The 56,274-nt window shown below is 72.1% G+C and carries 54 protein-coding genes and 1 tRNA gene (1 of these 55 cut by a window edge); 46 read left to right on the top strand and 9 right to left on the bottom strand.

Annotation, left to right across the window (positions count from 1 at the left end; translation table 11 throughout):
* The first annotated feature begins 12 nt into the window (after positions 1-12).
* The 7 genes from RZ50_RS03895 to RZ50_RS03865 all read left to right on the top strand — a co-directional run bounded on the left by RZ50_RS03895 (position 13) and on the right by RZ50_RS03865 (position 6,891).
* Positions 13-1,176, top strand: coding sequence for an LLM class flavin-dependent oxidoreductase (locus RZ50_RS03895; protein ID WP_196952495.1), 1,164 nt, complete (start codon positions 13-15; stop codon positions 1,174-1,176).
* Positions 1,177-1,217: 41 nt separating this feature from the next.
* Positions 1,218-1,751: a GNAT family N-acetyltransferase gene (locus tag RZ50_RS03890; protein WP_308271335.1), complete on the top strand. Its 534-nt coding sequence runs from the start codon at positions 1,218-1,220 to the stop codon at positions 1,749-1,751.
* 10 nt (positions 1,752-1,761) lie between these two features.
* Positions 1,762-2,712, top strand: a complete 951-nt coding sequence (locus tag RZ50_RS03885) for an ABC transporter substrate-binding protein (protein WP_196952496.1) — start codon at positions 1,762-1,764, stop codon at positions 2,710-2,712.
* Between the two features lie 48 nt (positions 2,713-2,760).
* Positions 2,761-3,744, top strand: coding sequence for an amino acid ABC transporter permease (locus RZ50_RS03880; RefSeq protein WP_196952497.1), 984 nt, complete (start codon positions 2,761-2,763; stop codon positions 3,742-3,744).
* On the top strand, positions 3,741-4,526 hold the full coding sequence (locus RZ50_RS03875; protein WP_305853010.1) for an amino acid ABC transporter ATP-binding protein: 786 nt from the start codon (positions 3,741-3,743) through the stop codon (positions 4,524-4,526). Before RZ50_RS03880 ends, RZ50_RS03875 begins: the two co-directional genes overlap by 4 nt.
* 41 nt (positions 4,527-4,567) lie before the next feature.
* The gene (locus RZ50_RS03870) at positions 4,568-5,557 is read left to right on the top strand and encodes an ABC transporter substrate-binding protein (RefSeq protein WP_196952498.1); all 990 of its coding nucleotides are present in this window, start codon (positions 4,568-4,570) and stop codon (positions 5,555-5,557) included.
* Between the two features lie 122 nt (positions 5,558-5,679).
* The gene (locus RZ50_RS03865) at positions 5,680-6,891 is read left to right on the top strand and encodes a serine/threonine-protein kinase (RefSeq protein ID WP_196952499.1); all 1,212 of its coding nucleotides are present in this window, start codon (positions 5,680-5,682) and stop codon (positions 6,889-6,891) included.
* Here RZ50_RS03865 and RZ50_RS03860 read toward each other — a convergent pair.
* Complete coding sequence (locus RZ50_RS03860; RefSeq protein ID WP_196952500.1) at positions 6,847-7,545, bottom strand: MBL fold metallo-hydrolase; 699 nt, start codon at positions 7,543-7,545, stop codon at positions 6,847-6,849. The two genes, RZ50_RS03865 and RZ50_RS03860, sit on opposite strands and share 45 nt — an antisense overlap.
* Positions 7,546-7,811: 266 nt before the next feature.
* Here RZ50_RS03860 and RZ50_RS03855 point away from each other — a divergent pair, with 266 nt between their 5' ends.
* Positions 7,812-8,663, top strand: coding sequence for a fumarylacetoacetate hydrolase family protein (locus RZ50_RS03855; RefSeq protein WP_196952501.1), 852 nt, complete (start codon positions 7,812-7,814; stop codon positions 8,661-8,663).
* Positions 8,664-8,707: 44 nt separating this feature from the next.
* On the opposite strand, the gene RZ50_RS03850 is transcribed toward RZ50_RS03855, so the two are convergent.
* Positions 8,708-9,463 (bottom strand): TetR/AcrR family transcriptional regulator, encoded by a 756-nt coding sequence (locus tag RZ50_RS03850; protein ID WP_196952502.1) that lies wholly within the window; start codon positions 9,461-9,463, stop codon positions 8,708-8,710.
* Positions 9,464-9,636: 173 nt separating this feature from the next.
* Here RZ50_RS03850 and RZ50_RS03845 point away from each other — a divergent pair, with 173 nt between their 5' ends.
* From RZ50_RS03845 to RZ50_RS03835, 3 genes are all read left to right on the top strand, one after another.
* Positions 9,637-11,343, top strand: coding sequence for a DUF885 domain-containing protein (locus RZ50_RS03845; protein ID WP_196952503.1), 1,707 nt, complete (start codon positions 9,637-9,639; stop codon positions 11,341-11,343).
* 225 nt (positions 11,344-11,568) lie between these two features.
* Positions 11,569-12,471 (top strand): carbohydrate kinase family protein, encoded by a 903-nt coding sequence (locus RZ50_RS03840; protein ID WP_196952504.1) that lies wholly within the window; start codon positions 11,569-11,571, stop codon positions 12,469-12,471.
* Positions 12,472-12,575: 104 nt separating this feature from the next.
* Positions 12,576-13,577, top strand: coding sequence for a serine protease (locus RZ50_RS03835; RefSeq protein WP_196952505.1), 1,002 nt, complete (start codon positions 12,576-12,578; stop codon positions 13,575-13,577).
* A 122-nt stretch (positions 13,578-13,699) separates the two neighbouring features.
* Here the strand turns inward: RZ50_RS03835 and RZ50_RS03830 are convergent.
* A tRNA-Arg gene (locus RZ50_RS03830) sits at positions 13,700-13,771 on the bottom strand.
* A 179-nt stretch (positions 13,772-13,950) separates the two neighbouring features.
* Here RZ50_RS03830 and RZ50_RS03825 point away from each other — a divergent pair.
* From RZ50_RS03825 to RZ50_RS03700, 26 genes are all read left to right on the top strand, one after another.
* The gene (locus tag RZ50_RS03825) at positions 13,951-14,382 is read left to right on the top strand and encodes a PleD family two-component system response regulator (protein ID WP_196952514.1); all 432 of its coding nucleotides are present in this window, start codon (positions 13,951-13,953) and stop codon (positions 14,380-14,382) included.
* 94 nt (positions 14,383-14,476) lie between these two features.
* Positions 14,477-16,138 (top strand): arginine--tRNA ligase, encoded by a 1,662-nt coding sequence (gene argS, locus RZ50_RS03820; RefSeq protein WP_196952506.1) that lies wholly within the window; start codon positions 14,477-14,479, stop codon positions 16,136-16,138.
* A gap of 92 nt (positions 16,139-16,230) precedes the next feature.
* Entirely contained in the window at positions 16,231-17,622 is a 1,392-nt protein-coding gene (gene lysA / locus RZ50_RS03815) for a diaminopimelate decarboxylase (protein WP_196952507.1), read from the top strand.
* A gap of 139 nt (positions 17,623-17,761) precedes the next feature.
* Complete coding sequence (locus RZ50_RS03810) at positions 17,762-19,054, top strand: homoserine dehydrogenase (RefSeq protein ID WP_196952508.1); 1,293 nt, start codon at positions 17,762-17,764, stop codon at positions 19,052-19,054.
* Positions 19,055-19,064: 10 nt separating this feature from the next.
* Positions 19,065-20,162, top strand: a complete 1,098-nt coding sequence (gene thrC, locus RZ50_RS03805) for a threonine synthase (RefSeq protein WP_196952509.1) — start codon at positions 19,065-19,067, stop codon at positions 20,160-20,162.
* Positions 20,163-20,528: 366 nt separating this feature from the next.
* On the top strand, positions 20,529-21,467 hold the full coding sequence (gene thrB / locus RZ50_RS03800) for a homoserine kinase (RefSeq protein WP_196952510.1): 939 nt from the start codon (positions 20,529-20,531) through the stop codon (positions 21,465-21,467).
* A gap of 577 nt (positions 21,468-22,044) precedes the next feature.
* Entirely contained in the window at positions 22,045-24,153 is a 2,109-nt protein-coding gene (gene rho, locus RZ50_RS03795; protein ID WP_217680219.1) for a transcription termination factor Rho, read from the top strand.
* A gap of 140 nt (positions 24,154-24,293) precedes the next feature.
* Positions 24,294-25,406 (top strand): LCP family protein, encoded by a 1,113-nt coding sequence (locus RZ50_RS03790; protein WP_196947184.1) that lies wholly within the window; start codon positions 24,294-24,296, stop codon positions 25,404-25,406.
* A 171-nt stretch (positions 25,407-25,577) separates the two neighbouring features.
* The gene (gene rpmE / locus RZ50_RS03785; RefSeq protein ID WP_030057539.1) at positions 25,578-25,799 is read left to right on the top strand and encodes a 50S ribosomal protein L31; all 222 of its coding nucleotides are present in this window, start codon (positions 25,578-25,580) and stop codon (positions 25,797-25,799) included.
* 132 nt (positions 25,800-25,931) lie between these two features.
* Complete coding sequence (gene prfA / locus RZ50_RS03780) at positions 25,932-27,008, top strand: peptide chain release factor 1 (RefSeq protein WP_196947185.1); 1,077 nt, start codon at positions 25,932-25,934, stop codon at positions 27,006-27,008.
* Positions 27,009-27,071: 63 nt separating this feature from the next.
* Positions 27,072-27,938, top strand: a complete 867-nt coding sequence (gene prmC, locus RZ50_RS03775; RefSeq protein ID WP_196947186.1) for a peptide chain release factor N(5)-glutamine methyltransferase — start codon at positions 27,072-27,074, stop codon at positions 27,936-27,938.
* A 192-nt stretch (positions 27,939-28,130) separates the two neighbouring features.
* Positions 28,131-28,778, top strand: coding sequence for an L-threonylcarbamoyladenylate synthase (locus tag RZ50_RS03770; RefSeq protein WP_196947187.1), 648 nt, complete (start codon positions 28,131-28,133; stop codon positions 28,776-28,778).
* Positions 28,775-29,452, top strand: coding sequence for a protein-tyrosine-phosphatase (locus RZ50_RS03765; RefSeq protein WP_374199865.1), 678 nt, complete (start codon positions 28,775-28,777; stop codon positions 29,450-29,452). The genes RZ50_RS03770 and RZ50_RS03765 overlap by 4 nt, the downstream gene beginning before the upstream one ends.
* 114 nt (positions 29,453-29,566) lie before the next feature.
* Complete coding sequence (glyA, locus tag RZ50_RS03760) at positions 29,567-30,847, top strand: serine hydroxymethyltransferase (protein ID WP_196947188.1); 1,281 nt, start codon at positions 29,567-29,569, stop codon at positions 30,845-30,847.
* Positions 30,848-31,020: 173 nt separating this feature from the next.
* A complete protein-coding gene (locus RZ50_RS03755) occupies positions 31,021-32,298 on the top strand; it encodes an MraY family glycosyltransferase (RefSeq protein ID WP_196947189.1) in 1,278 nt (425 codons plus the stop codon).
* 297 nt (positions 32,299-32,595) lie between these two features.
* A complete protein-coding gene (locus RZ50_RS03750) occupies positions 32,596-33,039 on the top strand; it encodes a hypothetical protein (protein WP_196947190.1) in 444 nt (147 codons plus the stop codon).
* Positions 33,040-33,324: 285 nt separating this feature from the next.
* Positions 33,325-34,137 (top strand): F0F1 ATP synthase subunit A, encoded by an 813-nt coding sequence (gene atpB, locus RZ50_RS03745; RefSeq protein ID WP_196947191.1) that lies wholly within the window; start codon positions 33,325-33,327, stop codon positions 34,135-34,137.
* Positions 34,138-34,229: 92 nt separating this feature from the next.
* Complete coding sequence (gene atpE / locus RZ50_RS03740) at positions 34,230-34,466, top strand: ATP synthase F0 subunit C (protein ID WP_097236234.1); 237 nt, start codon at positions 34,230-34,232, stop codon at positions 34,464-34,466.
* 40 nt (positions 34,467-34,506) lie between these two features.
* A complete protein-coding gene (locus tag RZ50_RS03735) occupies positions 34,507-35,064 on the top strand; it encodes a F0F1 ATP synthase subunit B (protein WP_196947192.1) in 558 nt (185 codons plus the stop codon).
* Entirely contained in the window at positions 35,061-35,873 is an 813-nt protein-coding gene (locus RZ50_RS03730; RefSeq protein ID WP_196947193.1) for a F0F1 ATP synthase subunit delta, read from the top strand. The genes RZ50_RS03735 and RZ50_RS03730 overlap by 4 nt, the downstream gene beginning before the upstream one ends.
* A 156-nt stretch (positions 35,874-36,029) precedes the next feature.
* A complete protein-coding gene (gene atpA / locus RZ50_RS03725; RefSeq protein WP_196947194.1) occupies positions 36,030-37,604 on the top strand; it encodes a F0F1 ATP synthase subunit alpha in 1,575 nt (524 codons plus the stop codon).
* A gap of 32 nt (positions 37,605-37,636) precedes the next feature.
* Positions 37,637-38,551: a F0F1 ATP synthase subunit gamma gene (locus RZ50_RS03720; RefSeq protein ID WP_196947195.1), complete on the top strand. Its 915-nt coding sequence runs from the start codon at positions 37,637-37,639 to the stop codon at positions 38,549-38,551.
* 2 nt (positions 38,552-38,553) lie between these two features.
* Positions 38,554-39,999 carry a F0F1 ATP synthase subunit beta gene (gene atpD, locus RZ50_RS03715; protein ID WP_196947196.1) on the top strand — a complete coding sequence of 482 codons (1,446 nt, stop codon included), beginning with the start codon at positions 38,554-38,556 and terminating at the stop codon, positions 39,997-39,999.
* A 188-nt stretch (positions 40,000-40,187) separates the two neighbouring features.
* Positions 40,188-40,571, top strand: a complete 384-nt coding sequence (locus RZ50_RS03710; protein WP_030057524.1) for a F0F1 ATP synthase subunit epsilon — start codon at positions 40,188-40,190, stop codon at positions 40,569-40,571.
* A 148-nt stretch (positions 40,572-40,719) separates the two neighbouring features.
* Positions 40,720-41,220 carry a DUF2550 domain-containing protein gene (locus RZ50_RS03705; protein WP_188302971.1) on the top strand — a complete coding sequence of 167 codons (501 nt, stop codon included), beginning with the start codon at positions 40,720-40,722 and terminating at the stop codon, positions 41,218-41,220.
* A gap of 118 nt (positions 41,221-41,338) precedes the next feature.
* Complete coding sequence (locus RZ50_RS03700; RefSeq protein ID WP_196947197.1) at positions 41,339-41,911, top strand: cob(I)yrinic acid a,c-diamide adenosyltransferase; 573 nt, start codon at positions 41,339-41,341, stop codon at positions 41,909-41,911.
* Here RZ50_RS03700 and RZ50_RS03695 read toward each other — a convergent pair.
* Positions 41,908-42,498 carry a hypothetical protein gene (locus RZ50_RS03695; protein WP_196947198.1) on the bottom strand — a complete coding sequence of 197 codons (591 nt, stop codon included), beginning with the start codon at positions 42,496-42,498 and terminating at the stop codon, positions 41,908-41,910. The genes RZ50_RS03700 and RZ50_RS03695 overlap by 4 nt on opposite strands.
* Positions 42,499-42,669: 171 nt before the next feature.
* Between RZ50_RS03695 and RZ50_RS03690 the strand changes: the two genes are divergently transcribed.
* From RZ50_RS03690 to RZ50_RS03670, 5 genes are all read left to right on the top strand, one after another.
* Positions 42,670-43,857: a sensor histidine kinase gene (locus tag RZ50_RS03690; protein ID WP_196947199.1), complete on the top strand. Its 1,188-nt coding sequence runs from the start codon at positions 42,670-42,672 to the stop codon at positions 43,855-43,857.
* The gene (locus RZ50_RS03685) at positions 43,854-44,504 is read left to right on the top strand and encodes a response regulator transcription factor (RefSeq protein WP_196947200.1); all 651 of its coding nucleotides are present in this window, start codon (positions 43,854-43,856) and stop codon (positions 44,502-44,504) included. Before RZ50_RS03690 ends, RZ50_RS03685 begins: the two co-directional genes overlap by 4 nt.
* 179 nt (positions 44,505-44,683) lie before the next feature.
* Complete coding sequence (locus tag RZ50_RS03680) at positions 44,684-45,553, top strand: 3-hydroxyacyl-CoA dehydrogenase family protein (protein ID WP_196947201.1); 870 nt, start codon at positions 44,684-44,686, stop codon at positions 45,551-45,553.
* Positions 45,554-45,936: 383 nt separating this feature from the next.
* Complete coding sequence (locus RZ50_RS03675; RefSeq protein ID WP_196947202.1) at positions 45,937-46,254, top strand: STAS domain-containing protein; 318 nt, start codon at positions 45,937-45,939, stop codon at positions 46,252-46,254.
* Positions 46,255-46,466: 212 nt separating this feature from the next.
* On the top strand, positions 46,467-48,812 hold the full coding sequence (locus tag RZ50_RS03670; protein WP_196947203.1) for an ATP-binding protein: 2,346 nt from the start codon (positions 46,467-46,469) through the stop codon (positions 48,810-48,812).
* A 13-nt stretch (positions 48,813-48,825) separates the two neighbouring features.
* Here the strand turns inward: RZ50_RS03670 and nucS are convergent, their stop codons facing one another.
* Complete coding sequence (gene nucS, locus RZ50_RS03665; RefSeq protein ID WP_196947204.1) at positions 48,826-49,485, bottom strand: endonuclease NucS; 660 nt, start codon at positions 49,483-49,485, stop codon at positions 48,826-48,828.
* 480 nt (positions 49,486-49,965) lie between these two features.
* Here nucS and RZ50_RS03660 point away from each other — a divergent pair, with 480 nt between their 5' ends.
* On the top strand, positions 49,966-50,358 hold the full coding sequence (locus RZ50_RS03660) for an SCO5389 family protein (RefSeq protein ID WP_189915744.1): 393 nt from the start codon (positions 49,966-49,968) through the stop codon (positions 50,356-50,358).
* Positions 50,359-50,431: 73 nt separating this feature from the next.
* Here the strand turns inward: RZ50_RS03660 and RZ50_RS03655 are convergent, their stop codons facing one another.
* A complete protein-coding gene (locus RZ50_RS03655; RefSeq protein ID WP_196947229.1) occupies positions 50,432-51,580 on the bottom strand; it encodes an LLM class flavin-dependent oxidoreductase in 1,149 nt (382 codons plus the stop codon).
* A 391-nt stretch (positions 51,581-51,971) separates the two neighbouring features.
* Between RZ50_RS03655 and RZ50_RS03650 the strand changes: the two genes are divergently transcribed.
* Positions 51,972-52,292 carry an ATP/GTP-binding protein gene (locus RZ50_RS03650; RefSeq protein WP_196947205.1) on the top strand — a complete coding sequence of 107 codons (321 nt, stop codon included), beginning with the start codon at positions 51,972-51,974 and terminating at the stop codon, positions 52,290-52,292.
* A 16-nt stretch (positions 52,293-52,308) separates the two neighbouring features.
* Here RZ50_RS03650 and RZ50_RS03645 read toward each other — a convergent pair whose 3' ends face one another.
* Positions 52,309-53,076 carry an ABC transporter permease subunit gene (locus RZ50_RS03645; RefSeq protein WP_196947206.1) on the bottom strand — a complete coding sequence of 256 codons (768 nt, stop codon included), beginning with the start codon at positions 53,074-53,076 and terminating at the stop codon, positions 52,309-52,311.
* Between the two features lies 1 nt (position 53,077).
* Positions 53,078-54,082, bottom strand: a complete 1,005-nt coding sequence (locus RZ50_RS03640) for an ABC transporter ATP-binding protein (RefSeq protein WP_196947207.1) — start codon at positions 54,080-54,082, stop codon at positions 53,078-53,080.
* Positions 54,083-54,188: 106 nt separating this feature from the next.
* Between RZ50_RS03640 and RZ50_RS03635 the strand changes: the two genes are divergently transcribed.
* Both RZ50_RS03635 and RZ50_RS03630 read left to right on the top strand, forming a co-directional pair.
* Complete coding sequence (locus tag RZ50_RS03635) at positions 54,189-54,986, top strand: alpha/beta fold hydrolase (protein ID WP_196947208.1); 798 nt, start codon at positions 54,189-54,191, stop codon at positions 54,984-54,986.
* Positions 54,983-55,294, top strand: coding sequence for a hypothetical protein (locus tag RZ50_RS03630; protein ID WP_196947209.1), 312 nt, complete (start codon positions 54,983-54,985; stop codon positions 55,292-55,294). Before RZ50_RS03635 ends, RZ50_RS03630 begins: the two co-directional genes overlap by 4 nt.
* A gap of 72 nt (positions 55,295-55,366) precedes the next feature.
* Here the strand turns inward: RZ50_RS03630 and RZ50_RS03625 are convergent, their stop codons facing one another.
* A protein-coding gene (locus tag RZ50_RS03625) for a cellulose-binding protein (RefSeq protein ID WP_196947210.1) crosses the window boundary here: on the bottom strand, positions 55,367-56,274 show its 3' portion. The gene runs 22 nt beyond the window's last position; 908 of the gene's 930 nt are visible here — the last part of the coding sequence; its start codon lies off the right edge, out of view; its stop codon occupies positions 55,367-55,369.

The following is a 56,274-nucleotide window of genomic DNA, read 5'->3' as shown; positions in this document are numbered from 1 at the left end:
AAAGGTTTCGCCATGCCCGTCGAGTTCCTCGGCATCGCCGCCACCGGCGATGGCTCGGAGACCAACCCGCGCGCCACCGCCGCCTTCGACCGCGACTACACCCTGCGGCTGGCCCGGGCGCACGAGGATCACGGCTGGGACCGGGTGCTCTTCGCGTACGGCTCCGGCGCCCCGGAGCCGGCGGCCGCGGCGGCCTTCCTCGCCTCGCACCTCGACAGGTTGCAGATCCTGCTCGCGCACCGGCCGAACGTCTCCTACCCCACCTTCGCCGCCAAGACCTTCGCGACCCTGGACCAGATCAGCCAGGGCCGGCTGGCCGTCCACTTCATCACCGGCGGCTCCGACCACGAGCAGCAGCGCGAGGGCGACTTCCTGACCAAGGACCAGCGCTACGAGCGCACCCGCGAGTACATCGGCATCGTGAAGAAGGCGTGGACCAGCCGGGAGCCCTTCGACCACGAGGGCCCGCACTACCGCTTCAACGACTTCGTCTCCGACGTCTTCCCCGTCCAGCAGCCGCGCCCGGCGGTCTCCTTCGGCGGCTCCTCGGAGGCCGCCTACGCGGCGGGCGGCGCCGAGGCGGACGTCTACTGCCTCTGGGGCGAGCCGCTGGCCCGCACCGCCGAACAGATCGAGCGGGTGGGGGAGGCGGCCCGGGCCGCCGGACGGACCGACCTGCCGCGGATCCAGGTGGCGTTCCGGCCGATCATCGCGCCGACCGAGGAACTCGCCTGGGAGAAGGCGCACCGGACGGTGGGCGCGATCAAGGCCCGCCGGGAGAGCGGGCAGCTCGCCCCCCGGCGCCGTTCGGCCGGCGCCCAGCCGGTGACACCTGAGAACACGGGTTCGCAGCGGCTGCTGGAGATCGCCGAGGCCGGCGAGCGCTACGACCGCGCGCTGTGGACCCCGACCGCCGCGGCCACCGGCGGCGCGGGCAACTCCAACGCGCTGGTCGGCACCCCGGAGACGGTCGCCCAGGCGCTGCTGGACTACTACGACCTCGGCGTGGACATCCTCTCCGCGCGCGGCTACGACCTGCTGGACGACGCGATCGACTTTGGCCGTTACGTCATCCCGATCGTCCGCGAGGAGGTCGCCAAGCGGGACGCCGCCAAGGCCGAGAAGGCGGCGCGGGCCGAGCACGACCGGCACCAGCTGATCGCGGTGCAGGCGTGAGCGGTACGGGCGTGACCGGTACGGGCGTGAGCGTCGCAGGTGTGACCGGTGCAGGCGTGAGCCGCGAGCCCCGTGCCGAGTTCCGCAAGGCCGCCCTGGACGACCCGCTGGTCGAGCCGCTGCTGCGCGAGCTCACCCACGAGTACGTCACCCGCTACGGCCCCGGCGCCCACGAGGAGATGAGCCGCTACCCGGGCGAGGCCTTCGCCGAGCCGCACGGCGTGCTGCTGCTCCTGTTGGAGGACGGCGAGCCGGTGGCCGGCGGCGCCTACATGCGGTACGACGCGGACACGGCCGAGGTGAAGCGGATGTGGACGCACTCCGCGCACCGCCGCCGCGGTCTGGCCCGCCGGGTGCTGGCGGAGCTGGAGCGGACGGCGGCCGCCGCCGGGTACCGCCGGATCTACCTCACCACCGGCCCGCGCCAGCCCGAGGCCAAGGGCCTCTACCTGGCGGCCGGCTACACCGCGCTGTTCGACGTCACCGCCGATCCCCTGACCATCGGCCCGCTCCCGTTCGAGAAGCAGCTGCCCGTCTTCGAGGGCCAGTTGACCTCCCTTGCTCCGACCTCCTGAAAGGCCCCCCGTGAGAACCACCACCGTCCGCCGCCGCCCCCTGCTCGCGGCCACCGTCCTGCTGCCGCTCCTGGCGCTGGCCGCGTGCGGCTCGGACCCGAAGATCGCGGGCGCGCCGGGGGCGAGCGGGCCCGCCGCCACCGCCGCCGAGGACGTCGTGTCCGGCCTGAGCCGGTCGGAGGCCGCCGCCGCGCTGCTGCCCGAGGAGGTGCGCAAGGCCGGGGTGGTCAAGATCGGCGCGTCCTTCACCTCGGCGCCCAGCTCCTTCTACGCCGACCAGGCGACCAAGAAGGCGGCCGGCATCGACGTCGACTTCAGCGACGCCGTGGCCAAGGTGCTCGGCCTGACCGTGCAGCGGGAGGACGCCGCCTTCGAGACCATCCTGCCCGCCCTGGACAGCGGCAAGTTCGACGTCGGCATGAGCAACTTCGGGGTCACCGCCGCGCGCCTGAAGACCGTCGACTTCGTCACCTACATCGACGACGGCCAGGGCTTCGCGGTCAAGAAGGACAACACGGCGATCCAGCCGGTCACCGACCTGGTCCAGCTCTGCGGGCTGACCATCGGCACCAGTGCGGGCAGCACCTTCGAGACCACGCTCAACAGCAAGAAGAACGTCTGCGCCGACGCCGGGAAGAAGCCGTACGAGGTCAAGGCGTTCAGCGACGCCGGCGCCCTGCTGACCGCTATCCAGCAGGGCCGGGTGGACATCGAGATGTCCACCATCAACGGCCTGCGCCACCAGGCCTCGCAGGAGTCCGCCGGGCTGCGCTTCCTCAACGAGTTCCACCGGCTGGACGTCGGCTTCGCCTTCAAGAAGGGCTCCACGCTCACCCCGGCCTTCCAGGCGGCGGTCAACCAGCTGATCAAGGACGGGACGTACGACCGGATCCTCAAGAAGTGGGGGGTCGCCGAGTCGGCGATCAAGGAGTCCCAGATCAGCCCGCCCGAGCACCCCTGAGCCGGAGGCTGCCCAGCGCAGCCGAGGGCCCCGTCCAAGGAGTCCCCGATGACCGTCAGTATCGAGACACCGCCCGCGTCGAGACGTACGGCCGGCCTTGACCCCGAGGAGCTGGCCGGCCTGCGGACCGTCCCCGCCCGGCACCCCTGGCGCTGGGCGGCAGGCCTCGCCGCACTCGTCGTCCTCGTCCAGTTCGCCCACGGCCTGGCCACCAACCCCGGCTGGGACTGGCCCACCTTCCAGCGCTACTTCACCGCCGACACCATCCTCCAGGCGATCGGCCGCACCCTCGAACTCACCGCCTACGGCACCGTGCTGGGCTTCGCGCTGGGCGCGGTGGTGGCCGCGATGCGGCTGTCCCGCAGCGTGATCCTCCAGACCATCGCCTGGGCGTACGTCTGGGTGTTCCGCTCGATCCCGCTGATCGTCCAGCTGGTGTTCTGGTTCAACCTCTCCTACCTCTACAAGCGGTTCGGCTTCGGCATCCCGTTCGGCCCGACCTTCGGCGAGTTCGAGACGCTCGGCGTGCTCGGCGCGCTCGGCGCGGCGGTGATCGGCCTCGGGCTGCACCAGGCCGCGTTCGCCGCCGAGATCATCCGCGGCGGCATCATCGCGGTGGAGGGCGGCCAGCGCGAGGCCGCCGCCGCGCTCGGCATCCCACGGCTGCGGCAGGCCTGGCGGATCGTGCTGCCGCAGGCCATGCGCGGCATCCTGCCCTCCGCCGCCAACGAGGTGATCTCGCTGCTCAAGGGCACCTCGGTGGTCTACGTGATGGCCATCGGCGAGCTCTTCTACCAGGCCCAGGTGATCTACGGCCGGACCGGCCGGGTGGTGCCGCTGCTGATGGTCGCCACCGTCTGGTACGTGGTGCTGACCACCGTGCTGTCGATCGGCCAGTACTACGTCGAGCGCTACTTCGCCCGCGGCGCCAGCCGCACCCCGCCGCCCACCCCGCTGCAGCGCCTCCGGGCGTTCGTGCGGAGCCTGCCGACCCGTACCCCGACCACCCGCACCACCGGAGGACGTCCATGACCACGCTGACCAAGTCCGAGGCGGCGCCGATGGTGCAGGTGCGCGGCCTGCACAAGAGCTTCGGCCCGCTGGAGGTCCTGCGCGGGGTCGACCTGGACGTCCCGGCCGGCTCGGTCACCGTGGTGCTCGGCCCGTCCGGCTCCGGCAAGTCCACCCTGCTGCGCTCGATCAACCACCTGGAGAAGCTCGACCGCGGCTACGTCGCCATCGACGGCGAGCTGATCGGCTACCGGCGCTCCGGCGACCGGCTGTACGAGCTCAAGGAGCGCGAGGTGCTGCGCCAGCGCACCGGGATCGGCTTTGTGTTCCAGAACTTCAACCTGTTCCCGCACCTGACCGTGCTGGAGAACGTGGTCGAGGCGCCGATCGCCGCGCTGGGCCGGCCCCGGGCCGAGGCGAAGGCGGCGGCGCTGGTGCTGCTGGAGCGGGTCGGGCTGGCCGACAAGGCCACCGCCTACCCCCGGCAGCTGTCCGGCGGGCAGCAGCAGCGGGTGGCGATCGCCCGGGCGCTCGCCCTGGAGCCCAAGGTGCTGCTGTTCGACGAGCCCACCTCGGCGCTCGACCCGGAACTGGTCGGCGAGGTGCTGGACGTCATCAAGGACCTGGCCCTGACCGGCACCACGATGATCGTGGTCACCCACGAGATCGGCTTCGCCCGCGAGGTCGCCGACACGGTCGTCTTCATGGACGGCGGAGTGGTGGTCGAGCAGGGCCCGCCCGCCGAGGTCCTGGACCGCCCGCAGCACGACCGCACCCGGGCCTTCCTGGCCAAGGTCCTCTAAGAGATCCCGTCACTTCACCTTCACCGAGCAGGAGTTCCGCCATGTCCCTACCCCGTCGCGCCCTCGTGACCGCAGCCGGCGCGTTCGCCGCCGCCCTCGTCCTGACCGGCTGCGGCAGCGGCGCCACGGGCGCCTCGGCGGACCTCGCCCCGGCCAAGGGCAGCACCGCGCCGAACGGCGCCGTGGTGAACCTGTCACCCAACCAGAACCGGGTGAGCACGCCCAAGGTCGACGCGATCGCGGCACTGGTCCCGGAGGAGATCAGAAAGAGAGGCACGCTGAGCGTCGTCGACTCCCTGGGCACCACCCCGCCGCTGGACTTCTACGCCGACGACGACAAGACCGTCATCGGGGTCGAGCCGGACATCGCCGAGCTGATCGGCGACGTGCTCGGCCTCAAGGTCGAGGTCAACTCCGTCTCCTGGGAGAACATCTTCGTCGGCCTGGACAGCGGCAAGTACGACGTGGGCCTGTCCAACATCACCGTCACCGAGGAGCGCAAGGAGAAGTACGACTTCGCCACCTACCGGCTGGACGTCCTCGGCTTCGAGACGAAGAAGGGCAGCGGGCTGAAGGTCACCGGCGCCAAGGACCTCGCGGGCAAGACCGTCGGCGTCAACACCGGCACCAACCAGGAGAAGCTGCTGATCTCCTGGAGCGAGGAGAACGTCAAGAACGGCCTCAAGCCGATCGACATCAAGTACTTCTCGGGCACCGAGTTCTACCTCGCGCTCTCCTCCGGCCGGATCGACGCCTACGTCGGCCCCAACCCCAACCTGGCCTTCCACGCCGTGCAGAGCGGCGAGACCGAGGTCGTCGGCACCTACTCGGGCGCCGGCGCGGACGTCCTCGGCAAGATCGCGGCGACCACCAAGAAGGACAACGGCCTGGTCAAGGCGCTCAACAGCGCCATCAACGAGGTGATCAAGAACGGGACGTACGGGCAGGTGCTCAAGCGCTGGGGCCTGGAGAACGAGGCCGTGCAGACCTCCGAGATCAACCCGCTCGGCCTGCCCAGGCCCAAGCAGTAGAGCCGGGGCGGGAGGGCCCGGTCGGAGGGCCCGACCTCGTTCACCCGTTCGTCCCCGACCGCCGCTAAGGTGACCCCTCCGGCGGCGAACGAGGGACGGACGCGGCCGAGTTGGGGGAGGGCATGCACAAGGGAGACGTGCTCGGCGGTCGCTTCCGGCTGGACGAGTGGCTCGGCCGGGGCGGGTTCGGCGTGGTCTGGCGGGCGACCGACACCGTGCTGGACCGGCAGGTCGCGGTGAAGCTGCTGCTGGCCGAGCACGCCGCCGACCGGGAGGCCGTCGGGCGGTTCGTCCGCGAGGCCAAGGTGGCCGGCGGCCTCTCCAACCCGCACATCGTGACCGTGCACGACTACGGCCGGGTCGTCGACGGCGACGGGGAGAACCACTACCTGGTGATGGAGCTGGTCCGCGGCCGGGCGCTGTCCGCGGTCCTCAAGGACGGCCTGCCCGACCACGGGCGCGCCCTCACCTGGATGGGACACGTCTGCGAGGCGCTCGACGCGGCGCACCGCAACGGCGTCATCCACCGCGACATCAAGCCCGAGAACGTCATGGTCGCCGAGCACGGGGACCGGGCCAAGGTGCTGGACTTCGGCATCGCCCGGCTGCTCTCCCAGTCCACCGGGCTCACCTCCACCGGCAACGTGGTCGGCACCGTCCCGTACCTGGCGCCCGAGTGCTGGTCCGGCGGCACCGTGGACGGCCGGGCCGACCTCTACGCGCTCGGCGTGATGCTGTACGAGGTCAGCACCGGCCGGCGGCCGTTCCGCGCCGACTCGCCGTACGAGTACATGACCAAGCACCTGCACGAGACCCCGCCCCGGGTGCGCGGCAAGGACCCGGCGCTGGCCGAACTGGTCGCCCAGCTGCTCGCCAAGCGGCCCGAGGACCGGCCGGCCGACGCCGCCGAGGTGCTCGAACGGCTGCGCCGGATCCGGCCGGGCATGCTGCGGCCGGACGACCCCAGTCCGGAGCAGCTGCGCCGGCGGGCCGACCAGGCCTGGCAGCGCGGCGCCGAGGGCGAGGCCGGGGAGGCCGTGGAGATACTGCTGCGGCTCGTCCCCGACTTCGCCCGGATCTGCGGCCCGGCCGACCCGCGCACCCTGCGCACCTGCCACGATCTGGCCCTCTGGCTGGCGCGGGACGGCCGCCGGGGCACCGCCGTCGGGCTGCTGGACGCGCTGGCGCAGGAGGGCGGTGCCGTCCCGGAGGCCCGGGCCGACGCCCGGCGCGACCTCGCGCACTGGCAGCGGGAGGCCGCCAGGCTCGGGCCCGGCCCGAGCCTGGCGCTAAGCCTGCGGGTGCTGCTCGGCGGCGGCGCGCAGGGCGGCTGAGCCGCCCTCGGCGATCGGGTCGCCGTGCCCGAACACCACCGTCTCCACCGGCAGCGCGGCCAACCGGTGGAAGGAGGCGAGGGTCAGCGCGGGGTCGGTGTTGAACACCCCCGGCATGGTCCGCCCCTGGACGTTGGCCACCACGTCCCCGGTGAACAGCACCCCGGGCCCGGGCAGGTGCAGCGCGATGCTGCCGTCGGTGTGACCGGGCACGTGCACGACCACCGCGCCGCCGCCGATGTCCAGCACGTCCCCGTCCTCGACCTCGCGGTGCACCGGGCAGGGCTCGGCGGGCGGGATCGGCGGCAGGCCCGCCCACAGCTCCTGCTCGAAGGGGCTCAGTACGGGCGGGACCGGCGGCTGCTCGCGCCGGATCACCGGCGCCTCCAGCCGGTGCGCCACCACCTCGGCGGACCAGCGGAGGGCGAGCTCGGCGGCCGAGCCGGTGTGGTCCTCGTGGTGGTGGGTGAGCACGATCCGGCGCAGCGCGGCCGGCTCCAGTCCGATCCTGCGGATGCCCTCCTCGATCCCCTCCGCCGACCCGGCGGTGCCGGTGTCGACCAGGGTCAGTCCGTGCGCGTCCCGCCACAGGTAGACGGTGCCGAAGTCCAGTGTGATCATGTGTAGTTCGTCGCGTACCGGGGTGATCTCCATGCCCGGATAGTGCGCCCATCGGCGCCCCGGCAAGCATGCGTTCGCCCTGGGCGTGCGGGAGTTCGCCGTCGGCGCAGCGGGTCCGGGGGCCTGTCAACCGTGCGGGTCACCCGTGCGGCCCCCGCGCGACCGCGGGATCTGCTGGGGATCCGCCCATCGGGACGGTCTGGTCCGCCGCCCGGTGCGTTGATATACCTCGTTGCCAGACCCGGGAGCGGTGTCCGTGCCGTCCCGGTGAGCTGCGACGAAAGGCTGGTGACGGATCGATGAAGCTCCTACGTGTCGGACCCCCGGGTGCCGAGCGCCCGGTCGTCCTGGGCGAGGACGGTACCGCGTACGACCTCTCCGGGCGCGCCCGCGACCTCGACGGGGCCTTCCTGTCCGGGCTGGACAGCGCCGCACTGGCCCGGGACGTGGCCGCCGGCGTGCTGCCGACGGTGGACCTGACCGGGCAGCGGGTGGGCGCGCCGGTGGCCCGGCCGGGCAAGGTGGTCGGCATCGGGCTCAACTACCGCGACCACGCGGCCGAGGCCGGGGCGGCGATCCCGGCCGAGCCGGTGATCTTCCTCAAGCCGAGCTCGACCGTGGTCGGCCCCTACGACGAGGTGCTGGTGCCGCGCGGCGGCGAGAAGACCGACTACGAGGCCGAACTGGCCGTCGTGATCGGCCGCACCGCCCGCTACCTGGACGGGCACGAGGCGGCCGCGGAGGTGATCGCGGGCTACACCATCGCCAACGACGTGACCGAGCGGGCCTTCCAGTTCGAGCGCGGCGGCCAGTGGGACAAGGGCAAGTCGGCGGAGACCTTCACCCCGCTCGGGCCCTGGCTGGTCACCGCCGACGAGGTGGCCGATCCGCAGGCCCTGGCGCTGCGGCTGTGGGTCAACGGCGAGCAGCGGCAGGACGGCGACACCGCGGAGATGATCTTCCCGGTGCTCGAACTCGTCCGCTACACGAGCTGGTTCATGGTGCTGGAGCCCGGCGACGTGATCATCACCGGGACCCCGGCCGGAGTCACCCTGGGCCGCCCCGGCACGCCGTTCCTTGCCCCCGGCGACGTCGTCGAGATCGAGATCGACGGCCTCGGCCGCCAGCGCCAGGTGCTCGGCAAGGCCTGATGAGCCGGCCCGCCCGACCCTTGGCACGGGGGTCGGGAAGGCCGCTACCGCCCGCCCAGCACCGCGCGCAGCCGCTCGGCCCGCTCCGCCCGCGGGCCCTCCAGCGCCAGCAGACCCGCCAGCACCTGCGCCGTCTGCGGATCGTGCAGCGCCGTCGCCGCCGCCATCGCCGTGAACTGGTCCACCAGCCAGTCCCGGAGCTCCGCCACCGGCAGCGCGCGCCCCTCGTCCAGCCAGCTCAGCGAAGCGCCCTCGACCACCGCGATCCAGGAGCGCACCAGCAGGGTCAGCCGCGGCCCGGCCTCCCGCACGCCCAGGTGCCGCAGGGTCCGCTTGAGCGCCGCCCGGCGGACGTCGTCGACGATCGCCGAGGTCCGGGCCGTCTCCACCACCGAACCGCCGCGCAGCAGCGCCGAGTAGCCGGCGTCGTGCTCGGCCACGAAGGCGAAGTAGCCGTCCAGTACGGCCGCCAGCTGCTCGGACGGCGTCCCGGCCAGCGGGACGGCGAACCGGCTGGTCAGCTCCTCGGCCGCGGTGCGCAGCGCGGCCTCGTACAACTGCTGCTTGCCGCCCGCGAAGTAGCGGTAGACCAGCGGCCGGGAGGCCCCGGCGGCCTCGGCCACGTCGTCCAGGCTCACCTCCTCGGGCGGCCGGGAGGCGAACAGCTCCAGGGCGACGGCGATCAGCTGCTCGCGCCGCTGTTCGACGGGCAGCCGCCGGTAGCCGGAGCGGCGCGGGCGGAGCTCGGGGGTCGAGGGGGTGGGGGTCGGGTCGGTTGCCGTGGTGGGGCGGGCTTCCATGCTGGTCAGCGTAATGGGCGTCGGGCGGATCGGGGCCTGTCGCGCACGGATCCCTCCGAACGGGCGTTTGCCGTGCTCCGGGGGCGGCGGACGCCGGCTGACGTTCCGCCGGAACCGGTCAACGGAGTGCGGCAGGGGCTTGCAATCGGCGCGGGCAACGCGATGATGTCCGAATGGTGGAAGAACTGATCAACTCCGGCGGCGACACCCCCCGCCGCATTGCCGACGACTACGTCCGCGACCTGGCCGAGCTCGACCCGCTGACCGCGGTGTACCTCGGCCTCAACGCCGAGGACGACCGGCTCCCCGACTTCTCCCCGGCCGGCGCCGAGGCGATCGCCGACCTCGCCCGCCGCACCCTCGCGCGGCTGGAGGCGGCGGAGGCGGCCGGCGCCGCCGAGGACGAGGCCGAGCGCCGCTGCGCCCGGCTGCTGCGCGAGCGGCTGACCGCCGAACTCGCCGTGCACGACGCGGGGGAGAACTTCCGCGCGGTGCGCAACCTGGGCTCCCCGGTGCACAACCTGCGGGAGACCTTCACCCTGATGGCCACCGGCACCGAGGACGAGTGGCGGCTGATCGGCCGCCGGCTGGCCCGGGTGCCGGTGGCGCTGGAGCAGTACCGGCAGACCCTGACCGAGGGCGTCGAGCGCGGCCTGCTGTCCGGCCCGCGCCAGGTGGAGACGGTGGTCGGGCAGTTCGGCGAGTGGCTCGACGGCGAGGTGCCGGGCGGCTGGTTCGGGGAGTTCGTCCAGGCCGCGCCGGAGGCCGTGCGCGCCGAGCTGTCCGCGCACGCGGTGGCCGCCGCCGAGGCGCTGGCCGCGCTGCGCGACTGGCTGCGCGACGTGTACGGTCCGGCCGCCGCCGACACCCCGGACACCACCGGCCGGGAGCGCTACGGCCGGTGGGTGCGCTACTGGACCGGCGCCGACCTGGACCTGGACGAGGCGTACGCCTGGGCCTGGAGCGAGTTCCACGACCTGCTCGCGCAGATGGAGGCCGAGGCCGGGAAGGTCCTCCCGGAGGCCGACCCGCTGACGGCGATGAAGTGGCTGGAGAACGACGGCCCGGCCATCGAGGGCGCCGAGGCCGCCCGGGAGTACCTGCAGGGCCTGATGGACCAGGCGGTCCGTGACCTCCAGGGCACCCACTTCGACCTGGCCGAGCCGGTCACCCGGGTCGAGTCGAAGATCGCCCCGGCCGGCAGCGCGGCCGCGCCGTACTACACCGCGCCCTCGCTGGACTTCAGCCGCCCCGGGCGGACCTGGCTGCCGCTGCTGGGCCGGGACCGCTTCCCGGTCTGGGACCTGGTCTCGACCTGGTACCACGAGGGCGTGCCGGGCCACCACCTGCAGATCGCGCAGTGGAACTACGTCGCCGACCGGCTCTCCACCTACCAGGTGAGCCTCGGCGGGGTGAGCGCCAACCTGGAGGGCTGGGCGCTGTACGCCGAGCGCCTGATGGACGAGCTCGGCTACCTCACCGACCCCGGCCACCGGCTGGGCTACCTCAACGCCCAGATGATGCGGGCGCTGCGGGTCATCGTCGACATTGGCATGCACGTCGGCCTGGACTTCCCGGCGGACTCCCCGTACAAGCCGGGCGAGCCGGTGAGCCCGGAGCACGCCCGGGAGTTCTTCGGCCTGTACTGCGGCCTGTCCGCGGACTTCCTGGACAGCGAGCTGGTCCGCTACCTGGGCCTGCCCGGCCAGGCGATCGGCTACAAGCTCGGCGAGCGCGCCTGGCTGCGTGGCCGGGCGGCGGCGCGGGCCGCGCACGAGGCGCGCGGCGAGGAGTTCGACCTCAAGGCCTGGCACATGGCGGCGCTCTCGCAGGGATCGCTGGGGCTGGACGACCTGGTCGCGGAGCTGTCGGCGCTCTGAGCGCGGAGTGGAGGCGGGACCCCGGGACTCGGTCGTGAGTCCCGGGGCCCGGTGCTCCAGCCTCGGCCGTCCGGCCGTCCGGCTGTCTAGCCCTCCGGCCGTCCGGCCCGAACGTCCCGGCGCGGCGGGGCTGTTCGGGCGGACTGAAAACTTGCAGCAAGGTCTTGCAGTCAACCTCCCGTGCCTGCTTGACTCCTGGGCACCGTCCAGGATCAAGGAGGCGCCATGCTGCCGGAGTTCGACGTGCTCGTGGTGGGCGGGGTGGGAGTGGACACCGTCGTGCGGGTCGAGCGGCTGGAGATCCCGCCCGGCGACTCGCGGTTCGTCGAGCCGGTGCGCGACTACGTCGGCCACACCGGCAACGGCGTCGCCCTCGGCACCCACCACCTCGGCCTGCGCACCGCCCTCCTGGACTTCCTCGGCGAGGACCCGCAAGGTGAGCTGGTGCGTGCCGCCTACCGCCGCCACGGCGTGCACTTCGCGCACCTGGTGAGCCCGTACGGCACCCCGCGCGGCGTCAACCTGGTGGACGGCTCCGGCCGCCGGTTCTCCTTCTTCGACGGCCGCCACCCCGCCGACCTGCGACTGCCGCGCGAGTTCTACCTCCCGTACGTCGAGCGCAGCCGGCACGTCCACCTCTCCATCACCGGCGTCAACCGCGACATGTACGCCGACCTGCGCCGGCTCGGCCGCACCACCTCCACCGACCTGCACGACTGGGACGGCGCCGACCCGCACCACCGCGACTACGCGCTCGGCTCCGACCTGGTGTTCCTCTCGGTGGCCGGCTGCCGGGGCCGGCACGAGGAGGTGATGCGCGCGATCCTCGCCGAGGGCCGGGCCTCCGTGGTCACCGCCACCGCGGGCGCCGAGGGCTGCTACCTGCTCGCCCGCGAGGACGGAGTGCTGCGCCACCTGCCCGCCGTCGACCCGGGCCGCCCGGTCGTGGACACCAACGGCGCCGGGGACGCCTTCGTCTCCGGCTTCCTGTACGCCTGGTTCCGGGGTCGCCCGCCGCTGGACTGCGCCCGGGTAGGCTCGGCCGCCGGGGCCTTCGCCTGCACCTCCGCCGGGACACACACCGCGTTCGTCACGGCGGCCGAGCTGGACGGCCTCCCGCCGAGGTGACGGATTTCTCATCGAGCTCCAAGCCTGCGGTAACACCCTTTCCAGGCAAAGGCGTCATAGTCGGTGACCGATAAGCCGTCCCGACCACGGCAGGGGAGTCAGCCATGGGTCAGCACCGCCGCCAGAGGTCGCGCCGTCGTCGGCTGCTGGCCCCGTGGCTGTTCACCGCACTGTCCGCGGTCGTGGTGGCCGTCGCGGTGACCGGCACGCACGGGCTGAACCTGTCCGACACGACGGCCGCCGGGAAGGTGGCCCGCAGCGCCAAGAGCGCGGCCGTGCCCGCCCCCACCGGCACCTCGACGGCGGCCCCGGTCCCCGCCGTCGCGCCCGCCCCCACCGGCACCCCGACGGCCGGCGCGACCCCGTCCCCGACGTCGACCCCGTTGCCGACGTCGACTCCGTCGCCGACTTCGACCCCGTCCCCGGCGGCGACCCCGGACACCCGCACCGTCTCGCTCGGCACCACCGCCGCCGCCCCCGTCGGCGACCGGGAGAGCGACACGGTGGGCGCGCTGTTCAGCGGCTCGGTGGCGGCCGGCAACCACTTCTGCACCGCCAGCGTGCTGCACAGCGCCACCGGCAACCTGCTGCTGACCGCCGCGCACTGCCTCGGCAGCGCCGACGGCGTCACCTTCGCCCCCGGCTACCGCGACGGCAACGCCCCGTTCGGCACCTGGCAGGTGACCGCCGTGCACACCACCACCGGCTGGTCCCAGAAGGGCGACGTGGACGAGGACTTCGCGATCCTGGAGACCGCCCCCAGCAACGGCCGCAAGGTCGAGGACGTGGTCGGCGGCAACCACCTGGGCACCGACGAGTCCTTCGGCGCCACCGTCCAGCTCTACGGCTACCCGGCCGGCTCCGAGACGCCCAGCCTCTGCACCAACACCACCACCCAGGAGAGCGCCTACCAGCGCGTCATCCAGTGCCCGTCCTACCCGTCCGGCACCAGCGGCGGCCCGTGGATCAACACCGCCACGGGCGACGTGGTCGGCGCCATCGGCGGCTTCCAGCAGGGCGGCGACACCGACGACACCTCGTACAGCGCCTACTTCGACCACACCATCGCGGACCTCTACGCCCAGGTCGAGGCCTCCGCCTCCTAGCCCCGGGCCCGGCCCCCCACCCGGGCCCGGTCTCCGGCTCCGGCCGGAGCCGGAACGTGACGAAGGCCCAGATCCGTGGATCAACTCCACTGATCTGGGCCTCATTTGCACTTACCGCGAAGTGCCCCCGGTAGGATTCGAACCTACGCACCCGCCTCCGGAGGGCGGTGCTCTATCCCCTGAGCTACGGGGGCCTGTTGGCCTGCCGGTCACTTGCGCGTTCCGACGTGATGAACACTACCAGGCTTCGGGGGCGGGCCGTGCACGGGTTTCCGGAAGGCCGCCGGGGCGGTCCGGCGGGCCGGGGGAGTGGAAGTGTCCAAAGGCCGGACGGGGCGGCGGGGCCGCCGATACCCTCGGTGAGGTGTCGGGAGTGTCCGGGCGGGTCCTCGTAGTGGACGACAGCGAGGTGATCCGTCAGCTGATCAGGGTCAACCTTGAGCTGGAGGGCTTCGAGGTGGTGACCGCCGCCGACGGCGCCGAGTGCCTGGAGGTCATCCGCCGGGTGAAGCCCGACGTGGTGACGCTGGACGTGATGATGCCGAGGCTGGACGGCCTGCGGACGGCGGCCCGGCTGCGCGCGACCCCGGACACCAGCCGGCTGCCGATCGCGATCGTGAGCGCCTGCACCCCGGCGGACCTGGACCTGGGGGAGACGGTCGGCGTGGACGGCTACCTCGGCAAGCCGTTCGACCCGGCCGATCTGGTGGCCCTGGTCCGTCGGCTGATGAACCCCGGGGGGCGCCCGGACGCGGGGCCCGAAGGATTTCGCCCTGAGCGAACACGCCGTACGGACAGGGGCTGACACCCCCGGGCGGACGGCGTGGCGGCCCCTCCGGACGTCTCAACCGGCAAACCGAGTGGCGGGCGGGCACCTCCTCTCGCCTACGCTTGGCGTCGTGACCCCCGCAGACCTTTCCCAGGCAGTCCAGGCCGCAGTGAGCTCCGCCGTCGAGGCGGGCGAGCTGGCCGTCACCGTGCCCGAGCACGTGGCGGTCGACCGGCCCAAGAACCGGGACCACGGCGACTACGCGACGAACGTGGCCCTCCAGCTCGCCAAGGCGGCCGGCAAGCCGCCGCGAGCCGTTGCCGAGGTTCTGGCCGAGCGCCTGCGAGGGATCACCGGCGTCGCCAAGGTCGACATCGCCGGTCCGGGCTTCCTGAACATCACCCTGGACACCGCCACCGCCGGCGCGCTGGCCCGCACCATCGTCGAGGCGGGCGAGGCCTACGGCCGCAACGAGGCCCTCCAGGGCCTGAAGATCAACCTGGAGTTCGTCTCCGCCAACCCGACCGGCCCGATCCACATCGGCGGCGTCCGCTGGGCCGCCGTCGGCGACTCGCTGGCCCGGGTGCTGCGCGCCTCCGGCGCCGACGTCACCACCGAGTACTACCTCAACGACGCCGGTGTGCAGATCACCAAGTTCGCCGCCTCGCTCCAGGCCGCCGCGAACGGCCGCGAGGTGCCTGAGGGCGGCTACGTCGGCGAGTACATCGTCGACATCGCCAAGGCGATCACCGACGTCGTCCCCGGTCTGCTCGACCGCTCCGAGGACGAGCAGCTCCAGGTGTTCCGCACCGAGGGCCTCAAGCTCATGGTGGCCGAGATCCAGCGCTCGATGGACGAGTTCGGCACCCACTTCGACGTCTGGTTCTCCGAGAAGTCGCTGCACGACTCCGGCGCCGTCGAGCAGGCCACCACCCGGCTGCGCGAGCAGGGCCACGTGTTCGAGCAGGATGGCGCGGTCTTCCTGCGCACCACCGACTTCGGCGACGACAAGGACCGCGTCCTGATCAAGGCCGACGGCGACACCACCTACTTCGCCGCCGACGCCGCCTACTACCTGTCCAAGCGCGACCGCGGCACCGAGGTCGCGCTCTACATGCTGGGCGCCGACCACCACGGTTACGTCAACCGCCTCAAGGCCATCGCGGCCTGCGCGGGCGACGACATGAACCACAACATCGAGGTGAAGATCGGCCAGTTCGTGAAGATGCTTCGCGACGGCGAAGAGGTCCGCATGTCCAAGCGGGCCGGCAACATCATCACGATCGACGACGTGGTCGAGTGGATCGGCGTGGACGCCGCCCGCTACACCCTGGCGCGCTCCTCCACCGACTCGACGATCACGCTGGACATCAACGTCCTGACCAGCCAGACCAACGAGAACCCGGTCTACTACGTCCAGTACGCGCACACCCGGATGTGCGGCGTCGCCCGCAAGGCCGCCGAGCTGGGCGTGGACAAGGGCACGGCCGAGCAGTTCAAGCCCGAGCTGCTCGCCACCACGTGGGAGAACGACATCCTCGGCGCCCTCGGCGAGTTCCCGCGCGTCCTCGCCACCGCCGGCGAGCTGCGCGAGCCGCACCGGGTCGCGCGCTACCTGGAGGACCTCGCGGGCACGTACCACCGCCTGTACGAGAACTGCATGTTCCTGCCCAAGGGCGACGAGGAGATGACCGACACGCACCGCGCCCGGCTCTGGCTGGTCGAGGCGACGCGCACGGTCATGGCCAACGGCCTGACGCTCCTGGGCGTCTCGGCGCCCGAGCGGATGTAGGCACCACCCCCAAGCGCACAGCAGGGGGCGGCTGACGGTCAACGAGGACCGTCGCCGCCCCTCGCCATAGGTCTCGAAGGGCTTGCTAGAAGATGAGTCGCTCCGCACACCCCGCTGGTCCCCGGCACGGCGATGTGCTGCCCGAGGGCCACTACCAGGCCCCGCCGGCCGACCTGAACGCGCTCGACCCCAAGGTCTGGTCGCGCACCGTCGTCCGCGACGCCGAGGGCGTGGCCACCGTCGGCGGGATCGACGTCAAGCGGCTGGCCGCCGAGTTCGGCACCCCGGCCTACGTGCTGGACGAGGAGGACTTCCGCAGCCGGGCCCGCGCCTGGCGGGACGCCTTCGGCGCCGAGGCGGACGTCTACTACGCCGGGAAGGCGTTCCTCTCCAAGGCGGTCGTGCGCTGGCTGCACGAGGAGGGCCTCAACCTCGACGTGTGCAGCGCCGGCGAGCTGGCGGTGGCGCTGGCCGCCGGGATGCCGCCGCGGCGGATCGCGCTGCACGGCAACAACAAGTCGGTGGACGAGCTCGAACACGCGGTGAAGACCGGCGTCGGGCACATCGTGGTCGACTCCTACGAGGAGATCGAGCGCCTCGCCGCGATCGCCGCCCGCCAGGGCGTGCGCCAGCAGGTGCTGATCCGGATCACCGTCGGCGTCGAGGCGCACACCCACGAGTTCATCGCCACGGCGCACGAGGACCAGAAGTTCGGGCTCTCCCTGACCGGGGGAGCGGCCGCCGAGGCGGTGCGCCGGGTGCTCGGCCACGGGAGCCTGGAGCTGCGCGGCATCCACTCGCACATCGGTTCGCAGATCTTCGACATGGCCGGCTTCGAGGTGGCCGCCCGCCGGGTGGTCGGCCTGCTGGCCGAGGTCCGTGACGAGCACGGCGTCGAGCTGCCGGAGATCGACCTCGGCGGCGGCCTCGGCATCGCCTACACCAGCGAGGACGCCCCGCGCGAGCCGGCCGAGATCGCCGCCGCGCTGGCCGACATCGTCCGCCGCGAGTGCGCCGCGGCCGGCCTGGACACCCCCCGGCTGAGCGTGGAGCCGGGCCGGGCGATCGTCGGCCCGACCGCGTTCACCCTGTACGAGGTCGGCACCGTCAAGCCGCTGGAGGGCCTGCGCACCTACGTCAGCGTGGACGGCGGGATGTCCGACAACATCCGCACCGCGCTGTACGACGCCGAGTACTCGGTGGCCCTGGTGTCGCGCACCAGCGAGGCCGAGCCGATGCTGGTGCGGGTGGTCGGCAAGCACTGCGAGTCCGGCGACATCGTCGTCCGGGACGCCTTCCTGCCGGCCGACCTGGCCCCGGGCGACCTGATCGCGGTGCCCGCCACCGGCGCCTACTGCCGTTCGATGGCGAGCAATTACAACCACGCCCTCAAGCCCCCCGTGCTCGCCGTCAAGGACGGCGCGGCGCGGGTGATCGTCCGGCGCGAGACGGAGGAGGATCTCCTGCGTCTGGATATCGGATGACGAAATCCTTGTCTCAGATCATGGAACGACCGTAGATCCGTACGGAAAGTCCCGGAGACTGGTACGGACCGAAGTTTCCGGCGGACCGGAGAAAACCCGCCGGAAATACCGAAGCACGATGAATGCAGAGCGGAGTCGGATGATGCGTACGCGCCCGCTGAAGGTGGCGTTGCTGGGCTGTGGTGTGGTGGGCTCCGAGGTGGCGCGCATCATGACGACGACGGCCGACGACCTCGCCGCTCGCATCGGTGCCCCGGTCGAGCTCGCCGGGATCGCGGTCCGCCGGGCCGGCCGGGTGCGCCCCGGCGTGCCCGAGCACCTGATCACCACCGACGCCGAGGCCCTGGTCAACCGGGGCGACATCGACGTGGTGGTCGAGGTCGTGGGCGGCATCGAGCCCTCCAAATCGCTGATCCTGTCCGCCTTCAAGCAGGGCGCCTCGGTGGTCAGCGCCAACAAGGCGCTGCTCGCCAAGGACGGCACCGAGCTGCACGCCGCGGCCGCCGAGGCCGGGGTGGACCTGTACTACGAGGCCGCGGTGGCGGGCGCGATCCCGCTGCTGCGACCGCTGCGCGAGTCCCTCGCGGGGGACAAGGTCAACCGGGTGCTGGGCATCGTCAACGGCACCACCAACTTCATCCTCGACAAGATGGACACCACTGGCGCCGGCTACTCGGAGGCGCTGGAGGAGGCCACCGCGCTCGGCTACGCCGAGGCGGACCCGACGGCGGACGTCGAGGGCTTCGACGCCGCCGCCAAGGCAGCGATCCTGGCCGGGATCGCCTTCCACACCGAGGTCACCGCGGCGGACGTCTACCGCGAGGGCATCACCGAGGTGACGGCCGCCGACATCGCCTCCGCCAAGGAGATGGGCTGCGTGGTCAAGCTGCTCGCGATCTGCGAGCGGGCCGCTGACGGCGCCTCCGTCACCGCGCGGGTCCACCCGGCGATGATCCCGCTCTCGCACCCGCTGGCCTCCGTCCGCGAGGCGTACAACGCGGTGTTCGTCGAGGCCGAGGCGGCCGGCCGGCTGATGTTCTACGGCCCGGGCGCGGGCGGTTCGCCGACTGCCTCCGCGGTGCTCGGCGACCTCGTCGCGGTCTGTCGCAACAAGCTCGCCGGGGCCACCGGCCCCGGGGCCTCCGTGTACACGCAGCTGCCCGCCAAGCCGATGGACGAGGTGGTCACCCGCTACCACGTCAGCCTGGACGTGGACGACCGCGCGGGCGTGCTCGCCCAGGTCGCGTCCGTCTTCGCCGAGCACGGCGTGTCCATCGACACCGTGCGCCAGCAGGGCCGCGACGGCGACGCCTCGCTCGTCGTGGTCACCCACCGCGCCACCGACGCCGCGCTGTCGGCGACGGTCGACAAGCTCCGCGCGCTGGACAGCGTGCGGGACGTGGCCAGCATCATGCGGGTCGAAGGGGAATAAGGAACCAGCCATGAACGCCGTTGCCGAGAACGTCGTCCGAGGCGCGCACACCCACCAGTGGCGCGGCCTGATCGAGGAATACCGGGACCGCCTGCCGGTCACCGAGGCCACCCCGGTGGTCACCCTGCTGGAGGGCGGTACGCCCCTGGTCCCCGCCCAGGTGCTCTCCGAGCGCACCGGCTGCGAGGTCTACCTCAAGGTCGAGGGTGCCAACCCGACCGGCTCCTTCAAGGACCGCGGTATGACGATGGCCATCTCCAAGGCCAAGGAGGAGGGCGCGCAGGCCGTCATCTGCGCGTCCACCGGCAACACCTCGGCCTCCGCCGCCGCGTACGCGGTGCGGGCCGGGATGGTCTCCGCGGTGCTCGTCCCGCAGGGCAAGATCGCCCTGGGCAAGATGGGCCAGGCGCTGGTGCACGGGGCGAGGATCCTGCAGGTCGACGGGAACTTCGACGACTGCCTCACCCTTGCGCGTGAACTGTCCGAGAAGTACCCGGTGGCGCTGGTCAACTCGGTGAACCCGGTGCGGATCGAGGGCCAGAAGACGGCGGCCTTCGAGATCGTCGACATGCTCGGCGACGCTCCGGACATCCACGTCCTGCCGGTCGGCAACGCGGGCAACATCACCGCCTACTGGAAGGGCTACCGCGAGTACGCCGCCGACGGCCTGGCCGCGCGCACCCCGCGGATGTGGGGCTTCCAGGCCTCCGGCTCGGCCCCGATCGTGGACGGCGCGCCGGTGCTGAAGCCGCAGACCATCGCCACCGCGATCCGGATCGGCAACCCGGCCTCCTGGGACTTCGCGCTCGCCGCGCGGGACGAGTCAGGCGGCCTCATCGACAAGGTGACGGACCGTCAGATCCTCTCCGCGTACCGGCTGTTGGCCGCGCAGGAGGGCGTCTTCGTGGAGCCCGCCTCGGCCGCCTCGGTGGCCGGTCTGCTGGCCAAGGCGGAGGCCGGCCTGGTCGACCCGGGCCAGCGGATCGTCTGCACCGTGACCGGCAACGGCCTCAAGGACCCGGACTGGGCGGTGGCCGGCGCCGGCCAGCCGCAGATCGTCCCGGTCGACCCGGAGGCGGCGGCCCAGCGCCTCGGTCTGCTCGACTAGCAACGGGGTCTGACGCGTCGACGGGCCGGCCCTTTCGGGGGTCGGCCCGTCGAAGTTCTCCACTGACACTTCCGTGTCGATTCCGCATCGCATTCCGATCTGATTCCGCCCCGCTCTTTGACGGGGAGGGGTGTGCATTCCGGCCAGAAGCCGCAACACACCAGATCGAAGGCCCACGGGGTGTACCACTGGGGAACCTCTCTTCGATACTCTGGCCTCGGCCGTGTGGCACATGCCCCGGGCCCGTCCTGGTACGGGCCGCGCCGACGACTGTGACCGCCCGCCCCGAGGGGCCTGCGGCCCTTTCCCACCCTCGCACCGACGACGCGCTCCGCGCCGCCCGATTTCCCCAGGAGAGTCCACCGCATGGCCGGTCCTGCGTTCCGTGCCGCCGCCGTCCGGGTCCGGGTTCCCGCGACCAGCGCCAACCTCGGTCCGGGCTTCGACGCCTTCGGGCTCGCGCTGGGTCTGTACGACGACGTGGTCGTCCGGGTCTCCGACTCCGGCCTCTCCGTCGACATCGCCGGCGAGGGCGCCGAGACGCTGCCCCGGGACGAGCGCCACCTGCTGGTCCGTTCGATGCGGGCCGCCTTCGACCGGCTGGGCGGGCAGCCGCGCGGCCTCGAAGTGGTCTGCGCCAACCGGATACCGCACGGCCGTGGCCTGGGCTCCTCCTCGGCGGCGATCTGTGCCGGCATCGTGGCCGCCCGCGCCGTCACCATCGGCGGCCCGTCGGCGCTGGACGACGACGCGCTGCTGGCCCTCGCCTCCGAGTTGGAGGGCCACCCCGACAACGTCGCGGCCTGCCTGCGCGGCAACTTCACCATCGCCTGGACCGACGAGGAGTCGGCCAGGGCGGTCGCACTCGAACCCTCCGAGCAGGTCGTCCCGGTGGTGTTCGTACCGGCCGGCGAGGTGCTCACCGAGACCGCCCGCGGCCTGCTGCCGAAGACCGTCCCGCTGGCCGACGCCGCCGTCAACGCGGGCCGTTCCGCGCTGCTGGTCGAGGCGCTGACCAGGCGTCCCGAGCTGCTGTTCGCGGCCACCGAGGACCGGCTGCACCAGGACTACCGCGCCTCCGCCATGCCGGACAGCGCCGCGCTGGTCGGCGCGCTGCGCGCGGAGGGCGTCCCCGCGGTCGTCTCCGGGGCCGGCCCGACCGTGCTGGCGCTCACCGACGAGGCGGGCGTCGACAAGGTGCTCTCCTTCGCCGGCCACCACGGCCACGGCGGGGACCCGGCGTTCGCCGCGCACCGGCTCGGCATCGACCGCACCGGGGCCACCGTGCTCCCGCTGGACGTCTGAGCAGCCGGTTCAGCCCGGCGCGGAGCCGGGCCGCCCGGACACGATTGGCAAGCCCAAGGTCGGGGAATGTCTGAGGGGGTCGGTAGTGTTAACCTCATTGCTGCACCATGTGCCCTCCGGGGCTCGGTGCGCCGCGTCCCGATCCCAGCCTCCACTTCCGTGGAGTCGTGGCGATGTCCGGGGCGACGATTCTCCGGGAGCCCACCGCAGCGCGTACGCAGCCTGCCTGCGCGACATGCGGCCGCATCCCGAAGCCGTGACGGCACCTGACTCCCACCCGCAGCCTCCCACCTAGAGGCCAGGACGGGCGGAGCGCGGGCCACCGTCACGCGACGGGGGCCCGGGATTCGCAGGCAGCGTGGGGGCAACGCCCTCAGGGGAGGTCGACACACGACCGGCCCACGCGCCACCTCAGCACCACCGTGCTTCATGCACCGCACCTCGCAGCTCTCCCTCGACGGGCTCCCGCCATTCGAGGGATCACCGCCTCGGACCGACGCAGTCGAGCGTTGGTCAGGACAGCACAACCGGTCGCCGAGCCAGACAGGCCGACGTCCGCTCCAGGGAAGGACCCTTAGTGAGCGACTCCACCGATCTGATGGGCGCGCGCCCGGACGCAGAGGCGTCGGACGCCGCCGCCCCCGCTGCTCCGGCCCGCCGCCGCCGCAGTGCCGCCGCGGGCCTGGACGGCATGGTCCTCGCCGAGCTGCAGAAGCTCGCCGCGGACCTGGGCATCACCGGTACCGGGCGCATGCGCAAGAGCCAGCTGATCGAGACCATCAAGGAGAAGAGCGGCGGGGACCCGCTGCTCGCCGCCGGTGGCGCCCCGGCCGCCAAGCGCACCGCCGCCAAGGCGGACGCCGAGGCCCCGGCCGAGAAGCCGGCCCGCCGCACCAAGGCCGCTGCCGCCGCGGCTGCCGCCGCCGCTGCCCCGGCCGCCGAGTCGCAGGCCCAGATCGAGATCCCGGTCCAGGCCGCTGCCGAGACCGCCGCGCCGGCCCGCACCGAGCGCACCCGCCGTCGCGCCACCTCGGCCGCCGGCGCCCCGACCGCCACGGCGGCCGAGACCGTCGCCGAGGCCGCCGTCGTGGTGGCCGAGCCGAAGCAGGCCGAGCGTCCGGCCGAGACCCGTGGCTTCGAGGGCCGCGAGGAGGGCCGCGAGACCCGTCGCGACCGCCGCGAGCGCCGTGAGCGCCGCGAGGGCGGCGAGCGCACCGACCGTACGGAGCGCACCGAGCGCCAGGACGGCGGCGAGGCCCAGGACGGCGAGGGCCGCGAGTCCCGCCGCGACCGCCGCAACCGCCGTGACCGCGCCGACCGCCAGACCCAGCAGGGCGGCGGCCAGCAGCAGGGCCAGGGCGAGGGCCAGCAGGGCCGCCAGGGCGGGGCCCAGCAGGTCCAGCAGCAGCCGCAGGCCCAGCAGGGCGGTTACGAGGACGACGAGTTCGGCGATGGCCGCCGGGGCCGTCGCGGCCGCTACCGCGACCGTCGCGGCCGTCGCGGCCGCGAGGGCTTCGAGGCCGGCACCGTCGAGCCGCAGATCGGCGAGGACGACGTCCTGATCCCGGTCGCGGGCATCCTCGACATCCTCGACAACTACGCGTTCGTCCGGACCTCCGGCTACCTGCCGGGCCAGAACGACGTCTACGTCTCGCTCGCCCAGGTCCGCAAGAACGGCCTGCGCAAGGGTGACGCCATCACCGGTGCGGTGCGCCAGCCGCGCGAGGGCGAGCGCCGCGAGAAGTTCAACGCCATGGTGCGGCTGGACTCCGTCAACGGCATGGACCCGGAGGGTGGCCGCGGCCGCCCCGAGTTCAACAAGCTCACCCCGCTCTACCCGCAGGAGCGGCTGCGCCTGGAGACCGACCCGGGCGTGCTGACCACCCGGATCATCGACCTGGTGTCGCCGATCGGCAAGGGCCAGCGCGGTCTGATCGTCGCGCCGCCGAAGACCGGCAAGACCATGGTGCTGCAGGCGGTCGCCAACGCGATCACCCACAACAACCCCGAGTGCCACCTGATGGTCGTCCTGGTCGACGAGCGTCCGGAGGAGGTCACCGACATGCAGCGGTCGGTGAAGGGCGAGGTCATCTCCTCGACCTTCGACCGCCCGGCCGAGGACCACACCACCGTCGCCGAGCTGGCCATCGAGCGGGCCAAGCGCCTGGTGGAGCTGGGCCACGACGTGGTCATCCTGCTGGACTCGATCACCCGCCTGGGCCGCGCCTACAACCTGGCGGCGCCGGCCTCCGGCCGCATCCTGTCCGGTGGTGTCGACTCGACCGCGCTGTACCCGCCGAAGAAGTTCTTCGGCGCCGCGCGCAACATCGAGAACGGCGGCTCGCTGACCATCCTGGCCACCGCGCTGGTCGAGACCGGCTCGCGCATGGACGAGGTGATCTTCGAGGAGTTCAAGGGCACCGGCAACATGGAGCTCAAGCTCGACCGGAAGCTCTCGGACAAGCGCATCTTCCCGGCCGTCGACGTGGACGCCTCCAGCACCCGCAAGGAGGAGATCCTGCTCGGCAGCGAGGAGCTGGCCATCGTCTGGAAGCTGCGCCGGGTGCTGCACGCGCTCGACTCGCAGCAGGCGATCGAGCTGCTCCTGGACAAGATGAAGCAGACCAAGAGCAACGCCGAGTTCCTGATGCAGATCGCCAAGACCACCCCCGGCTCCGGCGACTGACCGTAGCCGCACGGCTGTCGATGCACGGAACCCCGGATCGCGCGAGCGGTCCGGGGTTTCGCGCGTTCGCGGACGCTTTGTTCCAGAGTCGGGACAGATTGGGACCATTCGGCCGCCTTGTCCGATTTACTCTGGACCGTATGGCCGAGCACAAGAGGGTCCCAAGCCGCCGCCGCAAGGTCGTGCGGACGGTCGCCTGCGCGTCCGCCGCGCTCGTCGTCCTCGGCGGCGGGGCGGCCGGGTACGCGTACGTGAAGCTCAACGGGAACATCAAGAGCGTCGACATCAACGCCCGCCTCGGCGACGCCCGGCCCCCGGCGGCCACCAACGGCTCCTTCAACATCCTGGTGCTGGGCTCCGACTCGCGGGCCGGTGCGAACGGGAACCTGGCCGGCGGGGACACCGGCGACAGCGCCCGCTCCGACACGGCGATGGTGGTGCACATCAGCCAGGACCACACGAACGCCACCGTCGTCTCGATCCCGCGCGACACCCTGGTCAACCGACCGGACTGCACCGACCCGAGCGGCAAGCCGGTGCTCGGGGCCAAGCGCGCGATGTACAACAGCGCCTTCGAGGTCGGCGGCGCCACCTGCGCGGTCAAGACCACCGAGCAGCTCACCGGGCTGCGGATGGACCACTACCTCCAGGTCGACTTCGAGGGCTTCGCCAGGGTGGTGGACGCGCTGGGCGGGGCCACCGTGACCACCACGGTGCCCATCCACGACAAGGACAGCGGGCTCGACCTGCCGGCCGGGGAGCACCACCTCGACGGTCAGCAGTCGCTGGCCTTCGTCCGCACCCGGCACGGCGTCGGCGACGGCAGCGACCTCGGCCGGATCGAGTTGCAGAAGCAGATGGTCAGGTCGCTGCTGAAGCAGGCCGGCGGGATCGGGCTGTTCTCCAACCCGGTCAAGCTGTGGTCGATCGGCGACACCATGACCAGGAGCGTCACCACCGACTCCGCGCTCGGCTCGGTGAACTCCCTGGTGGGGCTGGGCCAGGAGCTCAAGGGGATCGGGCCGGACCAGCTGACCATGGTCACCCTGCCGGTGGTGACGGCCCCCAGCGACCCCAACCGGGTGGTCGAGCGGCAGCCGCAGGCCGACCAGCTCTGGGCGGCGCTCAAGGGCGACCGGGCGGTCCCCCGGGAGATCGTCTCGGACCAGCCTCAGAACCCCGCCCAGGCGGACCCCACGGCCTCTCCGACGGCCTCTCCGAAGGCCTCCTCGACGCCCGTCGCGCGGCGCTGAGGGCGGCCGGAGGGTACGGATCCCGCGGCCCGGGAGGCTGTCCGGAATATCCCGGAACCGGACCCGGTTTGGGAAGATGCGGCCGGTCCTGGCAGACTGGTCCGTCGGTCCCGGTTCACGTGCGGCACTTCAGCCGCCGACCCGGTGCCCTCCCGAAACCTAGGAGAAGCCTTGAAGCCCAACGTTCACCCCGAGTACGTGGTCACCCGCGTGACCTGCACCTGCGGCGCCGAGTTCACGACCCGCTCGACCGAGACCAGTGGCGAGATCCGCGCCGAGGTCTGCTCGCAGTGCCACCCGTTCTACACCGGCAAGCAGAAGATCCTCGACACCGGTGGCCGCGTGGCCCGCTTCGAGGCCCGCTTCGGCAAGCAGCACAGCGCGAAGGCCTAGCGCTCCCTCGGCGCCGGCTCCCGGTGCCCCCGTACTCGTTGTCGGGGGCGCCGGGGACCGGCGCCGTTCGCGTCCCCCCGCACGTTCCGCGAACCCCCACACGTTCCTAGCTCCCGGGAAGAAGGCCACCCCATGTTCGAGGCAGTCGAAGAGCTCCTCGTCGAGCACGCCGACCTCGAAAAGAGGCTGGCCGACCCGTCCGTCCACGCCGACCAGGCCAACGCGCGCAAGCTGGCCAAGCGGTACGCCGAGCTGACCCCGATCACCCGGGTCTACCGGGAGTGGCGGCAGGCCGGCGAGGACATCGAAGCGGCCCGCGAACTCGCCGCCGAGGACCCGGAGTTCATCTCCGAGGTGAAGGACTCCGAGCAGCGCCAGGGCGAGCTGACCGAGGAGCTGCGGCTGCTGCTGGTCCCGCGCGACCCGAGCGACGACAAGGACGTCATCCTGGAGATCAAGGCGGGCGAGGGCGGCGAGGAGTCCGCGCTGTTCGCCGGCGACCTGCTCCGGATGTACCTGCGCTTCGCCGAGCGGATCGGCTGGAAGACCGAGGTCATCGACTCCAACGAGTCCGACCTCGGCGGCTACAAGGACGTCTCGGTGGCCGTGAAGACCAAGGGCAACGCCGAGCCCGGCCAGGGCGTCTGGGCCCGGCTGAAGTACGAGGGCGGCGTCCACCGCGTGCAGCGCGTGCCCGCCACCGAGTCGCAGGGCCGCATCCACACCTCCGCGGCGGGCGTGCTGGTCACCCCCGAGGCGGAGGAGGTCGAGGTCGAGATCCTCGCCAACGACCTGCGGATCGACGTCTACCGCTCCTCCGGCCCCGGCGGCCAGTCGGTCAACACCACGGACTCCGCGGTCCGGATCACCCACCTGCCGACGGGTATCGTGGCGTCCTGCCAGAACGAGAAGAGCCAGCTGCAGAACAAGGAGCAGGCGATGCGCATCCTGCGTTCGCGGCTGCTGGCCGCCGCGCAGGAGGAGGCCGAGCGGGAGGCCTCGGACGCGCGTCGCAGCCAGGTTCGTACGGTCGACCGCTCCGAGCGGATCCGCACGTACAACTACCCCGAGAACCGCATCTCGGACCACCGCACGGGCTTCAAGGCGTACAACCTGGACCAGGTCCTGGACGGCGACCTGAACGCGGTGATCCAGTCCTGCGTCGACCGGGACGCCGAGGCCAAGCTGGCCGCGGCCCAAGAGAACTGAGACCGGCGCGCCCCAGCCCGACGCCAGCGTGAAGCCGGAGCGCAGAAACAAGAGGTCGTACGGATGAACCTGCTGCTCGCCGAGGTGGCCCAGGCCACCCAGCGGTTGGCCGCGGCCGGCGTGCCGTCGCCGCGCTTCGACGCGGAGGAGCTCGCCGCCTACGTCCACCACGTCAAGCGCAGCCAGTTGCACACGGTGAAGGACGCCGACTTCGACGCCCGCTACTGGGAGGCCGTGTCGCGCCGCGAGGCGCGCGAGCCGCTCCAGCACATCACCGGGCGGGCGTTCTTCCGCTACCTCGAACTGGAGGTCGGCCCCGGGGTGTTCGTGCCCCGGCCGGAGACCGAGACGGTCGTCGAGTGGGCCATAGACGCCGTCCGCGAGATGGACGTCGCCGAGCCGCTGGTGGTCGACCTGTGCTCCGGCTCCGGCGCCATCGCGCTCGCCCTGGCCCAGGAGCTGCCGCGCTCGACCGTGCACGCCTTCGAGCTCGACGAGGGCGCGCTGGAGTACACCCGGCGCAACATCGAGGCCAGCCCGGACCGCGCCCGGGTCACCCTGCACGCCGGGGACGCCACCAAGGCCTTCGAGGACGACCGCTCCTGGGACGGCCGCTTCGACCTGGTCATCTCCAACCCCCCGTACATCCCGCTCACCGAGTGGGAGTACGTGGCGCCGGAGGCCCGCGACCACGACCCGCAGATGGCGCTGTTCTCCGGCGAGGACGGCCTGGACACCATCCGCGGCATCGAACGCGTGGCCGCGCGGCTGCTGCGCCCGGGCGGCGCGGTGGTGATCGAGCACGCCGACCAGCAGGGCGGCCAGGTGCCGTGGATCTTCAACGAGGAACACGGCTGGACGGACACGGCCGATCACCGTGATCTGAACAACCGGCCGCGCTTCACGACCGCCCGGAGGGTCGGGTCGTGAACATCGAGCGCAGTACGACCGCCCGGAGGGTCGGGTCGTGAACATCGAGCGCAGTACGACCGCCCGGAGGGTCGGGTCGTGAACATCGAGCACAGCACGTTGTGAACATCAAGCACGGTACGACCGCGCGCAGAACCGCGCTGTGAAGACCGCCGCGAACGCCATGAGCCATTCCGGAAGGGGACCGCACCGATGAGCCGCCGCTACGACTGTGCCGATGCCGGGGACCGCGCCACCGGCCTGCGTGAGGCCGCCTCGGCCATCCGCCGCGGCGAACTCGTCGTGCTGCCCACCGACACCCTGTACGGGGTCGGCGCGGACGCCTTCTCCCCGGAGGCCGTCGGCGAGCTGCTGACCGCCAGGGGCCGCGGCCGCACCACGCCCTCGCCCGTCCTGGTCGGCTCGCCGACCACCCTGCACGGCCTGGTCACCGACTTCTCCGAGCAGGCCTGGGAGCTGGTCGACGCCTTCTGGCCCGGCGGCCTCACCCTGATCGCCCGGCACCAGCCCTCGCTGCGCTGGGACCTCGGCGAGACCCGCGGCACGGTGACCGTCCGGATGCCGCTGCACCCGGTCGCCATCGAGCTGCTGAACGCCACCGGCCCGCTGGCCGTCTCCAGCGCCAACCGGCCCGGCGGCGCCTCCCCGGTGACCTGCGACGAGGCGCAGGCCCAGCTGGGCGACGCGGTCTCGGTCTACCTGGACGGCGGGCCGGCCGACGGCTCCACCGCCTCGTCCATCGTCGACGTCACCGGCAAGGTCCCGGTCCTGCTGCGGGCCGGCGCGATCAGCATCGAGCAGCTGAGGGAGGTCGTACCCGACCTGGAGGCCGGAAGTTGACACCCACCGCCTCGCTCCATGACGGGCCCGGCATAGCGCCGTACCTGGCCGTGGGCCCCAGGCCGCTGGACCACTTCCGGATCCTGTTCGTCTGCACCGGGAACATCTGCCGCTCGCCGATCGCCGAGCGGCTCACCCGGCGTGAGCTGGACACCCGGCTCAGCCCCCGGGTGGCCGGGCGGATCCTGGTCGAGAGCGCCGGGACCTGGGGCCACGAGGGCGCGCCGATGGAGGACCACGCCGCGACCGTGCTCAACGAGTACGGCGCGGACAGCGGGGGCTTCACCGGCCGGGAGCTGCTGGACGAGCACGTGGTCGAGGCCGACCTGGTGCTCACCGCGACGCTGGACCACCGCGCCCAGGTGATCTCGATGGGCCACGAGGCGGGGCTGCGCACCTTCACGCTGAAGGAGTTCACCCGCCTGGTGCGGACGATCGACCCGGGCACCCTGCCCGACCCCCGCCGGGGCGCCGACGTCACCGAGCGGGCCCGCGCACTGGTCCGGGCGGCCGCCGCGCTGCGCGGCTGGCTGCTGGCCGCCACCCCGGAGTCCGACGAGCTGGAGGACCCGTACGGGGCGCCGATCGGCATGTTCCGCAACTGCGGCGAGGAGATATTCCACGCGGTCGACCCGGTGGTGACCGCGCTCACCGGCATTCCCGCGCCGCGCTGAGGGCCGAACGGCCCCTTCCCGGAGGGCCGGGTGGCGAAGGCGGTCCTAGGCTGGATTCCACCTCCTCCAGCCTCCGCCGGGGGTGCCCCACCCGCAGCGCCCGGGAGCCCTGCCATGACCGTCACCGATGCCGCGACCGGCTCGACCGCGACGAGGGGGCGCCCCTGGGCGTCCGAGGCGCTGCACCGGGCGGATCCGCAGATCGCCGACCTGCTGGCCGCCGAGGCCGAGCGGCGGGCCGAGACCATCCAGCTGCTGGCGGGGGAGAACCTGACCACGCCCGCCGTGCTGGCGGCGCTGGCCGGGCCGCTGATCGACAAGTACGCCGAGGGCTACCCGGGCCGCCGGCACCACACCGGCTGCGCGCTCGCGGACGCCGCGGAGCTGCTGGCGATCGACCGGGCCCGTGAACTGTTCGCCGCCCCGCACGCCAACGTCCAGCCCCGGTCGGCGACTTCGGCGATGCTGGCGGCGTACGCGGCGCTGCTGCGGCCCGGTGACGGGGTGCTGGCGATGTCGCTGGAGCACGGCGGCCACCTCAGCTGCGGCTCGCGGGCGAACTTCTCCGGCCGCTGGTTCGAGTTCACCGGCTACGGGGTGCGTGAGGGCGACGGCCTGATCGACCTCGACCAGGTGCGCGACCTGGCCCGGCTGCACCGCCCCAAGGCCATCGTGGCGGGCTCGATCTCCCACCCCCGGCACCCGGACTGGGCGGCCTTCCGGGAGATCGCCGACGAGGTGGACGCCTATCTGATCGCCTCGGTGGCCCAGACCGCGGGCCTGGTGGCGGCCGGGTTGGCGCCCTCCCCGGTGCCGTACGCGGACGTCACGGTGGCGGCCACCCACAAGCTGCTGCGCGGCCCGCGCGGGGGCCTGCTGCTGTCCACCGCGGAGCTGGCCGAGCGGATCGACCGGGCGGTGTTCCCGTTCAGCCAGGGCGGCGCCGCGATGAACGAGGTGGCCGGCAAGGCGGTGGCCCTCGCGGAGGCCGCCACGCCCGCCTACCGGGCGTACGCGCAGCGGACGGTGGACGGGGCGCGGGCACTCGCCGCGGGGCTCGCAGAGGCCGGTATGCGCCCCCTGACGGGCGGTACCGACACCCATCTGGTGACCGCCGACGTGAGCACGCTCGGAGTGACCGGGCTGGAGGCCGAGCGGCGCTGCGCGGCGGCCGGGCTGCTGCTGGGCAAGTGCGCGCTGCCGTACGACCCGGCGCCGCCCGCCGAGGGCTCCGGGATCCGGCTGGGCACGGGCACCGTGACCAGTCAGGGCATGGGCGAGGCGGAGCTGGCCGGGATCGCCGGGCTGATCGCGCGGCTGCTGGCGGGGGAGGCGCCCGGGCCGGTCGCGGAACGCGTCCGGGAGCTGGCGCTGGCCTTCGCCGGACCCCGGTGAACGGGAACCGTCCAGGGGTATCGGGATCTCCTACCCGGGAGGGCGAACCGCGATGCACGTCCCGGGCGTCCGACTCAATAAGGTGTGTGCCGTGGCGACGCACCTCGAACCCCGGGAAGGCAGGGGAGTACCTTCGGTACCTCCCCGTTCGACAGTGATGCAGGAGGCCAGTGGTGCGTGAGTATCTGCTGGTGCTGTTCTGCACCGCCGCCGTCACCTACCTGCTGACGGGCCCGGTCCGGAAGTTCGCCATCGCGGCCGGCGCCATGCCCCCGGTCCGCGCCCGCGACGTGCACCGCGAGCCCACGCCCCGACTGGGCGGCATCGCCATGTTCGGCGGGCTGTGCGCGGGCATCCTGGTGGCCTCTCAACTGGACAACCTGAGCAAGGTGTTCAGCGGTGGCAGCGACATCCGCGCGCTGCTGTCCGGCGCCGGGATCATGTTCCTGCTCGGCGTGCTCGACGACAAGTGGGGCGTGGACGCGCTGGTGAAGCTCGGCGGCCAGATGATCGCCGCCGGTGTGATGGTCTGGCAGGGCGTCACGGTGATCACCCTCCCGGTGCCCGGCGTCGGCGCGGTGGCGGTGAGCCCGACCCAGGGCATGGTCATCTCGGTCACCCTGGTGGTCGTCATGGTCAACGCGGTGAACTTCATCGACGGACTGGACGGCCTGGCCGGCGGCATGGTCTGCATCGCCGCGATGGCCTTCTTCCTGTACAGCTACCGGCTCTGGTACGGCTACACGATCACCGACGCGGCCCCCGCCGTGCTGTTCAGCGTGCTGCTGATCGGCATGTGCCTGGGCTTCCTGGCGCACAACATGCACCCCGCGCGGATCTTCATGGGCGACTCCGGCTCGATGATGCTGGGCCTGATGCTGGCCGTCGCCGCGATCTCGATCACCGGCCGGGTCGACCCCGACCTGATCAACAACGAGACCGGTTCGCAGACCGCCACCGTCCACGCCCTGGTGCCGATCTACATCCCGCTGCTGCTGCCGCTGACGGTCATCGCGCTGCCGCTGGCCGACCTGCTGCTCGCGGTGGTGCGCCGCACCTGGGCCGGCCAGTCGCCGTTCGCCGCGGACAAGCGCCACCTGCACCACCGGCTGCTCCAGGTCGGGCACTCGCACAGCCGCGCCGTACTGATCATGTACTTCTGGGCCGCGCTGATCGCCTTCGGCACGGTGGCCTTCTCGGTGACCAACACCGGCCGCACGGTGGTGCTGACCCTCGCCGGGCTCTGCCTGGTCGGCCTGGTGGTGCTGCTCACCCCGCGGTTCCGTCCGAGGGCCCCCAGGGCGGTGCAGTCCTTCGTCCCCCCGAGGTACCGGAGGCAGCCCACCGGCCCGATGGCTGAACTGTCGGCAAAGGACAAGCAACTTCTTGGTGAAGCCGGCGGGGGCTCCTCGGCGTCCGCCGACCACGACAAGGCCACCGGGCGCCGCTAGCAAGGGAGTTGACGATACGTCAGACGGCTTCACCCGTATGGCGGATTCGTTGCGCCATCGGTGTGACAGGAGCCACACATTCATGGTAAAGCTCTCATCAAATAGTTTGTGATACCGTTCACGAGTACCGAGAACACGCCGAAAGACCTGACAGGTGGAGGACTTCCGTCCCTGGTCGGTCTCCCTCGACGGGCCTGCCGCTTCCGCGGGCGGTCCGGCGGCGGCCCCTCGGTCCGGTGTCACCCGCCACCGCTGTGCCCGTCCCCCCGCCATCGACATGCCGCCGGAGCTGCCGACATGCCGTCCACCGACGCCCGGATCCTCCGAGGCGCCGCGATCCCCACTGCGGTCGCCGGGATCGTCGCCATGGCGATCTCCTTCGCCGTCGCCGGTGGCAAGGGCCTGCTCGGCGCCTTCTTCGGTGCGCTGCTGGTGATGGCCTTCTTCAGTTCGGGTCAGGTCGCGCTCGACCGCCTGACCAGGTCGAACCCTCAGATGATGATGGCCGCGGGGCTGCTGGTGTACACCACGCAGATCCTGCTGGTCGGCATCGTGCTCGCGGTCTTCAAGAACACCGAGCTCTTCAACCGGCAGGCCTTCGCCTTCACCCTGCTCGGCTGCGCCCTGATCTGGACGGGTTTCCAGGTGCGCGGCGCCCTCAAGGCCAAGACGTTCTACGTCAACCCCGACGCCTCGGAAAAGAAGGACGACAAGCCCTCCGACTCGGGACGTCAACAGTGACGAGGCCTGGCTGTCCCCCCAACGAGGGGGGCGGTGTTTATGCCGCACTGACGGGCTGCTATCGTCCGTCGCAACAACGGAGTACGGGAAGAGGCCAGGTCTGTCCGGACAGTGGACGGATCGCCCCCCGGATCCGCGCAGTCTTCGATGATCCCGCTGTGGTGCAGTGCACTGCCGCGCGGGGTCGGCGAGAAACCCATCAAGTTCCAGTGCCGCTCCGTGGTCGCAGGCCACGCCGACACACCGAGGTTGCCGTAACCATGCGTCACGACGAAGGAGTCCGCGGTGAGTGCTGAACTCACGTCCCTCGCCTCAGGCAGTTGCCACTTCGGGGACGCTGGCTGCGGCTTCCCGGCCCCGGGCCTGAACGAGTTCCAGTTCAAGCCGATCTTCTCGGTCGGTGGCGTCGACTTCAACAAGCCGATGCTGCTCTCGATCATCGTCGCGCTGCTGGTCGTGGTGTTCTTCTGGGCCGCCTTCGCCAAGCCGCGACTGGTTCCCGGCAAGCTCCAGCTCGTCGGTGAGATCGGCTACGACTTCGTCAAGCGCTCCATCGTGCTGGAGACGATCGGCAAAAAGGGCGAGAAGTACGTCCCGATGCTGGTCTCGATGTTCTTCTTCGTGTGGCTGTTGAACATCATGTCGATCATCCCGTTCGCACAGTTCCCCGTGACGGCGGCGATCGCGTTCCCGGCCGGCCTGGCCCTGGTCGTGTGGATCACCTACATGACGCTGACCTTCAAGAAGCACGGCTTCGTCGGCGGTCTGAAGAACCTCTGCTGGCCCTCGGGCATCCCGGGCTGGGTCATGTTCATCCTGGTGCCGATCGAGTTCTTCTCGAACATCTTCGTGCGCCCCTTCACGCTCGCGGTCCGAGCCTTCGCGAACATGTTCGCCGGCCACCTGCTGATCGTGATGTTCTCCATCGCCTCCTGGTACCTGCTCAGCCCGTCCCTGGGCGCGCTGTACGGCTCGGCCTCGTTCGTCGTCGCCGTCGGCCTGACCGCCTTCGAGCTGCTGGTCCAGTTCCTGCAGGCCTACATCTTCGTGATGCTGGCCAGCAGCTACATCGCCGGTGCCCTGGAAGAGGCGCACTGAGCCCCGAGGCCCGCGGCCTCTCATGAACCACCTCCCGGATCGCCCGGTGGCCAATCACCACCGGATCACCACCCCTGCAAAGGACTACTGCAATGACCATGATCGCTGAGGGCGTCGTCGGCTCCATCGCTTCCGTCGGCTACGGCCTTGCCGCCATCGGCCCCGGCATCGGCGTTGGTCTGATCTTCGGCAACGGCGTCCAGGCCATGGCCCGTCAGCCCGAGGCCGCCGGCCTGATCCGCTCGAACATGTTCATCGGCTTCGCGCTGACCGAGGCGCTCGCGCTCATCGGCATCGTCATGCCGTTCGTGTTCGGCACCGGCAAGTAATTCGTTACGCCGGTAGTCCCCTGAGACGAAAGGTTCAGATATGAACCCCGTGGTCGCCCTCGCGGCCGAGGAGAAGATGAACCCTCTTCTCCCCGCTTGGCCCGAGATCGTCATCGGCCTGCTCTGCTTCTTCATCGTCTTCGGTCTGCTCGGCAAGAAGCTCCTCCCCAGCATCGAGAAGGTGCTGTCGGAGCGCCGGGACGCCATCGAGGGCGGCATGGAGCGCGCCGAGGCCGCTCAGGCCGAGGCCCAGGCCCTGCTTGAGCAGTACCGCGCCGAGCTCGCCGAGGCGCGCCACGAGGCCGCCCGCATCGTCGAGCAGGCTCGCGAGCAGGGCGCCGCCCAGCTCGCCGAGATGCGCGAGGAGGGCCAGCGTCAGCGCGAGGCCATCGTCGCGGCCGGTCACGCCCAGATCGACGCCGACAAGAAGCAGGCGACTGCCGCCCTGCGTCAGGACGTGGGCTCGCTGGCCACCCAGCTGGCGTCCCGCATCGTGGGCGAGTCCCTTGAGGACTCCGCCCGGCAGAGCGGTGTGATCGACCGTTTCCTGGACGAGCTGGAGGCCAAGGCCGCCGTTGCTCAGGGTGCGGCCAAGTGATCGGCGCCAGCCGCGAGGCCCTCGCCGCCGGTCGGCAGAACCTGGAGAGCCTGACCGACTCCACCTCGGTGGACGCGGCCAAGCTGGCCGAGGAGCTCACCGCCGTCACGGCCGTGCTGGACCGTGAGGTGTCGCTGCGCCGTGTCCTGACCGACCCGTCCCGGTCGGGCCAGGACAAGGCCCAGCTCGTCACCTCGCTGCTGACCGGTCAGGTCTCCGGCGAGGCCGTCGACCTGGTCTCCGGTCTGGTCCGCTCCCGCTGGTCGGGTTCGCGCGACCTGGTGGACGCGACCGAGGAGCTCGCCGCGTACGCCGAGGTCATCGCCGCGGACAAGGCCGGCGTCCTGGACGACGTCGAGGACGAGCTGTTCCGGTTCGGACGGGTGGTGAGCGGCTCGCACGAGCTGCGCGCCGCGCTCACCGAGCCGAAGGCCGGCGCCGTCGCCAAGGCCGCGCTGATCGCGAAGCTGCTCGGCCGCGCCAACGCCGGCACCGTCCGGCTGGTCACCGCCCTCGTCAACACGCCGCGTGGCCGTAGCCTGGAGCAGGGCCTCGAGTCCTACTCGAAGCTCGCCGCCGCGCGCCGCGGCCGTGTGGTGGCCCTGGTCACCAGCGCGGTGCCGCTGTCGGACACCCAGAAGGAGCGCCTGTCCGGTGCTCTGGGCCGGATGTACGGCCGCCAGGTCCACCTGAACATCGACGTCGACCCCGAGGTCGTCGGCGGTGTCCAGGTCCAGATCGGCGACGAGATCATCGACGGCACCGTGTCGAGCCGCCTCGAAGGCGCTCGCCAGTCGCTCGAAGGCTGAGCACCCAAGCAGCACATCCGACCCTCGGTCGGGAAACCGGCTCCCCAAGGAGCCGGCAAATCGTACGGCCGGTTCATACGACCCGGCCGAGAGTCGAGTACTTGCGGCCCTCAATGGCGGGCCGAGGATCGCAAACTAGGAGAGCAGGGAAGCCTGATGGCGGAGCTTACGATCCGTCCGGAGGAGATCCGGGACGCGCTGGCCGACTTTGTCCAGTCGTACCAGCCGGACGCCGCCTCTGTGGAAGAGGTCGGCACGGTCACTGACGCGGCGGACGGTATCGCGCATGTCGAGGGCCTGCCCTCGGTCATGGCGAACGAGCTGCTGAAGTTCGAGGACGGCACGCTCGGCCTCGCGCTGAACCTCGACACCCGCGAGATCGGTGTCGTCGTCCTCGGTGAGTTCGGTGGCATCGAAGAGGGCCAGACCGTGCGCCGCACGGGCGAGGTCCTGTCGGTTCCGGTCGGCGACGGCTACCTCGGCCGCGTCGTGGACCCGCTGGGCAACCCGATCGACGGTCTGGGCGACATCGCCTCCACCGGCCGTCGCGCGCTGGAGCTGCAGGCCCCCGGCGTCATGGCCCGCAAGTCGGTCAAGCAGCCGCTGCAGACCGGCATCAAGGCCATCGACGCGATGACCCCGATCGGCCGTGGCCAGCGTCAGCTGATCATCGGTGACCGCCAGACCGGCAAGACCGCGGTGGCCGTCGACACGATCATCAACCAGCGCGACAACTGGCGCTCGGGCGACCCGGAGAAGCAGGTCCGCTGCATCTACGTCGCCGTCGGCCAGAAGGGCTCCACCATCGCGTCCGTCCGCGGCGCCCTGGAGGAGGCCGGCGCGCTGGAGTACACCACCATCGTGGCTGCTCCCGCGTCCGACCCGGCAGGCTTCAAGTACCTCGCCCCGTACACCGGTTCGGCCATCGGCCAGGAGTGGATGTACGACGGCAAGCACGTCCTGATCATCTTCGACGACCTGTCGAAGCAGGCCGAGGCCTACCGCTCCGTCTCCCTGCTGCTGCGCCGCCCGCCGGGCCGCGAGGCCTACCCGGGTGACGTCTTCTACCTGCACTCCCGCCTGCTGGAGCGCTGCGCCAAGCTGAACGACGCCCTGGGCGGCGGCTCGATGACCGGTCTGCCGATCATCGAGACCAAGGCCAACGACGTCTCGGCGTACATCCCGACCAACGTCATCTCCATCACCGACGGCCAGTGCTTCCTGGAGTCCGACCTGTTCAACGCCGGCATCCGCCCGGCCGTGAACGTCGGTATCTCGGTCTCCCGCGTCGGTGGCTCCGCCCAGATCAAGGCCATGCGCTCGGTCGCCGGCCGCCTGCGTCTGGACCTCGCCCAGTACCGTGAGCTGGAGGCCTTCGCCGCCTTCGGTTCCGACCTGGACGCGGCCTCCAAGGCCCAGCTGGAGCGCGGTGCGCGCATGGTCGAGCTGCTGAAGCAGGGCCAGTACCAGCCGTTCCCGGTCGAGGAGCAGGTCGTCTCCATCTGGGCCGGCACCAACGGCAAGCTGGACGACGTCCCGGTCGCCGAGATCCGCCGCTTCGAGCGCGAGTTCCTGGACCACGTGCGCCTGCAGCACAAGGACCTGCTCGCCGGCATCGTCGAGACCGGTCTGCTGGCCGACGGCACCGTCGACGCGCTGACCAGCGCGATCGAGGCGTTCAAGCAGGGTTACCAGACCGCTGACGGCAAGCTGCTCTCCGAGCAGGCCTGAGTCCGGTAGCGAGGGAAAGGACGTAACGACCCATGGGAGCACAGCTTCGGGTCTACAAGCGCCGGATCCGCTCTGTCACCGCGACGAAGAAGATCACCAAGGCGATGGAGATGATCTCCGCGTCGCGCATCGTCAAGGCGCAGCGCGCGGTGGCCGCCTCCACTCCGTACGCCGATGAGCTCACCCGGGCGGTGACGGCGGTGGCCACCCGGTCCAACGCCAAGCACCCGCTCACCACCGAGAACCCGAACGCCAAGCGCGCGGCGGTCCTGCTGATCACGGCGGACCGCGGCCTGGCGGGCGGTTACTCGACCAACGCCATCAAGGCCTCGCTGGTGCTCTCGGAGCGCCTGCGGTCCGAGGGCAAGGACGTGGTGACGTACATCATCGGCCGCAAGGGCGTCTCGTACTACACGTTCCGCGGTCTGACGATCGCGGAGTCGTGGACGGGATTCTCGGACAAGCCGACCTACGGTGACGCGAAGACCGTGGCGGCCGACCTGATCGAGGCCTTCACGGCCGAGACCGGCGGCGTGGACGAGCTCCACCTGATCTCCACCGAGTTCGTGTCCATGCTGACGCAGAACGCGGTCGAGGCGCGGCTGCTGCCGCTGAAGCTGGACGAGGTCCAGCTCAGCGACCAGACGCCGGCCAAGTCGGAGATCTTCCCGCTGTACGACTTCGAACCGTCGGCGGAGGGCGTGCTGGACGCGCTGCTGCCGCGGTACGTCGAGAGCCGGATCTACAACGCGCTGCTGCAGTCGGCCGCTTCCGAGCACGCCGCCCGCCGCCGCGCGATGAAGAGCGCGACGGACAACGCCGGCGAGCTCATCAAGTCGCTCACGCGGCTTGCCAACTCGGCCCGCCAGGCCGAGATCACCCAGGAAATCAGCGAGATCGTCGGTGGCGCCAACGCCCTCGCCGACGCGAGCCGCGGGAGCGAATGAGAATGACCACCACTGTTGAGCCGACCACGGCGACGGGCCGCGTCGCGCGGGTCATCGGCCCGGTCGTCGACGTGGAGTTCCCCGTCGACGCGATTCCGGACATGTACAACGCCCTGCACGTCGAGGTGGACAACCCCGACGGCACCGGCAAGAAGACCCTGACCCTTGAGGTCGCCCAGCACCTCGGCGACGGCATGGTCCGCGGCATCTCGATGCAGCCGACCGACGGCCTGGTCCGTGGTTCGCAGGTCACCGACACCGGCGCGGCCATCTCCGTGCCGGTCGGCCAGATCACCAAGGGCAAGGTCTTCAACGCCCTCGGCGACGTCCTGAACGTGGACCAGGCGGAGTTCGACCAGCAGGTCGAGGTCCGCTGGCCGATCCACCGCAAGGCCCCCGAGTTCAAGGACCTTGAGTCCAAGACCGAGATGTTCGAGACCGGCATCAAGGTCATCGACCTGCTCACCCCGTACGTCCAGGGTGGCAAGATCGGTCTGTTCGGTGGTGCCGGTGTCGGCAAGACCGTTCTGATCCAGGAGATGATCTACCGCGTCGCCGAGAACTTCGGTGGTGTGTCGGTGTTCGCCGGCGTCGGCGAGCGCACCCGTGAGGGCAACGACCTCATCGACGAGATGGTCGACTCGGGCGTTCTGGACAAGACCGCGCTGGTCTTCGGCCAGATGGACGAGCCGCCGGGCACCCGTCTGCGCGTCGCGCTGTCCGCGCTGACCATGGCGGAGTACTTCCGTGACGTCGAGAAGCAGGACGTGCTCCTCTTCATCGACAACATCTTCCGGTTCACCCAGGCCGGTTCCGAGGTGTCGACCCTGCTCGGCCGCATGCCCTCCGCGGTGGGCTACCAGCCGAACCTGGCCGACGAGATGGGCCTCCTCCAGGAGCGCATCACCTCGACCCGCGGTCACTCGATCACCTCGATGCAGGCGATCTACGTCCCCGCGGACGACCTGACCGACCCGGCGCCGGCCACCACCTTCGCCCACCTGGACGCGACCACCGTTCTGTCGCGCCCGATCTCGGAGAAGGGCATCTACCCGGCCGTCGACCCGCTGGACTCCACGTCCCGCATCCTCGACCCGCGGTACATCGCGCAGACCCACTACGACACGGCCATCCGTATCAAGGGGATCCTGCAGAAGTACAAGGACCTCCAGGACATCATCGCGATCCTCGGTATCGACGAGCTGTCCGAAGAGGACAAGGTCACGGTGCACCGTGCCCGCCGCATCGAGCGCTTCCTCTCGCAGAACACCTACGTGGCGAAGCAGTTCACCGGTGTCGAGGGCTCGACCGTGCCGCTGTCGGAGACCATCGAGGCCTTCAACGCGATCGCGGACGGCAAGTACGACTCCGTTCCGGAGCAGGCCTTCTTCATGTGCGGTGGCATCGAGGACCTTGAGAAGAACGCCGCCGAGCTGGCCAAGAAGTAATCGTTGCGGCCGGTAGCAGCTGTGTGAGACGTGAGGGGTGGCCCCCGAGCCCGGGGTCCACCCCTCGCGTCGCATCGGCTGTGATTCCGGTCAAATCCGGGCCGCCGGTTTCATGCCGGGGGCGCGGGGCCGTTATTCTTACCGAAACTCCCGAGTAATCGGGCGTTGCATGAGCCTAGGAGCCCACGTTGGCTGAGCTGCACGTCGAGCTGGTCGCAGCCGACCGCAAGGTGTGGTCCGGTGCGGCCACCATCGTCGTCGCCCGTACGGCCTCCGGTGACACCGGCATCATGCCGGGTCACACCCCGGTGCTGAGCGTGCTGGAGACCGGACCGGTCACCATCCGCACGGTGGACGGCGGCACCGTGATCGCCGCGGTGCACGGCGGCTTCATCTCCTTCGCCGACAACAAGCTGTCTCTGCTCGCGGAGATCGCCGAGCTGGCGGACGAGATCGACGTCGCGCGCGCCGAGCGCGCACTGGAGAAGGCCAAGTCGGACCTCGACGAGCACGCCGAGCGGCGCGCCGAGGTGCGTCTGTTCGCGGCGCGCGGCCTCAAGGCCCACGCCTGAGTGCGCCGGACCCCGGCTTAGCGGGGTCGACCGACGGTCCCGGGGACGCGTGAGCGTGACCCCGGGACTGTCGTCGTAGTTGGTAGGTCAGCGCGGTCGCCTGATAAGACCGTAACGGGGAACGCGGGTAGCGAGGAGGTAGGTGAGCATGGTCCTCGCGCTTGTGGTGTGTGCGGCGGTCGTGGCGCTGGGAGTGATCGGCCTGATGGCCTTCGCGGTGCGCCGCCGCCTGATCCAGCGGGTCGGCGGCACGTTCGACTGCAGCTACCGGCTCAAAATGCCCGCCGACGCCTCGACGCAGCCCGACCTCGACGAGAACGGCAAACCCACCTCAGCCCCGGTCCCCCCGACCGACGGCAAGGGGTGGGTTTTTGGTATCGGCAGGTACAGCGGCGACTCGATCGAGTGGTTCCGGGTCTTCTCGTACGCCCCGCGGCCGCGCCGGGTGCTGCCCCGCCGGGAGATCGAGGTGCTGGGCCGGCGCTACCCGGAGGGCCAGGAGGAGTTGGCGCTGCTGTCCGGCTCGGTGGTGCTGCGCTGCCTGCACAACGGGGCGCCGCTGGAGCTGGCGATGAGCGAGGACGCGCTCACCGGCTTCCTCGCCTGGCTGGAGGCGGCCCCGCCCGGGCAGAGGGTCAATGTCGCGTAGCGACGAGACTCTCGGGACGGGGGCACCCCCGGCCGGAGGCTGGGGGAGGGGCAACGTCGCGTAGGGCCGACGTCGCCCGGGGTTAACGCGGCCTAACGTCCACGGCTAGGCTGGCCGCATGGTCAATCTGACGCGCATCTACACCCGCACCGGGGACGACGGCACCACCGCGCTCGGTGACATGAGCCGGACCAGCAAGACCGACCCGCGGTTGATGGCGTACGCCGACGCCAACGAGGCGAACGCGGCGATCGGGGTGGCCCTGGCGGTCGGCGCGCTGCCCGAGGACGTGGCGGCGGTGCTCACCCGGGTGCAGAACGACCTGTTCGACGTCGGCGCCGACCTGTCCACCCCGGTGGTCGAGGACCCCAAGTACCCGCCGCTGCGGGTGCTCCAGTCCTACATCGACCGGCTGGAGGGGGACTGCGACCACTACCTGGCGCAGGTGGAGAAGCTTCGCAGCTTCATCCTGCCCGGCGGCACGCCCGGCGCGGCCCACCTGCACCTGGCCTGCACGGTGGTGCGGCGGGCCGAGCGCTCCACCTGGGCGGCGATCGCGGAGTACGGGGACTCGGTCAACCCGCTGACCGCGAAGTACCTCAACCGGCTCTCCGACCTGCTGTTCATCCTGGCCCGGGTGGCCAACAAGGAGCGCGGCGACGTGCTCTGGGTGCCGGGGGAGAACCGCTAGGCCCTCTCGGCCGGGGTCTTCCCGACGACCCGGCCGTCCTCGACCGCGACGCCGGCCGGCGGCTGCTTGGGCCAGATCGAGTAGCAGCCGGCCACGATCAGGTTGATCACGGCGGCGGCACCGAGCTTGATGTACCACTGGGTGAAGGTGCCGAAGTGGGCGGAGCCGGCGGAGAGCGGGACGAGCAGGGTGATCAGGCCCAGGGTGACCGCGGCCGAGACGGCGGTGCGGCCGGCCACCTGCCACTCGTACCTGGTGCGCTCCGGGCCGTACTTGGGTGAGGGCAGCGGCTTGGGGCCGCCGGCGAAGCGGTGCAGGAAGTGCCGGTCGGCCCAGCGGACCAGCGAGGGGCCGTACCCGATCGAGAAGCCCGCGTAGCTCGCGGCCAGGGCGTGCGTCCAGCTCGCGGTGGCGCCGCCGCGCAGGTCGAGGACAGTGAGCGCGTACAGGGTGAGGTCCACCACCGGCAGGCCGACCAGCAGCGCGGTGCTGGTGCGGCGCCATCGCAGCAGGTAGCGGGTGGCGAGTCCGAGGCCGATCAGGATCCAGAAGGAGATCTCGGCCGCGACGATGAGGGTGACGATCACGTTCTGCTCCCGGACGGTCGGCGGTGCTTCCAGCCTCGTGCGAGGGCGCGGGCCTGTCGTCGTCGCGGGGTGCCGTCCCGGTCTGCATCTTTCGATGTAGCGGGCTCCTCCGCGGACGGGAGGGGGCCGGTGGGCCGGGGGTGGTGAGATGGGGGTGTGCTCGTACCGTCCATGTCCCCGCGTGCGCTGGACCGGCTGATCGCCCTGTCGGGGCTGCTCGGCGGTGCGGTGCTGATCGCCTTCAAGGTGTACGACGGCGCCGACCGGCTGCCGCTCTGGTCGGTGGTGCTGCCGCTGCTGGTGATGGCGGGTCTGGAGCTGGTCCGGCGGACCAGGCCGGTGCTGGCGGTGACGGTCGGCGGGCTGGCCTTCGCGGGGAGCCTGTTCTCAGGCAGCCTGCTCGCGACGATGATCATGTACACCGATCTGCTGTACGCGGCGGTGCTCTACGGCACCCGCCGGATGTCGCGGGTGATGCACCTGACCGGCGGCTCGACCGTGCTGGTGCTCTCCAGCCTGGCCTGGTTCGCGGGCGGCATCCCGGCGGGGCTGCTGATCGTGGTGGTGAGTTCGCTGGTGTTCCTGGCACCCGTGTGGACCGGTGACCTGGTGCGCAGGCACCGGCAGGAGGCGGAGAGCGAGCGGCTGCGGGCCGAACAGACCGCGCTGCTCTCGGAGATGGACCGGCGCGAGGCGGTCGTCGCCGAACGGTCCAGGATGGCACGGGAGTTGCACGACGTCGTGGCCAACCACCTGTCGGCGATCGCGATCCACGCCACCGGAGCGCAGTCCGTCGCCCGGCGGCGCCGGATGGCCGAGGACGATCCGCTGGTCGAGGTGCTGGCGGTGATCCGGGAGAACAGCGTCCAGGGTTTGGCCGAAATGCGTCGCATGATCGGACTGCTGCGGGACAGCGGCGGGGGAGAGGCCGACGAGTCGTACGCGGCGCCCGACCTGGCCGCGGTGGACGCGCTGCTGGCCAAGGCCCGGGCGGCCGGGCAGGACGTCGGGCTGGACTTCGAGCTGAGCGAGCGGGGCGACCACGGGGACGTCCCGGTGCCGGTCGGGCTGGCCGCCTACCGGATCGTCCAGGAGTCGCTGACCAACGCGCTCAAGCACGCCGGGCCCGGACTGGTCAGCCTGCGGCTGGAGTTCGGGTCCGAGGAGCTGCGGATCGCCGTCGACAGCCCGTACCGGGGCGAGCCGGGCCGCGAACTGCCCGGCGCCCGGGCCGGGCTGGTGGGCATGGCGGAGCGGGCCGGGCTGCTCGGCGGCAGCTTCGAGGCCGGGCCGCGGGACGGTTGTTGGCGGGTGCGCGCGGTGCTGCCGCGCGGTCGGGAGAACGAGGGACGGGCATGACGATCCGGGTGCTGGTGGCCGAGGACCAGGCGGCGGTACGGGCCGCGCTGGTGATGATCCTGCGGGCCGAGCCCGAGTTCGAGGTGGTCGGGCAGGCCGCCGACGGCGAGGAGGCCGTCCGGCTGGCGCTGGAGCTGCGGCCCGACGTGGTGCTGATGGACGTGCAGATGCCCCGGCTGGACGGCGTCTCGGCGACCCGTCAGGTGGTCGCCGCCGGGGCCTCCCAGGTCCTGGTGCTGACCACCTTCGACCTGGACGAGTACGTCTACGGCGCGCTGCGGGCCGGGGCGGCCGGGTTCCTGCTCAAGGACCTGGAGGCGGACACCCTCGTCGAGGGCATCCGCACGGTGGCGCGCGGGGACGGCATGCTGGCGCCCTCGGTGACCAGGCGGCTGATCGGCGCCTTCGCCCGCCCGGAGAGGCGGGTCGGCCCGGAGGCCAGGGACGCGGTGGGCGCGCTGACCGCCCGTGAGCGGGAGGTGCTGGCGTGCCTGGGCGCCGGGCTGTCCAACGGGGAGATCGCGGCCCGGCTGGAGATGGCGGAGGCGACCACCAAGACGCATGTCAGCCGGATCCTGGCGAAGCTGCGGCTGCGCAGCCGGGTGCAGGCCGCGATCCTGGCCCAGGACCTCGGTCTGAGTATCTGATCAGCGGGTTGAGCGACTGACCAGGTCGGTTGCAGATCACACTCCCGATTGCTATTGCCCAGGCGATTCGCGCACTAGAGTCCCGAAAACGAGCGATGCGGCTCCTTGGCGGTGATCCCTGCCCTGAGCCGCCTTCAGGGCCCGCCCGCGGGGCGGCGACGGCATCGGGAGACCCAGCCATGAGCAATGCGTCCAGCAAGCAGATCGCCGTGATCGGTGCCGGCCTGATGGGCGCCGGCATCGCCCAGGTGTCCGCGCAGGCCGGCCACCCGGTCGTGCTGCGGGACGTCACCGAGGAGGCGCTGCAGCGCGGCCTCGCGGGCATCCGCGCCTCGTACGACAAGTTCGTCGCCAAGGGCAGGCTGAGCGCCGAGGACGCCGAGGCCGCGCTGGGCCGGATCACCACCACCACCGACCTGGGCGCCGTCGCCGAGGCCGACATCGTGGTCGAGGCCGTGTTCGAGCAGCTGGACGTCAAGGAGGGCGTCTTCCGCGAGCTGGACAAGCTCGCCAAGGACGGCGCCGTGCTCGCCTCCAACACCTCCGCCATCCCGATCACCCGCATCGCCGCCGCCACCCGGCGGCCGGAGTCGGTCGTCGGCGTGCACTTCTTCTCGCCGGTGCCGATGATGAAGCTGGTCGAGCTGGTCCGCGGCTACAAGACCAGCGACGAGACGCTCGCCACCGCCCGCGCCTACGCCGAGGGCGTCGGCAAGGAGGTCGTGGTGGTCAACCGCGACGTGGCCGGCTTCATCACCACCCGCCTGATCACCGCGCTGGTGGTCGAGGCCGCCAAGCTGTACGAGTCGGGCGTGGCCACCGCCGAGGACATCGACACCGCCTGCCGGCTCGGTTTCGGCCACGCCATGGGCCCGCTGCAGACCGCCGACCTGACCGGCGTGGACATCCTGCTGCACGCCGCCCGCAACATCTACACCGAGACCCAGGACGAGAAGTTCGCCGCCCCGGAGATCATGGCCCGCATGGTCACCGCCGGTGACCTGGGCCGCAAGAGCGGACGGGGCTTCTACCCGTACGAGGGCAAGTGAGCCGACGGGGCTGAACGACCAGGTGGGCCGTGCGATCGGAGCACCGTACGGCCCGCTCCGCCCGGGGCGGGTGAGTTTCCTCACGCAGGGTGCCGCAGACGGGTGATTTGGGCGGGAATCGAGCGTAGGTGTGGAGAGTTCCTGCGTATATTCCATCGGACGAGTGAAGTTGCTTCAGATCTGGCCGGAAACCAGCAACCTGTGGCGCTGCTCCACCGTCAGATGAGGGAACCCGGCATTCCGACCGGGGCCGGGTGCGCGCCGAACCGTCCAGGCGGTCCGCCCGGTCGACCCACCCGTTTCCGGGCCCACCCCGCTCCCGAGCCCCGTGCGGCCGGGGCGGAGCACCCCGACACCAGGCCACCCAGGCGAAGGAGGAGAGCATGCGCATCACCGGCGACCACACGGCGCTGGCCATCGAAGGCCGCCTCGACGTGCGCACCGCCGCCGACGCGCGGGCCCGGCTGCACCAGGCCGTGGACGCCGGCCTCGGCGACCTCGTGCTCGACCTCGCCCGGCTGGAGTTCTGGGACGCCACCGGCCTCGGCGTGATCATGGGCACCCACCGGCGGGCCGGCCGGATCGGCCGCCGGCTCGTCCTGCGCTCCGTCCCCGCCCAGCTCCAGCGGCTGCTGGTGGCCACCAAGCTGCACCGCATCCTGGCCGTCGACGGCGGCGTCGCCGAGGTACACGTCCACTAAGGCCTGTCTGACCCAGGGGTCATCACCAGGGACCGTCCGGACCGCCCCAGCCCTTCACCGTTCCCGCTCCGGACCGCCCTGCGAGGGCGGGCCCGGATGTGCAAGAGTCTGCCCGTCAGATGACGGCCGCCCCGGGCCCGCCCGCGGCCGCGACCGAGACGTGTGCCGGGCGGCGCGGGGCGCCGGCGGCCGAGCACGATGCGGAGCAGAACGTGGCACAGCCATCCGGGGAGTTCCGGCCGGAAGCCGTCCGCACCCGCGGCGGCGAACTGGTCTCCGGCGGCCTGCTGGTCGGCGTCGGCGCCCCGGACGGCTCCGAGGCCAGGCCCTGCCCGCCGGAGTGGCGGCCCCATCCGCGCCGGATCGGGCGCAGCGAGCCCGCCCGCGGCCCGGTCGGCGGCGTCGGCAAGGCGGTCGGCCCGCTCGCCCTCGGTGCCGGGCCCACCGACCTCCCGCTGCTCGACCGCGAGGCCGACATCGCCGAACTGCTCGGCCTGCTCGCCGAGGGCCGCTCGATACGCCTGGTCGGCCAGGCCGGCTCGGGCCGCAGCACCCTGCTGTCGGCCGTCGCCGAGGCCGCGGCCGACCTCGCCCCCGGCGGAGTCGTCCAGCTCCGCGGCCACCGCCGCACCGCCGCCGACCTGCTCCAGGACCTCTTCGCGGCCACCCACCACGCCCCCGGCTTCCGCCCCGACCCGGGCCAGCTGGCCGCCCACCTCGCCGGGGTCGGCGCGGTCGTGGTGATCGACGAGGCCGAGCCCTCCGGCGCCGAACTGGAGGAACTGCTCGCCGCCGCCCCCGGCTGCGCCTTCCTGATCTCGGTCGCCCCCGACAGCCCGCAGCTGCCCGCCGACTCCCGGCTGCGGGACCACCTGGTCGCCGGGCTCTCCCGCGCCGCCTGTCTCGCCCTCGCCGGGCGCCTGGCGGGCCGTCCGCTGGACGTGGCCGAGAAGGCCTGGGCGGTCGACCTCTGGTTCGAGTCCGAGGGACTGCCGCTGCGCTTCGTCCAGGCCGCCGCGCTGCTGCGCCAGCGGGACGTCTCGGTGGACGCGCTGGTCGCCGCCGAGGAGGACCGGCTGGACGTCTTCGGCGCGGTCGACGAGCCCGCCCACGACCCCGACCCGGCGGTCCGGGAGAACGCGCTGCGCCGCACCGTACCGCTGCCCTCGGTGGCCGAGACCGCCTCGCCCGCCGTCCGGCTCGCCGCGGGGCTCAGTGAGCCCGCCCAGGCCGTGCTGCGGCTGGCTGTCGCGCTCGGCGGCGAGTGCCCCACCGCGCCGCACCTGCCCGCGCTGATCGACGTCGGCCAGGGCGAGAGCGCGCTGGCCGAACTCGCCGACGCCGGGCTGGCGGTGTCCATCGGCGGGCACCACCGGCTCACCGCCGGGGCGCTCGAACTGCTCGCCCCGCACTGGCCGGCCCGCGGCTGCGTCGACGGCGCCGCCCAGCACTTCGCCTGGTGGGTCGGGCACGGCTCGGTGACGCTGGAGCAGATCGCCGCCGAGGCCGAGGTGCTGGTCGGCGTGCTGCTCGCCGACCGCGCCGCCGGGCGGCACGAGGCCGTGGTGCGCCTCGCCCGGGCGGCGGCGCCCGCGCTGGCGCTGTCGCTGCGCTGGGGCGCCTGGGAGCGGGTCCTGCAACTGGGCCTGGAGGCGGCCCGGCGGACCGGCTCGGTGGTCGACCAGGCCTGGTTCCACCACGAGGCGGGCGTGTACGCGATCTGCGTCCAGCAGCCGTCCCGGGCCATCGCCGAACTGGAGACCGCGCTCACCCTGCGGGCCCAGGCGGGGGAGCAGCGCGGGGTCGCCGCCGCCGGCCGGATGATCGACCTGCTGCGCGCCGACGGCCGGCAGCTGCCGCCCGCCGCGCCCGCCGCGGTGGCGCCCGCGCGGGGGCCGGTGATCCGCAAGATCGCCGCCCGGGTGCCGGCCGGCCTGAAGTCCGGGACGGGGCGCAGGCGCCGGGTGGTCGTGGCCTCCGCGGCCGTGCTGACCTTCGGGGTGCTCGGCTCGGCGGTGGCGATGAGCCTCACCGGGCCGGGGGAGCACAAGGGGAACGATCCGCAGGGGCGGCTGGACGAGGTCGGCGGCCAGGACGCGCCGATGCCGGTGCCGTCCGCCGACAACACCCCCGCTACGGCCCCCGGGACGGGCGGCACCGCGCCGGACGGTCCGACGGGGACGGACGCGAGCCCGGAGCCCTCGGCGAGCGGTGGTGCGTCGCACTCGCCGAGCGCCTCGGCGTCGAGGCGGCCGAGCGCCTCGCCGGGCGCCACCGAGTCGGACGCCCCGCAGCAGCCGCAGCAGCCCGCACCGGGCCAGCCGCAGCCTCCGGTGCAGCAGCCGGGCCAGCCGCCGCAGGGCGGTGCGGGCGGAGGCTCGGGCACGGGTGGGAGCTCCGGTACGGGCGGTGGCGGCGCTCAGCCCGGGGGCGGCACCGGCACCTCGTCGTCGTCGAAGCCGCCCACCTCCTCGACCTCGCCGACCGCCGTCCCGACGCCGAGCGGGTCGGCCAGCGGGAGCAGCACGCCGAGCTCGTCGTCGAGCACCCCGCCCTGAGAGGTCCTGGGGGCTAGAACAGCTTGAGCTTGTCGTCGTCGATGCCGCGCAGCTCGTCGTAGTCCAGCACCACGCAGCCGATGCCCCGGTCGGTGGCCAGCACGCGGGCCTGGGGCTTGATCTCCTGCGCGGCGAAGACGCCCTTGACCGGGGCCAGCAGAGGGTCCCGGTTGAGGAGTTCGAGGTAGCGGGTGAGCTGCTCGACGCCGTCGATCTCGCCGCGGCGCTTGATCTCGATGGCCACCGTGGAGCCGTCGGCGTCGCGGCAGAGGATGTCGACGGGGCCGATCGCGGTCGGGTACTCGCGGCGGATCAGCGACCAGCCGGCACCGAGCACCTCCATCCGGTCCGCGAGCAGCTCCTGGAGGTGCGCCTCGACGCCGTCCTTGATCAGGCCCGGGTCCACCCCGAGTTCGTGGGAGGAGTCGTGCAGCACCTCCTCCAGCGTGATGATGAGCTTCTCGCCGGCCTTGTTCTCCACCGTCCAGACCCCGTCGGCCTCCTTGAGGACGCACGGCGGGGACATCCAGTTGAGCGGCTTGTAGGCGCGGTCGTCGGCGTGGATGCTGACGCTGCCGTCGGCCTTGACCAGGATCAGCCTGGTGGCGGAGGGCAGATGGGCGGAGAGCCGACCGGCATAGTCGACTGAGCAGCGGGCAATTACGAGACGCACGGTCGACCACGCTAGCCCACCGGGGCCAGTTGATGCGATTCCACGACGACCGGGTGAAGAAAGCGCGAACCCCGCGAACATGGAGGCTCGGCGGTTCCGCCACCGCCTGCCGCGCTCTGGCGCCCGCCCCAACAGGTCGCTACGGTGTGTGACGGCACGACTGCGGGTCCGCTGTCAACGGGGATGGAGACTTCAGGTGAACGATCCGACGGGATCCGGCCAATGTGGTGCACCACGGCGTATTTCCGGAGCAATCCCCAGGAACGACCAGCCTGCTCCGCCGTTGACTGACACGCTGTTCTGACGCGGTCGGTGTCCAGGGCGTTACGTCCCGTGGCGCCGCCGCCGTCGCAAAGGTGCCGGAAACCCCCGTCCCGTGGTGTTCCGGACATCACCTGCGATTTCGCCCACCCTCACTGTGAGCTTGGACTACGCATGACCACCCGGGCGCCGCGCGGGTGGACCGCGAGAGGAGAATCCATGTCGCTCGACGTCTCACCGGCCCTGCTGGAGAAGGCCGAGCGGGGCGAGGTCGACGAGCGGGAATTCGTCGACTGCGTCCGCGTCTCGCTGCCGTACGCCTGGGACCTGATCAGCTCGCTGGTCGCCCAGGCGAAGGTCGACGGCACCGACTTCGCCGACAACCAGGTACCGCCGCCCAGCGAGCAGGCCCGCGGCCAGCTGCTGCGCGCCCTCGCCAGCGACGCCATCCGGGGCGCCCTGCAGCGCCACTTCGGGGTGCGGCTGGCGTTCCAGAACTGTCACCGGGTGGCGGTGTTCCTGCCGTCGGAGGCCAACGACGCGCGGTTCACGCGCTTCACCTCCGTCCGGGAGCAGCTGCTGAACCAGTCCGAGGAACTGCGGGACTGCTGACCGACCGGCGCCGGCCGCCCCGTCCCCGGTGCGGGGGGAGGGGCGGCGGCGCGGACCCGTTTTTCAGTCCGGTCTAGCCGAGTTGCGGCAGCACCTCGGAGCCGAGCCGGGCGATGTTGTGCAGGGTCGCCTCGTGGTCGCCGCTGCCCTCGGCGAGCAGCGCGAACCGCCGGATGCCGGTGCGCTCGGCGGTGGCCAGCAGCCGGTCGGCGCACTGCTTCGGGGTGCCCACGGCGTGCAGGTCGCAGAGGAACTCGGTGTACTGGCGCGGGTCGCGCATCTTCCGCTCCCGGCCGTCCACCGTCCGGTGGGCGCCCAGCCCGTACTCGAACCAGCCGGGCATCGCGTTCAGCAGGGTGGCCCGGGCGGCCGAGTTGCGGTCGTCCACCTGGGCCACCCCGGCCGCGACGTGCTGGCGGTTCACCCGGCGCAGCTGCTCCTCGCCGCGCCCGGCGGCCAGCCAGGCGGTGCGGTAGAGCTCCAGCATCCGCAGCTTGTCCTCGTCGCCGGAGTGCATGCCGAGCAGCATCGGCAGGCCGCGCTCGGCGGCCAGCCTGACCCCGCCGGGCGAGGTGCAGGCGACCACGACGGGCGGGCCGGCCGTGGGCCGCCCGGTGGCGGTCAGCTCCTCGCCGAGGCCCTCGACGTCCTGGCGCTGGCGCGGGAAGCGCACCGGGCCGGAGGGCGCGTCCAGGCCGAGCCAGCTGCCCAGGCCTGCGCGGCGCAGCGGTTCGGTGGCCTGCGGCACCACCGCCACCTCGGGGAAGGTGAACTGCGGGCCGTCCGCGCCGACCCGGGAGCCGCGCAGCCAGCGCAGCAGCAGGTCCAGCCGCTCCGGGAAGCCGTTCTCGAAGGCGTCCACGCCGCCGCCGAACACGTCCAGGTCGATCCACGGCCCGCCGCGGCCGACTCCGAGCGTGAAGCGCCCGCCGGAGGTGAGGTGGAGCAGCGCGGCCTGCTCGCCGAGCGCCACCGGGTGGGTGGTGGAGAGCACGCTGACGGCCGTGCCGACGCCGATCCGGCGGGTGCGGCCGAGCAGCAGCGCGGCCAGTGTCGCGGCGTTGGGGCAGACCCCGTACGGGACGAAGTGGTGCTCGGCCAGCCAGACGGCGTCCAGGCCCGCGAGCTCGGCCTCGACGGCCGCCCGGACGGTGCGCTCCAGCACCTCGCCGTGGCTCTGCCCGGGGAACTGCGCGGACAACAGGAACGCGCCGACCCGCACCGGTGCGGTGTCCGGTGACAGCGTGCCCGCGCGCTGGACCGCGGGCAGCGGCTCGCCCGCGACGGCGGTCAGCGTCGGGACGGCGCTCAGCGCCGCGGCGGCGGCGGGCGGCCGGACCCCGACGGGCCGACGGGTCTCGGCGCGGGGGCTGGTCTTGCTCATCCTTGGGGCCTCCTCGGGTGCACGCAGGGTCTGCGGGCCCCGCCTGTCCCCTCGTGGGTATCCGATGTCATGTGCCAATGGCACGCGGAACCCTGAATTTCCCTGATGATCGGGTGGATCTTCGCAAAAAGCCCGAAGTGCCGGCCGAAGCCGTGATAGAGGCCTGGACATCGCCCAGTCGGCCGTAGGCTGGAACGCACCCGAGCCCCCGGAAGAGAGGCAGTCCGCCGTGCCCCGCCACAACCGGATCAAGAGCGCCGCCCCCCGCGAGAGCGCCGAGCCGGGCGCCCCGCTCGGGGGATCGCTGCGCCGTACCGAGAACTACCAGGGCGAGGACTGGGTCGTCCAGACGGTCGCGGGCACCTCGGGACGGCACTACCGCTGCCCGGGCTGCGACCAGGAGATCCCGCCCGGTGTGGGCCACGTGGTGGCCTGGCCGATGCACGGCGCGGGGGTCGACGACCGGCGGCACTGGCACCGCGCGTGCTGGGGGGCGCGGGAGCGCCGGGCCGCCAACCTGCTGCGCGGTCGCGGCGCTCCGCGGTACTGAGCTCCCCTTACGGGCCCTACGCGTCGCGCTTCCTGAGCACCAGTGCGCCGCCGACCAGGGCCGCCAGGGTCCAGGCCAGACAGATGAGGAAGCCGGTCCAGGGCCCGTACGGCTGGCCGTGCTGCTCGTACACCAGCAGCATCCGCGAGCCCGCGTAGTCGGGGAAGTAGTGGGCCAGCGTCCTGACCTTCGGCACCGCCGAGAGGATCGGCGAGAGCAGGAAGAAGAACGGCACCAGCACGCCGAGGGCCATCGTCTGGTTGTGCAGCATCGTGGTGACGCCAGCGGCGAAGAGGCAGAGCATCGTCAGGTACAGCGCGGCGCCGAACACCGCGCGCAGCACGTGCGGCTCGCCGAGCGTGGTGGAGTGCGGGCCGAGCAGCGCCTGGCCGGTGAAGAAGGTGACGAAGGCCGTCACCAGCGAGACCACCAGGGCCATCGTGCCGAGCACCGTGGCCTTGCCGGTGAGCAGGGTGCCGCGCTGCGGGACGGCCGCCAGGGTGACCCGGATCATGCCGCTGCTGTACTCGTTGCCGATCGCCAGCACGCCGAAGACGATGATGGCCAGCTCGCCGAGCATCATGCCGGAGAAGGCCGTTCCGGTGGCGTCGAACGGGGACGGGTCGTTGCGGCGGAACTCGGTGAAGTTGTCGTTGGTGAGCAGGGACAGCAGCGCGCCGATGCCCACGGTGACCACGAAGGTCAGCGCGAGGGTCCAGACGGTGGAGCGGACGCTGCGGATCTTCGTCCACTCGGACCGCAGGATCGCCGGGAAGGACGCCATCTCAGTTCTCCTCCTGCCGCACCGCGGCGGCCGGCCGGGCGCCGTTCGCCTTCCAGCCTGCACCCCAGGTGCCGGGGGCCCCGGCGGCGTCGCGGCCCGGTCCGTCGCCCGCGTGGTACTCCACCGCGTCGGCCGTCATCTGCATGAACGCCTCCTCCAGCGAGGCCTGCTGCGGGCTGAGTTCGTGCAGCACCACGCCGTGCGCCGTGAGCAGTTCGCCGAGTGTCGCGATGTCGCCGTCGACCACCTCGTAGGAGCCGCCCGGCCCCGGCTCGTGCCGCAGTCCGGCGCCGGCCAGCACGTCGAGCAGGCGCTCCGGTTCGGGGCTGCGCAGCCGTACGGCGGAGCGGGAGTTGCGCCGGATGAACTCCGGCATCGGCAGGTCGGCGAGCAGCCGGCCCTTGCCGATGACCACCAGGTGGTCGGCGGTGACGGCCATCTCGCTCATCAGGTGGGAGGAGACGAAGACGGTGCGGCCCTCGCCGGCCAGGCGCTTCATCAGGTTGCGGATCCAGAGGATGCCCTCGGGGTCCAGGCCGTTGACCGGTTCGTCGAACATGACGATCTCCGGGTCGCCGAGCAGGGCGGAGGCGATGCCCAGGCGCTGGCCCATGCCGAGGGAGAAGCCGCGGGCCCGCTTGCGGGCGACCGGGGTCAGACCGACCAGGGCGAGCACCTCGTCCACCCGGCGCTCGGGGATGCGGTTGCTCTGGGCGAGCCAGAGCAGGTGGTCGCGGGCGGTGCGGCCGGGGTGGACGGCCTTGGCCTCCAGCAGCGCACCGATGTACTTGAGCGGCTCGCTGAGCTGCCCGTAGCGCTTGCCGTCGAGGGTGACCCGGCCGGCGGTCGGGCGGTCGAGGTCGAGGATCATGCGCATGGTGGTGGACTTGCCGGCGCCGTTGGGGCCGAGGAAGCCGGTGACCACCCCCGGGGGGACCTGGAAGCTGAGCCCGTCCACCGCGAGCGTCTTGCCGTAACGTTTCGTCAGGTCGTGCAACTCGATCATTCGCGCTCCCTCAGTTCTCAGTCAGGCTAGGACAAAGCGGATGCCGCGGCCCGTTGAGCGGGCCCGCTGAGTGGGCTCGCCGGGCATGCCGGAATAGGTTGGGCGCATGACCCAGCTCCCCTCCGCAGTGTCCGTCCGCGAGAGCGGTACCGGAACACCCCTCGTGCTGCTGCACGCCTTTCCGTTGAACGCCTCGATGTGGTCCGCCCAACTGGACGCGCTGCCCGGACTGACCGGGGACGAGGCCCGGGTGATCGCCCCCGACCAGCGGGGCTTCGGCGGCACCGAGCTGGGCGCCGACGAACCCTCACTGGACCTCGTCGCCGACGACCTCGTGCTGCTGCTGGACGCGGCCGGCGTCGACCGCGCGGTGGTCGGCGGGCTCTCCATGGGCGGCTACGTGGCCCTGGCGTTCGCCCGCCGCCACCCCGACCGGCTGGCCGGCCTGCTGCTGGCCAACACCCGCGCCACCGCCGACACCGACGCCGTCCGGGCCAACCGGGAGCGGATCGCCGCCGCCGTCACCGCCCGGGGGAGCGTCCGGCTGCTGCTGGACGAGGAGGTCGCGGCCGGGCAGCTGGGGCCCGACTCGCAGCACCTGGTGGAGCGGGTGCAGGCGATGGTCGCCGCCGCGCCGCCGGCCGCCGTGGCCTGGGCCCAGCGGGCCATGGCCGCCCGCCCGGACTCCCTGGACACACTGGCCGGGCTGCGGGTGCCGGTCGCGGTGGTCGCGGGCGCCGAGGACGCACTGGTCGCGCCGGCGGAGGCCGAGCTGATGGCGCGGACCCACCCGGACGCCGAGCTGACCCTCATCCCCGGCGTGGGCCACCTGAGCGCCCTGGAGTCGCCCGGGGCCTTCGACGCCGCCGTCCGCCGGCTGCTCGCCCGGGTGGCCGCCGGATGAGTCAGGACGCGGCGGGCTGGGACTTCTCCGCTCTGGAGGTCACCGGCCGGATGCCGGTGACCAACCGCAGCGAGGCGCTGGTCGAGCTGACCCTGGAACCGCTCGGCGAGGACTACTGGATGCGCCCCGGGGAGACCTTCATCGTCACCTCGTACGGCGACTACGGGCCCGGGCACCCGTTCGAGGTGCAGTACTGGCCCGACTCGGTGTCGGTCTGGTGCACCTCCTGGTTCGGCACCGTCTCGGACGACGACGGCAACCAGCTCAGCAGCGGGTACCAGCGGCCCGACGGGGCCTACCCGAGGTAGTGACGGGGGAGAAGCCGGCAGGCCCTCACCCGGGAGGGTGAGGGCCTGCGGTGGGTCGCCGTGGACCGGGCGTCAGCGCGACTGCTGGGCGGGCACGCCCATGGTGTCGTCGGTCGGCAGCGAGGCGGCGGCCACGGCCGCACCGGTCAGCGTGGCCAGCATCTCGCGGACGTTGGTCAGCTGGGCGTTGATGCTGTCGCGACGGTTGGTCAGCGCCGCCAGCTCGCGCTCGGATTCGCTGCGGATGCGGTCCGCCTTGGCGTTGGCGTCCGCCACGATGTCCTCGGACTGGCGCTGGGCCGTCTCGACGGTCTGGCGGGCGCGGCGCTCGGCGTCGGTGCGCAGCTTCTCGGCCTCCAGGCGCAGCTGCTCGGCCCGGTGCTCGATCTCGGCCAGGCGCTTCTCGGCCTTGGCCTGACGGGCGGCCAGGTCGCGCTCGGACTGCTCGCGGCGCTTGGCGAGGTTGGTCTCGAACTCCAGCGCGGCCTGGGCGGCCTTGGTGCGGGTCTCCTCGAAGAGGGCGTCCGCCTCCTCGCGCTTGTTCTGGGCGTCCTTGTTGGCCTCGGCGCGCAGCTGGGCGGAGTCGCTCTTCGCCTTGTCGACGATCCGCAGGCCCTCGTCCTCCGCCTTGGCCTTGCGGTCCTTGGCGTAGTTCTCGGCCTCGGAGCGGACCTGCTGGGCGGCGGCCTCGGCCAGCTCGCGGTGCTGCTCGGCGGCGCGGTGCGCCTCGTCGCGCAGGTCCTTCGCCTCCTCCTCGGCGAGCCGCAGGATCTTCTCGACCCGGGCGCCGAGGCCGGCGTAGGAGGGCTCCTGCTCGGTGACCGCCGCCTGGGCGGTCTGGGTCTCCAGGTGGAGCTCCTCGATGCGCTTCTCAAGTGCGCTGATCCGGGTCAAGGCACTGTCACGGTCGGCCACCAGCTTGGTGATCCGCTCGTCGACCTGGGCGCGCTCGTACCCACGGCGCACCAGGTCGAAGCCGT

The organism is Kitasatospora sp. SUK 42, assembly GCF_015776785.2.
GTDB lineage: Bacteria > Actinomycetota > Actinomycetes > Streptomycetales > Streptomycetaceae > Kitasatospora.
The sequence above is the reverse complement of the archived record's forward strand: the minus strand, read 5'-3'. Positions and strand labels throughout refer to the sequence as shown.

Bases quoted from the DNA above. Each gene is read 5' to 3' on its own strand.
- RZ50_RS03720 (WP_196947195.1), top strand. From the start codon at position 37,637: ATGGGAGCACAGCTTCGGGTCTACAAGCGCCGGATCCGCTCTGTCACC.
- RZ50_RS03680 (WP_196947201.1), top strand. From the start codon at position 44,684: ATGAGCAATGCGTCCAGCAAGCAGATCGCCGTGATCGGTGCCGGCCTG.
- thrC (WP_196952509.1), top strand. From the start codon at position 19,065: ATGAACGCCGTTGCCGAGAACGTCGTCCGAGGCGCGCACACCCACCAG.
- atpA (WP_196947194.1), top strand. From the start codon at position 36,030: ATGGCGGAGCTTACGATCCGTCCGGAGGAGATCCGGGACGCGCTGGCC.
- prmC (WP_196947186.1), top strand. From the start codon at position 27,072: ATGAACCTGCTGCTCGCCGAGGTGGCCCAGGCCACCCAGCGGTTGGCC.
- RZ50_RS03875 (WP_305853010.1), top strand. From the start codon at position 3,741: ATGACCACGCTGACCAAGTCCGAGGCGGCGCCGATGGTGCAGGTGCGC.
- RZ50_RS03865 (WP_196952499.1), top strand. From the start codon at position 5,680: ATGCACAAGGGAGACGTGCTCGGCGGTCGCTTCCGGCTGGACGAGTGG.
- RZ50_RS03850 (WP_196952502.1), bottom strand. From the start codon at position 9,463: ATGGAAGCCCGCCCCACCACGGCAACCGACCCGACCCCCACCCCCTCG.
- RZ50_RS03750 (WP_196947190.1), top strand. From the start codon at position 32,596: ATGCCGTCCACCGACGCCCGGATCCTCCGAGGCGCCGCGATCCCCACT.
- atpE (WP_097236234.1), top strand. From the start codon at position 34,230: ATGACCATGATCGCTGAGGGCGTCGTCGGCTCCATCGCTTCCGTCGGC.
- RZ50_RS03660 (WP_189915744.1), top strand. From the start codon at position 49,966: ATGTCGCTCGACGTCTCACCGGCCCTGCTGGAGAAGGCCGAGCGGGGC.
- RZ50_RS03705 (WP_188302971.1), top strand. From the start codon at position 40,720: ATGGTCCTCGCGCTTGTGGTGTGTGCGGCGGTCGTGGCGCTGGGAGTG.
- RZ50_RS03630 (WP_196947209.1), top strand. From the start codon at position 54,983: ATGAGTCAGGACGCGGCGGGCTGGGACTTCTCCGCTCTGGAGGTCACC.
- RZ50_RS03855 (WP_196952501.1), top strand. From the start codon at position 7,812: ATGAAGCTCCTACGTGTCGGACCCCCGGGTGCCGAGCGCCCGGTCGTC.
- glyA (WP_196947188.1), top strand. From the start codon at position 29,567: ATGACCGTCACCGATGCCGCGACCGGCTCGACCGCGACGAGGGGGCGC.
- RZ50_RS03810 (WP_196952508.1), top strand. From the start codon at position 17,762: ATGATGCGTACGCGCCCGCTGAAGGTGGCGTTGCTGGGCTGTGGTGTG.
- RZ50_RS03770 (WP_196947187.1), top strand. From the start codon at position 28,131: ATGAGCCGCCGCTACGACTGTGCCGATGCCGGGGACCGCGCCACCGGC.
- lysA (WP_196952507.1), top strand. From the start codon at position 16,231: ATGAGTCGCTCCGCACACCCCGCTGGTCCCCGGCACGGCGATGTGCTG.
- RZ50_RS03860 (WP_196952500.1), bottom strand. From the start codon at position 7,545: ATGGAGATCACCCCGGTACGCGACGAACTACACATGATCACACTGGAC.
- prfA (WP_196947185.1), top strand. From the start codon at position 25,932: ATGTTCGAGGCAGTCGAAGAGCTCCTCGTCGAGCACGCCGACCTCGAA.
- RZ50_RS03840 (WP_196952504.1), top strand. From the start codon at position 11,569: ATGCTGCCGGAGTTCGACGTGCTCGTGGTGGGCGGGGTGGGAGTGGAC.
- RZ50_RS03645 (WP_196947206.1), bottom strand. From the start codon at position 53,076: ATGGCGTCCTTCCCGGCGATCCTGCGGTCCGAGTGGACGAAGATCCGC.
- RZ50_RS03835 (WP_196952505.1), top strand. From the start codon at position 12,576: ATGGGTCAGCACCGCCGCCAGAGGTCGCGCCGTCGTCGGCTGCTGGCC.
- RZ50_RS03640 (WP_196947207.1), bottom strand. From the start codon at position 54,082: ATGATCGAGTTGCACGACCTGACGAAACGTTACGGCAAGACGCTCGCG.
- RZ50_RS03685 (WP_196947200.1), top strand. From the start codon at position 43,854: ATGACGATCCGGGTGCTGGTGGCCGAGGACCAGGCGGCGGTACGGGCC.
- RZ50_RS03690 (WP_196947199.1), top strand. From the start codon at position 42,670: ATGTCCCCGCGTGCGCTGGACCGGCTGATCGCCCTGTCGGGGCTGCTC.
- thrB (WP_196952510.1), top strand. From the start codon at position 20,529: ATGGCCGGTCCTGCGTTCCGTGCCGCCGCCGTCCGGGTCCGGGTTCCC.
- RZ50_RS03870 (WP_196952498.1), top strand. From the start codon at position 4,568: ATGTCCCTACCCCGTCGCGCCCTCGTGACCGCAGCCGGCGCGTTCGCC.
- RZ50_RS03735 (WP_196947192.1), top strand. From the start codon at position 34,507: ATGAACCCCGTGGTCGCCCTCGCGGCCGAGGAGAAGATGAACCCTCTT.
- RZ50_RS03790 (WP_196947184.1), top strand. From the start codon at position 24,294: ATGGCCGAGCACAAGAGGGTCCCAAGCCGCCGCCGCAAGGTCGTGCGG.
- RZ50_RS03895 (WP_196952495.1), top strand. From the start codon at position 13: ATGCCCGTCGAGTTCCTCGGCATCGCCGCCACCGGCGATGGCTCGGAG.
- RZ50_RS03845 (WP_196952503.1), top strand. From the start codon at position 9,637: ATGGTGGAAGAACTGATCAACTCCGGCGGCGACACCCCCCGCCGCATT.
- RZ50_RS03635 (WP_196947208.1), top strand. From the start codon at position 54,189: ATGACCCAGCTCCCCTCCGCAGTGTCCGTCCGCGAGAGCGGTACCGGA.
- RZ50_RS03675 (WP_196947202.1), top strand. From the start codon at position 45,937: ATGCGCATCACCGGCGACCACACGGCGCTGGCCATCGAAGGCCGCCTC.
- RZ50_RS03880 (WP_196952497.1), top strand. From the start codon at position 2,761: ATGACCGTCAGTATCGAGACACCGCCCGCGTCGAGACGTACGGCCGGC.
- atpD (WP_196947196.1), top strand. From the start codon at position 38,554: ATGACCACCACTGTTGAGCCGACCACGGCGACGGGCCGCGTCGCGCGG.
- RZ50_RS03700 (WP_196947197.1), top strand. From the start codon at position 41,339: ATGGTCAATCTGACGCGCATCTACACCCGCACCGGGGACGACGGCACC.